The sequence below is a fragment of the Bradyrhizobium sp. Tv2a-2 genome (assembly GCF_000472425.1).
Classification (GTDB): Bacteria; Pseudomonadota; Alphaproteobacteria; order Rhizobiales; family Xanthobacteraceae; genus Bradyrhizobium.
Genome location: NZ_AXAI01000028.1, coordinates 1 through 57490, shown reverse-complemented (window position 1 = coordinate 57490; position 57490 = coordinate 1). Strand labels below are relative to the sequence as shown.

At 62.6% G+C, this 57490-nt stretch carries 49 protein-coding genes, 1 tRNA gene and 1 pseudogene; 28 read left to right on the top strand and 23 right to left on the bottom strand.

All coding sequences use genetic code 11. The features are described from left to right. Positions 1 to 23 precede the first annotated feature (23 nt). The 4 genes from A3AI_RS0135940 to hflX all read left to right on the top strand — a co-directional run bounded on the left by A3AI_RS0135940 (position 24) and on the right by hflX (position 5738). Positions 24 to 2453 (top strand): sensor histidine kinase NtrY-like, encoded by a 2430-nt coding sequence (locus tag A3AI_RS0135940; protein WP_024520156.1) that lies wholly within the window; start codon positions 24 to 26, stop codon positions 2451 to 2453. A 14-nt stretch (positions 2454 to 2467) separates the two neighbouring features. Continuing rightward, positions 2468 to 3838, top strand: coding sequence for a nitrogen assimilation response regulator NtrX (ntrX, locus tag A3AI_RS0135935; RefSeq protein ID WP_024520155.1), 1371 nt, complete (start codon positions 2468 to 2470; stop codon positions 3836 to 3838). Between the two features lie 263 nt (positions 3839 to 4101). Beyond that, positions 4102 to 4350 carry an RNA chaperone Hfq gene (hfq, locus tag A3AI_RS0135930; RefSeq protein ID WP_006020546.1) on the top strand — a complete coding sequence of 83 codons (249 nt, stop codon included), beginning with the start codon at positions 4102 to 4104 and terminating at the stop codon, positions 4348 to 4350. Between the two features lie 11 nt (positions 4351 to 4361). After that, complete coding sequence (gene hflX / locus A3AI_RS0135925) at positions 4362 to 5738, top strand: GTPase HflX (protein ID WP_024520154.1); 1377 nt, start codon at positions 4362 to 4364, stop codon at positions 5736 to 5738. A 131-nt stretch (positions 5739 to 5869) separates the two neighbouring features. Here the strand turns inward: hflX and mazG are convergent, their stop codons facing one another. Beyond that, positions 5870 to 6736 (bottom strand): nucleoside triphosphate pyrophosphohydrolase, encoded by an 867-nt coding sequence (gene mazG, locus A3AI_RS0135920; protein ID WP_024520153.1) that lies wholly within the window; start codon positions 6734 to 6736, stop codon positions 5870 to 5872. A gap of 111 nt (positions 6737 to 6847) precedes the next feature. On the opposite strand from mazG, the gene queC reads away from it, so the two are divergent. Further along, complete coding sequence (gene queC, locus A3AI_RS0135915; RefSeq protein WP_024520152.1) at positions 6848 to 7558, top strand: 7-cyano-7-deazaguanine synthase QueC; 711 nt, start codon at positions 6848 to 6850, stop codon at positions 7556 to 7558. Positions 7559 to 7585: 27 nt separating this feature from the next. Here queC and A3AI_RS0135910 read toward each other — a convergent pair whose 3' ends face one another. Genes A3AI_RS0135910 through nthA form a run of 3 tightly spaced genes read right to left on the bottom strand, consistent with a single transcriptional unit; the run spans position 7586 to position 9239 of the window. After that, entirely contained in the window at positions 7586 to 7963 is a 378-nt protein-coding gene (locus A3AI_RS0135910) for a nitrile hydratase accessory protein (RefSeq protein ID WP_024520151.1), read from the bottom strand. Beyond that, a complete protein-coding gene (gene nthB / locus A3AI_RS0135905; protein ID WP_024520150.1) occupies positions 7963 to 8622 on the bottom strand; it encodes a nitrile hydratase subunit beta in 660 nt (219 codons plus the stop codon). Before nthB ends, A3AI_RS0135910 begins: the two co-directional genes overlap by 1 nt. Next, positions 8619 to 9239 (bottom strand): nitrile hydratase subunit alpha, encoded by a 621-nt coding sequence (gene nthA / locus A3AI_RS0135900; protein ID WP_024520149.1) that lies wholly within the window; start codon positions 9237 to 9239, stop codon positions 8619 to 8621. The genes nthB and nthA overlap by 4 nt, the downstream gene beginning before the upstream one ends. 120 nt (positions 9240 to 9359) lie before the next feature. On the opposite strand from nthA, the gene A3AI_RS0135895 reads away from it, so the two are divergent. From A3AI_RS0135895 to A3AI_RS0135840, 12 genes are all read left to right on the top strand, one after another. Further along, positions 9360 to 10166, top strand: a complete 807-nt coding sequence (locus A3AI_RS0135895; protein ID WP_024520148.1) for an enoyl-CoA hydratase/isomerase family protein — start codon at positions 9360 to 9362, stop codon at positions 10164 to 10166. A 469-nt stretch (positions 10167 to 10635) separates the two neighbouring features. Then, entirely contained in the window at positions 10636 to 13827 is a 3192-nt protein-coding gene (locus tag A3AI_RS0135890; protein WP_024520147.1) for an efflux RND transporter permease subunit, read from the top strand. After that, positions 13824 to 15086 (top strand): efflux RND transporter periplasmic adaptor subunit, encoded by a 1263-nt coding sequence (locus A3AI_RS0135885; RefSeq protein ID WP_024520146.1) that lies wholly within the window; start codon positions 13824 to 13826, stop codon positions 15084 to 15086. Before A3AI_RS0135890 ends, A3AI_RS0135885 begins: the two co-directional genes overlap by 4 nt. Positions 15087 to 15185: 99 nt before the next feature. Further along, positions 15186 to 16124 (top strand): LysR family transcriptional regulator, encoded by a 939-nt coding sequence (locus A3AI_RS0135880; RefSeq protein WP_024520145.1) that lies wholly within the window; start codon positions 15186 to 15188, stop codon positions 16122 to 16124. A 128-nt stretch (positions 16125 to 16252) separates the two neighbouring features. Continuing rightward, on the top strand, positions 16253 to 17131 hold the full coding sequence (locus A3AI_RS0135875; RefSeq protein WP_024520144.1) for a shikimate dehydrogenase: 879 nt from the start codon (positions 16253 to 16255) through the stop codon (positions 17129 to 17131). Positions 17132 to 17211: 80 nt separating this feature from the next. Continuing rightward, a complete protein-coding gene (locus A3AI_RS0135870) occupies positions 17212 to 18351 on the top strand; it encodes an ABC transporter substrate-binding protein (RefSeq protein ID WP_024520143.1) in 1140 nt (379 codons plus the stop codon). Positions 18352 to 18370: 19 nt separating this feature from the next. Next, the gene (locus A3AI_RS0135865; RefSeq protein ID WP_024520142.1) at positions 18371 to 19246 is read left to right on the top strand and encodes a branched-chain amino acid ABC transporter permease; all 876 of its coding nucleotides are present in this window, start codon (positions 18371 to 18373) and stop codon (positions 19244 to 19246) included. Beyond that, complete coding sequence (locus A3AI_RS0135860; protein ID WP_024520141.1) at positions 19243 to 20241, top strand: branched-chain amino acid ABC transporter permease; 999 nt, start codon at positions 19243 to 19245, stop codon at positions 20239 to 20241. The genes A3AI_RS0135865 and A3AI_RS0135860 overlap by 4 nt, the downstream gene beginning before the upstream one ends. Further along, on the top strand, positions 20238 to 20981 hold the full coding sequence (locus tag A3AI_RS0135855; protein ID WP_024520140.1) for an ABC transporter ATP-binding protein: 744 nt from the start codon (positions 20238 to 20240) through the stop codon (positions 20979 to 20981). Before A3AI_RS0135860 ends, A3AI_RS0135855 begins: the two co-directional genes overlap by 4 nt. 10 nt (positions 20982 to 20991) lie before the next feature. Next, positions 20992 to 21729 carry an ABC transporter ATP-binding protein gene (locus tag A3AI_RS0135850; RefSeq protein WP_024520139.1) on the top strand — a complete coding sequence of 246 codons (738 nt, stop codon included), beginning with the start codon at positions 20992 to 20994 and terminating at the stop codon, positions 21727 to 21729. Then, complete coding sequence (locus A3AI_RS0135845; RefSeq protein WP_024520138.1) at positions 21726 to 23597, top strand: bifunctional sugar phosphate isomerase/epimerase/4-hydroxyphenylpyruvate dioxygenase family protein; 1872 nt, start codon at positions 21726 to 21728, stop codon at positions 23595 to 23597. Before A3AI_RS0135850 ends, A3AI_RS0135845 begins: the two co-directional genes overlap by 4 nt. A 348-nt stretch (positions 23598 to 23945) precedes the next feature. Continuing rightward, positions 23946 to 24716: a phosphorylase family protein gene (locus A3AI_RS0135840; RefSeq protein WP_051382637.1), complete on the top strand. Its 771-nt coding sequence runs from the start codon at positions 23946 to 23948 to the stop codon at positions 24714 to 24716. A gap of 96 nt (positions 24717 to 24812) precedes the next feature. Here A3AI_RS0135840 and A3AI_RS44150 read toward each other — a convergent pair whose 3' ends face one another. Continuing rightward, a complete protein-coding gene (locus A3AI_RS44150) occupies positions 24813 to 25517 on the bottom strand; it encodes a nucleoside deaminase (RefSeq protein ID WP_051382635.1) in 705 nt (234 codons plus the stop codon). Positions 25518 to 25968: 451 nt separating this feature from the next. Here A3AI_RS44150 and A3AI_RS0135825 point away from each other — a divergent pair, with 451 nt between their 5' ends. The 3 genes from A3AI_RS0135825 to A3AI_RS0135815 are packed head-to-tail and all read left to right on the top strand — an operon-like array spanning position 25969 to position 30603. After that, positions 25969 to 26988, top strand: coding sequence for a TRAP transporter substrate-binding protein (locus A3AI_RS0135825; protein ID WP_024520135.1), 1020 nt, complete (start codon positions 25969 to 25971; stop codon positions 26986 to 26988). A 54-nt stretch (positions 26989 to 27042) separates the two neighbouring features. Beyond that, positions 27043 to 28929 carry a TRAP transporter large permease gene (locus A3AI_RS0135820; RefSeq protein WP_024520134.1) on the top strand — a complete coding sequence of 629 codons (1887 nt, stop codon included), beginning with the start codon at positions 27043 to 27045 and terminating at the stop codon, positions 28927 to 28929. A 24-nt stretch (positions 28930 to 28953) separates the two neighbouring features. After that, positions 28954 to 30603 (top strand): acyl-CoA synthetase, encoded by a 1650-nt coding sequence (locus tag A3AI_RS0135815; RefSeq protein WP_024520133.1) that lies wholly within the window; start codon positions 28954 to 28956, stop codon positions 30601 to 30603. A gap of 188 nt (positions 30604 to 30791) precedes the next feature. Here the strand turns inward: A3AI_RS0135815 and A3AI_RS0135810 are convergent, their stop codons facing one another. The 6 genes from A3AI_RS0135810 to A3AI_RS0135785 form a co-directional block, all read right to left on the bottom strand. After that, positions 30792 to 31592: an MBL fold metallo-hydrolase gene (locus A3AI_RS0135810; protein WP_024520132.1), complete on the bottom strand. Its 801-nt coding sequence runs from the start codon at positions 31590 to 31592 to the stop codon at positions 30792 to 30794. After that, positions 31589 to 32377: a TatD family hydrolase gene (locus tag A3AI_RS0135805; protein ID WP_024520131.1), complete on the bottom strand. Its 789-nt coding sequence runs from the start codon at positions 32375 to 32377 to the stop codon at positions 31589 to 31591. The genes A3AI_RS0135810 and A3AI_RS0135805 overlap by 4 nt, the downstream gene beginning before the upstream one ends. Before the next feature lie 12 nt (positions 32378 to 32389). Next, positions 32390 to 34363 carry a methionine--tRNA ligase gene (gene metG, locus A3AI_RS44145; RefSeq protein WP_024520130.1) on the bottom strand — a complete coding sequence of 658 codons (1974 nt, stop codon included), beginning with the start codon at positions 34361 to 34363 and terminating at the stop codon, positions 32390 to 32392. A 66-nt stretch (positions 34364 to 34429) separates the two neighbouring features. After that, positions 34430 to 35476, bottom strand: coding sequence for a DNA polymerase III subunit delta' (locus A3AI_RS0135795; RefSeq protein ID WP_024520129.1), 1047 nt, complete (start codon positions 35474 to 35476; stop codon positions 34430 to 34432). After that, positions 35473 to 36165, bottom strand: a complete 693-nt coding sequence (gene tmk / locus A3AI_RS0135790) for a dTMP kinase (RefSeq protein ID WP_024520128.1) — start codon at positions 36163 to 36165, stop codon at positions 35473 to 35475. Before tmk ends, A3AI_RS0135795 begins: the two co-directional genes overlap by 4 nt. 2 nt (positions 36166 to 36167) lie before the next feature. Continuing rightward, positions 36168 to 37427: a D-alanyl-D-alanine carboxypeptidase family protein gene (locus A3AI_RS0135785; RefSeq protein WP_024520127.1), complete on the bottom strand. Its 1260-nt coding sequence runs from the start codon at positions 37425 to 37427 to the stop codon at positions 36168 to 36170. Between the two features lie 144 nt (positions 37428 to 37571). On the opposite strand from A3AI_RS0135785, the gene A3AI_RS0135780 reads away from it, so the two are divergent. Next, positions 37572 to 38519, top strand: coding sequence for an alpha/beta fold hydrolase (locus A3AI_RS0135780; RefSeq protein WP_024520126.1), 948 nt, complete (start codon positions 37572 to 37574; stop codon positions 38517 to 38519). 10 nt (positions 38520 to 38529) lie between these two features. On the opposite strand, the gene A3AI_RS0135775 is transcribed toward A3AI_RS0135780, so the two are convergent. Then, the gene (locus tag A3AI_RS0135775) at positions 38530 to 39465 is read right to left on the bottom strand and encodes a septal ring lytic transglycosylase RlpA family protein (RefSeq protein WP_024520125.1); all 936 of its coding nucleotides are present in this window, start codon (positions 39463 to 39465) and stop codon (positions 38530 to 38532) included. A gap of 1112 nt (positions 39466 to 40577) precedes the next feature. Here A3AI_RS0135775 and A3AI_RS49010 point away from each other — a divergent pair. Then, complete coding sequence (locus A3AI_RS49010; RefSeq protein WP_198030316.1) at positions 40578 to 40718, top strand: hypothetical protein; 141 nt, start codon at positions 40578 to 40580, stop codon at positions 40716 to 40718. A 291-nt stretch (positions 40719 to 41009) separates the two neighbouring features. Here A3AI_RS49010 and sdhA read toward each other — a convergent pair whose 3' ends face one another. From sdhA to A3AI_RS0135730, 5 genes are all read right to left on the bottom strand, one after another. Then, the gene (gene sdhA, locus A3AI_RS0135755) at positions 41010 to 42806 is read right to left on the bottom strand and encodes a succinate dehydrogenase flavoprotein subunit (protein ID WP_024520124.1); all 1797 of its coding nucleotides are present in this window, start codon (positions 42804 to 42806) and stop codon (positions 41010 to 41012) included. Positions 42807 to 43005: 199 nt separating this feature from the next. Continuing rightward, entirely contained in the window at positions 43006 to 43437 is a 432-nt protein-coding gene (locus A3AI_RS0135750) for a cupin domain-containing protein (protein WP_024520123.1), read from the bottom strand. Between the two features lie 46 nt (positions 43438 to 43483). After that, a complete protein-coding gene (locus tag A3AI_RS0135745) occupies positions 43484 to 43909 on the bottom strand; it encodes an OsmC family protein (RefSeq protein ID WP_024520122.1) in 426 nt (141 codons plus the stop codon). Positions 43910 to 44339: 430 nt separating this feature from the next. Beyond that, entirely contained in the window at positions 44340 to 45860 is a 1521-nt protein-coding gene (locus A3AI_RS44140; protein ID WP_051382634.1) for an amidase, read from the bottom strand. Between the two features lie 25 nt (positions 45861 to 45885). After that, positions 45886 to 46578 carry a sensor histidine kinase gene (locus tag A3AI_RS0135730; protein ID WP_024520121.1) on the bottom strand — a complete coding sequence of 231 codons (693 nt, stop codon included), beginning with the start codon at positions 46576 to 46578 and terminating at the stop codon, positions 45886 to 45888. Positions 46579 to 46821: 243 nt separating this feature from the next. Between A3AI_RS0135730 and A3AI_RS0135725 the strand changes: the two genes are divergently transcribed. Further along, positions 46822 to 49665: an ATP-binding protein gene (locus tag A3AI_RS0135725; protein WP_024520120.1), complete on the top strand. Its 2844-nt coding sequence runs from the start codon at positions 46822 to 46824 to the stop codon at positions 49663 to 49665. 185 nt (positions 49666 to 49850) lie between these two features. Beyond that, positions 49851 to 50516 carry a hypothetical protein gene (locus tag A3AI_RS0135720; protein WP_245287027.1) on the top strand — a complete coding sequence of 222 codons (666 nt, stop codon included), beginning with the start codon at positions 49851 to 49853 and terminating at the stop codon, positions 50514 to 50516. Between the two features lie 604 nt (positions 50517 to 51120). Here the strand turns inward: A3AI_RS0135720 and A3AI_RS0135715 are convergent. The 5 genes from A3AI_RS0135715 to A3AI_RS0135700 all read right to left on the bottom strand — a co-directional run bounded on the left by A3AI_RS0135715 (position 51121) and on the right by A3AI_RS0135700 (position 53903). Then, complete coding sequence (locus tag A3AI_RS0135715; protein ID WP_024520118.1) at positions 51121 to 51309, bottom strand: Hcp family type VI secretion system effector; 189 nt, start codon at positions 51307 to 51309, stop codon at positions 51121 to 51123. Positions 51310 to 51587: 278 nt separating this feature from the next. Continuing rightward, a complete protein-coding gene (locus A3AI_RS46690) occupies positions 51588 to 51836 on the bottom strand; it encodes a DUF3606 domain-containing protein (protein ID WP_084801145.1) in 249 nt (82 codons plus the stop codon). Between the two features lie 333 nt (positions 51837 to 52169). Next, complete coding sequence (locus A3AI_RS48340) at positions 52170 to 52379, bottom strand: hypothetical protein (protein WP_156928100.1); 210 nt, start codon at positions 52377 to 52379, stop codon at positions 52170 to 52172. 1027 nt (positions 52380 to 53406) lie between these two features. Beyond that, the gene (locus A3AI_RS48335) at positions 53407 to 53601 is read right to left on the bottom strand and encodes a hypothetical protein (RefSeq protein ID WP_156928099.1); all 195 of its coding nucleotides are present in this window, start codon (positions 53599 to 53601) and stop codon (positions 53407 to 53409) included. An 11-nt stretch (positions 53602 to 53612) separates the two neighbouring features. Further along, a complete protein-coding gene (locus A3AI_RS0135700; protein ID WP_156928098.1) occupies positions 53613 to 53903 on the bottom strand; it encodes a hypothetical protein in 291 nt (96 codons plus the stop codon). Positions 53904 to 54235: 332 nt separating this feature from the next. Here A3AI_RS0135700 and A3AI_RS48330 point away from each other — a divergent pair, with 332 nt between their 5' ends. The 4 genes from A3AI_RS48330 (at position 54236) to A3AI_RS0135670 (ending at position 55886) form a co-directional block, all read left to right on the top strand. Further along, positions 54236 to 54412: a hypothetical protein gene (locus A3AI_RS48330; RefSeq protein WP_156928097.1), complete on the top strand. Its 177-nt coding sequence runs from the start codon at positions 54236 to 54238 to the stop codon at positions 54410 to 54412. Between the two features lie 367 nt (positions 54413 to 54779). Then, entirely contained in the window at positions 54780 to 55106 is a 327-nt protein-coding gene (locus A3AI_RS0135680; protein WP_024520115.1) for a site-specific integrase, read from the top strand. 145 nt (positions 55107 to 55251) lie between these two features. After that, positions 55252 to 55341, top strand: a tRNA-Ser gene (locus tag A3AI_RS0135675). 215 nt (positions 55342 to 55556) lie between these two features. Beyond that, a complete protein-coding gene (locus A3AI_RS0135670) occupies positions 55557 to 55886 on the top strand; it encodes an Arm DNA-binding domain-containing protein (protein WP_024520114.1) in 330 nt (109 codons plus the stop codon). 1361 nt (positions 55887 to 57247) lie between these two features. Here A3AI_RS0135670 and A3AI_RS44130 read toward each other — a convergent pair. After that, positions 57248 to 57490: pseudogene (locus A3AI_RS44130) on the bottom strand (IS256 family transposase); the annotation flags it as partial.

Here is a 57490-nt window from a genome sequence, read left to right as displayed (position 1 = left end):
ATTCAGCATCACACCTTGCCGGAATGACCAGCGCAGAGGCAGCACCCGCACCGTTCGATCCGTCGTTGGCTGAGCCGAAGGGGAAGACCCTGCGGCGGCTGCTCGCGCCTTTTGCCGTCGGCATTGCGCTGTTGTCGGCCTTCCTGACCTTCATGGTCCTGACCGGCCTGACGCGGATCCCCCCGACGCCCCCGGTGGTGCGGTCCTTCTACCTGATCAATGTGGCGACCATCCTGCTCTTGGTCGGCATCATCGTGCGCGAAGTCTGGCAGATGGTGCTGGCCAGGCGCCGCGGTCGGGCGGCGGCGCGCCTGCACATCCAGGTGGTCGGCCTGTTCTCGGTTATCGCGGTCTTGCCGGCGGTGCTGGTTGCGATCATCGCCAATGTCACCATCGACCGCGGTCTCGACCGGCTGTTCTCCGGCCCGACCCGGGAGGTGATTCAGAACTCGCTGACGATTTCGCGCGCCTATGTGCAGGAGCACGCCCAGCTCATTCGCGGCGATATTCTGGGGATGGCGGTCGACGTCAGCCACGCGCAACCGCTCTACTACCAGGACCGGGGCTCGTTTAAGCAGTTGCTGACCGCCAGCGCCGCTGCGCGCAATCTGCCGGGCGCCATGATCATGGACAAGGACGCGACGCCGCTGGAGACGGCCGACACCGGCGCTCGCGCGTCCTATTCGCCGCCGTCGCCCGACTTCCTGAAGAATGTCAACGAGGACGAGCCGGAAATCGCGGTGCTGCCTGATTCGAATTCGGTCGCGGCCGTGATCCGGCTAAAGGCCTTCACCGACACGTTCCTCTACGTGGAGCGCGCGCTCGATCCGCGGGTGGTCGACCAGCTCAAGCAGACCGAGGCCAGTGTCGCCGGCTATACCGAGATGGAATCGCAGCGGCTCGGCATCCAGGTTGCCTTCGCGTTGATGTTCGCGGTGATCGCGCTCACCATCCTGATGGCCTCGGTGCTGCTTGGCCTGAACTTCGCGAATCGCCTGGTGGCGCCGATCCGAAGGCTGATGAACGCCGCCAATCTCGTCTCCACCGGCGACCTCAAGGTGCAGGTCCCCGTCATGAGATCGGAGGGCGATCTCGCCCAGTTAGGCGAGACCTTCAACAAGATGACGCAGGAACTACGCACCCAGCGCGACGAGCTAGTCAGCGCCTCCGAGCTGATCGACAGCCGCCGTCGCTTTATCGAGGCGGTGCTGTCCTCGGCGTCCGCCGGCATCATCGGAGTCGACGGCTCCGGCTCGATCGGCATTCTCAACCGCTCGGCGGAAAAGCTGATCGGACATGCGGAGTCAGAAACTCTGGACCATCCGCTCTCCGACGTGCTGCCCGAACTCGACGAGATGATGAAGAATGCGCGCGAGGGCAACCAGCGGCTGGTGCAGGGGCAGGTGACCATCCTGCGCGACGGCAATGAGCGCAATCTCTCAGTCCGCGTCAGCGCCGAGAAGACCAGCGAGGCGACGCGCGACAGCTACATCATCACGCTCGACGACATCACCGATCTGGTTTCGGCGCAGCGCACCTCCGCCTGGGGCGACGTCGCGCGCCGCATCGCGCATGAGATCAAGAATCCGCTGACTCCGATCCAGCTTTCGGCCGAGCGCATCCGCCGTAAATTCGGCAAGGTCATCACCGAGGACAAGGCGATATTCGACCAGTGCACCGACACCATCGTGCGCCAGGTCGACGATATCAGGCGGATGGTGGACGAGTTCTCGCGTTTCGCGCGCATGCCCAAACCCGTGATCGAAGGCGAAGACGTTGCCGACACCGTGCGGCAGGCGGTGTTCCTGATGAAGGTCGCCCATCCCGAGATCGATATCGAGGCCGATATCAAGGAGGATCCGCTGCGGGCGCAGTTCGACCGCCGCCTGATCTCGCAGGCGCTGACCAACATCATCAAGAACGCGACCGAAGCCATCGAGGCCGTGCCAACGGAGGAATTGGGCAAGGGGCGTATTGATGTCGTTGCCCAGCGCGAGAACGCGGAGATCATCATCGACGTCGTCGATAACGGCATCGGGCTGCCGAAGGTGGCCCGGCAGCGACTGCTCGAGCCCTACGTGACCACGCGCGCCAAGGGCACCGGCCTTGGGCTCGCCATCGTGGGCCGCGTGCTTGAGGACCATGGCGGGCGCATCGAGTTGAAGGACGCTGCCGACTTCCGCGCCGGGCAGCGCGGTGCCTGGATGCGGCTGCGCTTTGCGGTCTCCGGGCATGCCAAGGTCGACGGCCAGAAGACAGAGGCGCCAAAGGCCGACCCGAAGGAGCAAGGGGCGGGCGGCAGTCCGGCGGCAAACGAGACAAAGGTGGCAGGCGAGGCAAAACAGGCGCCGGCAGGGCAAACCCCTGACACGGCTCAGACGACCAACAGTGACACAGAAATTCAGAACACAACCAACAAAGACACGAAAACCGAAGCCGCAACAGGCAGCTGAAGCAGGGCGGAGCCATGGCAAGTGATATTCTGATCGTCGATGACGAAGCCGATATTCGCGAACTGGTTGCGGGTATTCTGGATGACGAGGGGTTTTCGACCCGCACGGCGCGCGATAGCGACACCGCGCTTGCCGAGATCGCCAACCGCCGGCCGCATCTGGTCTTCCTCGACATCTGGCTGCAGGGCTCCAAGCTCGACGGATTGCAGCTCCTGGAGCAGGTCAAGCGCGACCATCCCGACCTGCCCGTGGTGATGATTTCCGGTCACGGCAACATCGAAACCGCGGTGGCGGCGATCAAGCGCGGCGCCTATGACTTCATCGAAAAGCCGTTCAAGTCCGACCGCCTGATCCTGGTGGCGACGCGGGCGCTGGAAACCTCACGGCTGAAGCGGGAGGTGCGCGAGCTGAAGCAGCTGGCGCCGACCGCGAGCACGCTGACCGGTCACTCGCCCTGCATGAATCAACTGCGCCAGACCATCGAGCGGGCAGCCAAGGCCAATAGCCGCATCCTGATTGTCGGCCCCGCGGGCTCCGGGAAAGAACTGGTCGCGCGTACCCTGCACATCGCCTCCAACCGTGCCGAAGGTCCTTTCGTCGTCATCAATGCCGCCGCCATCACGCCGGAGCGGATGGAGGTCGAGCTGTTCGGCGTCGAGCAGTCCAACGGCGAGCATGCGCGCAAGACCGGTGCGTTGGAAGAAGCTCACGGCGGCACACTGTTCGTCGACGAGATCGGCGATATGCCGCGCGAAACCCAAAACAAGATCCTGCGTGTGCTGGTCGAGCAGACCTTCCAGCGCCAGGGAGGCACCAACAAGGTCGCCGTCGATGTCCGCATCATCTCCTCGACCGCGCGCAACCTGGAAGAGGAGATCGCCGCCGGCCGCTTCCGCGAGGACCTCTACCACCGGCTTTCCGTGGTACCCATCCGCGTGCCGCCGCTCTCGGAGCGGCGCGAGGATATCCCTGAACTGATTGACTATTTCATGGACCAGATCTCGGCCACCACGGGCCTCCCCAAGCGGCAGATCGGCCAGGACGCCATGGCGGTGCTGCAGTCCCATGTCTGGCCGGGCAACGTCCGGCAGCTGCGCAACAATGTCGAGCGCGTCATGATTCTCGCCGCCGGCGGACCCGAAACCATCATCACCGCCGACATGCTGCCGCAGGACGTCGGCTCCATGGTGCCGGCCATGCCCACCAGCAATAATGGCGAGCACATCATGGGCCTGCCATTGCGCGAGGCGCGTGAGGTGTTCGAGCGCGACTATCTGATCGCCCAGATCAGCCGATTCTCCGGAAATATCTCGCGCACGGCGGAGTTCGTTGGCATGGAGCGCTCGGCGCTGCACCGGAAACTGAAGGCGCTGGGGGTCGGCTAAATCCCTAAAAAGGATGCGCTTTCATGCATTTGCTTGGGAAAATTGATCTATTTTCGCGAGTTTTGCAGAGAAATGCGTCGCTTCAGGCGGCCTTGCGGTCTCAAGCGGCTTGCCTAAAAAGCGCGCCTGCCCTCTAATCGTTCGGTTCGCGCCACTGGAGGGGGACTCACGTGGCGTGGGCAGCCGGGGAAGGCTCCGTGAGAGGGCGATAACCGGCTCAATAAAGTTCAATAAAAAGACGCTACAACGGCGGGATAAAAACAATGGCGGCAGACCGCGCACAAAACCTACAAGACACCTTCCTCAATCACGTTCGTAAAACCAAAACGCCACTGACGATATTTCTGGTGAACGGAGTCAAGCTGCAGGGGATTGTTACTTGGTTCGACAATTTCTGCCTGCTGCTCCGGCGGGACGGTCACTCGCAACTTGTCTACAAGCATGCGATCTCGACCATCATGCCGGGCGCTCCCATCCAGCTATTCGAAGGCGGCGAGGATGCGCCTGCTTGAGAGAGACCTGATTGGAACCCCGAGAACGGGAACGGGGGGCTGACCGGTCGCGGTCAGCAGGGGCCAAGGAGACCGGGCGGGTGCTCGTCATCGGCCCTTACTTGCGAATGCGCCGCGGAGGGGCCGAGGCGCAAGCGGATGATCATGCCTTGCGTGACTTCGAGGCCAGACTCGATGAGGCAGCAGGCCTTGCGCGCGCCATCGATCTCAGGGTCGTCGATGCCCTGATCGCCCAAATCAGCGAGATCCGGCCGGCGACCTATCTCGGCAAGGGCAAGGTCGATGAGATCGCCGGCCTCGTCACCGCCGAAAAGGCCGAGCTCGTGGTGATGGATTGCGCTCTGTCGCCGATCCAGCAGCGCAATCTCGAGAAAACCTGGAGCACCAAGGTGCTGGACCGCACCGGCCTCATCCTGGAAATCTTCGGCCGCCGCGCCAAGACCAAGGAGGGCGCGCTGCAGGTCGAGCTCGCCCATCTCAACTACCAGCGCAGCCGCCTGGTGCGATCCTGGACCCATCTGGAGCGCCAGCGCGGCGGCTTCGGCTTCATGGGCGGCCCGGGCGAGACCCAGATCGAGGCTGACCGCCGGCTGATCGGCGACCGCATCACGCGGCTGGAAAACGAACTGAAGAAGGTGCAGGCGACGCGAAGGCTGCATCGTGAGGGGCGCAAGCGCGTGCCCTACCGCGTCGTGGCGCTGGTCGGCTACACCAATGCCGGCAAGTCCACGCTGTTCAACCGCCTGACCCGCGCTGACGTGCAGGCGGCCGATATGCTGTTCGCAACGCTGGACCCGACCCTGCGTGCGATCCATCTGCCGCATAGCGGCAAGGCGATGCTGTCCGACACCGTTGGTTTCATCTCCAATCTGCCGACCCAACTGGTGGCGGCTTTCCGCGCCACGCTGGAAGAGGTGCTGGAAGCCGACGTGATCCTGCATGTCCGCGATATTTCGCATGAAGATGCGGAGGCGCAGCAGCGCGACGTCGACGCCGTGTTGCGCCAGCTCGGCATCGATCCTTCCAGCGGGCGCATTCTCGAAGTCTGGAACAAGATCGATCGCTTCAGTTCGGAGGAGCGCGAAAAACTCGCCAATATCGCTGCGCGCCGGCCGCATGAGCATCCCTGCCTTCTGGTTTCGGCCGAAACCGGGGAGGGAGTCGACACACTGCTGTCGGCAATCGAAGACCTGCTCGCGGCAACTCGCGTGACACTTGATCTCTCCGTCGACGCCGCCGACGGTGCCGGCATCTCATGGCTGCACCGCAACTCCGAGGTCCTGAACAAGGAGCTCAACGACGGCCGCTTCGACATGACCGTGCGGGTGGACGAGAGCAAGCGCGACATCGTGATGTCGCGGTTTGATGCGGTTTTGCACGGCGCGTAACGATCGCCCCAAAGACAACGGATCGCCATCCATCACCGTCGCCCTGAGGAGGCCGCGGACCGCGGCAGTCTCTAAGGGCGCCGGCCCGCCTGTCGCAGCGTGGCCTGCATCCTTCGAGGCGCACTCCGCCTTCAGGATGACGGAGCGAGATGCGCTCCAGCGTCGCTTGGCCGGGAGGATGGGCCTTCAGTCCGTTTCGCTTCGTTCCAGAGCATGTCCATCTCATCGAGCGACGCCTCCTCGAGCGTTCGCCCGCGGCTCTCCAACGTCCGCTCGATATAGGCGAAGCGTCGCTCGAATTTCACGTTCGACGCGCGCAGCGCGCTGTCAGGATCGGCGCCGACATGGCGGGCGAGGTTGACGACGGCGAACAGGAGGTCGCCGGTCTCGGCTTCAAGCTCGTTCTTGTCGTCGGCGTCCAGTGCCGCCTCGATCTCGTCGGCCTCCTCGCGGATCTTGCTCAGGACCGCGCGCGGATCGTTCCAGTCGAAGCCGACGGTCGAGGCTTTGTTCTGCAGAGCGAGCGCACGGGCGAGCGCCGGCTGGCCGGCCTTGACACCTGCCAGCAGCGATTTGTGGGTGCTCTCTTCCGGCGGCCGGCGCGCGGCCCGCTCGGCCTTTTCCTCGGCCTTGATGCGATCCCAATTGCCCTTGACGTCGCTGGGCGTGAGCTCGCCGCTCTCGTCGCCAAAAACATGGGGGTGGCGGCGGATCATCTTCCTTGTGATCGCCTCGACCACATCGCCGAAGTCGAAGGCATCTTGCTCTTCGGCCATGCGGGCATGGAACACGACCTGCAGCAGGAGATCGCCGAGCTCTTCGCGCAGGTCGTCGAGATCGCCACGCGCGATTGTCTCCGCAACCTCATAGGCCTCCTCGACCGTGTACGGGGCGATGGTCGCAAAAGTCTGTTCCAGGTCCCAGGGACAGCCGGTCACGGGGGTGCGCAGCCTGGCCATGATGTCGAGCAGGGCGGCGATGTCGCGGGAGGGGGTCATGCGGGCCTGATCCTCGTGGGAAATTGTCTCTGTATGCCGCAAGATGCGCGACGATCCCAGTCAAACGGAGCTGATTTCCACTCTTTCGCCAGTGATGCTAAGCGGATGCCGATGAGCGATCTTTCAGCCGAAACCGCGCTGGTGCTGTTTTCCGGCGGCCAGGATTCCACCACCTGCCTTGCCTGGGCGCTGTCGCGCTTTGGGCGGGTGGAAACGCTGGGCTTTGCCTATGGGCAGCGCCATCTGATCGAGCTCGACTGCCGGGACAGGCTGCTCGAGGAGATCAAGACCGTGCGTCCGGACTGGGCGGCAAAACTCGGCGACGGCCATACACTGGAGATTCCGACGCTCGCCGCTATCTCCGAGACCGCGCTGACCCGCGAGGTCGCGATCGAAATGGGCCAGGACGGACTGCCTAACACCTTCGTGCCTGGCCGCAACCTGATCTTCCTGACCTTTGCGGCCGCGCTCGCCCATCGCCGCGGCATGACCCATATCGTCGGCGGCATGTGCGAGACCGATTATTCCGGCTATCCGGATTGCCGCGACGAGACCATCCGCGCGCTCAACGCCGCGCTCAATCTTGGCATGGCCAGGCGCTTCGAGCTGCACACCCCGCTGATGTGGCTGGACAAGGCAGCGACCTGGCGACTGGCGCTCGAACTCGGCGGTCCACACCTGGTCGACTTGATCCGCGAGCACTCCCACACCTGCTATCTCGGCGAGCGCGGCGCCCGCCACGATTGGGGCTTCGGCTGCGGCGAATGCCCGGCCTGCGCGTTGCGCGCCAAGGGCTGGCGGGAGTATGTGGCGAAGGGGTGATGCGGCCCTGTCGCAACGCGGCGAGCGCTATGCAAAATCCTCAGGTCGCAACTCGATCGGCTTGCCATGCGGCGTGCGGTCGGCGGCGTGGTCCCAGGCATCGCGATACCGATGCAGCGCTTCGAAGGAGGTCACGCCCTTTTGGGCGACCAATCGCTCCAGCGTGTTGAGCCAGTGCCGGTAATAGGTCGCGCCGGTGTCGGGATCGCCTGCGGCTTGTGCGCGCTTGATCTCGTCGGCCAGGGTTGCCGCCCATTCCGGCCAGCTGAAGACGCCGCGCTCGTGCAGGGTCAGCGCCATCGCAAAGGCATGCGCCTCCCAGGGCTCGCGGAATACGGGACCCGCTTCGTCGCGGGGAATGCTGCGCACTTCCGTGGTCGCGCGCGCCGCGGCGGACGGGTCCATCACGCCGGCTCCAGATAGGGCTCGAACGCATCGATCGAGACTTTCACTGTGGGATCGGCATCCGCGCCCCAAAGCTGGGTGCCGTCGAATACGACCGTGTAGAGCCACTGCGGATTCTCGCCCAACTCCATTGCGGCCGTGTCGGGAAATACCTGGCAGCCGTGGTCGCGCTCGATCACCCCGACATGGCCGCGCGCATAGCGCGGCAGCCGCGTGTGTGTTGCCGGGTGAATGTTCTTCGCCCGCACTTTGTCGCCCGGCTTGAACTTGGCAGGTGCGGAGGCTTCGCGACCGAACTTGCCGCGTACCATGACACGCTCGACATCGCTGACTGCGAATTTGCCGCGCTTGAGCGGTTTTGCCGGCTGCACCGCGCGTCCGGCCGCGATGTCCGCCTCGGCGACGAGGCCCTTGTCGACCAGCATGTTTTCCAGGCCCAGGAACCATTTCTTGTAATAGGAGCTCGCCAGATAGATGGCCGGCGGCAGCGTCTCGCGATAGTAGCGGGAAGTGTCGATGTTGAACGCGCCGGCGGCGCCCATGGCGCGCACCATCGCCAACACCCGCGCTTCCCAATCGGCATGAAACATCGGCTCGTTCGGCTCGGGTTCGACCTTGCCGAACCCGTCCATGCCACCCATGTCGTGCACGCCGTTCATGATGGCGCCCCCGGCGTCCTCGGGAATCCAGTGCCGATCATCGAGTCACGCGTGACCAGTTCGGCAAGCTGCTCCTCGCTGAACCCCTCGGTGCCTTTGGGCCGCATCGGCAACACCAGGAAGCGCATCTCGGCCGTCGAATCCCATACCCTGATTTCGGCTTCCTTTGGCAAGGTGACGCCAAAATCGGCGAGCACACCGCGCGGATCTTTCACCGCACGCGAGCGATAGGGCGCAGCTTTGTACCAGACCGGTGGCAGGCCCAGCAGCTCCCACGGATAGCAGGAGCACAGCGTACACACGACCATGTTGTGACGATTGGACGTGTTCTCGACCGCCACCAGATGGTCGCCGGTGCGGCTGACATGGCCGAGCGTCGCCACCGCGTTGGTGGCGTCGTCGAGCAGCGCCTGCCTGAAGGCGGGATTGATCCAGGCCCGCGCGACGACGCGGGCGCCGTTGTGTGGGCCGATATTGGTCTCATAGGCCTGGATAATGGCGTCGAGCGCACCGGGCTCGACATAACCCTTCTCGGTCAGAATTGTCTCGAGTGCGCGCACGCGCAACTCGGTCTCCGACAGTTCCGAATGGTCGTGATCGTGGTCATGGCTTGTCATGCTCCAAGGATAGGCGCAGCGCCCCAACCATGTCGAGATAGTTCGCATGCTCACGGGCACGTATTCGGTGCCGGCGTTATGGGCTAGTTTTGCCAGGAATACACACGGAAGGAGCGTTTCGTGACGAATTTTGTGACCATCGAAAAAGGGCTCGGTCCGGATGGGCGAATAGCCGTGGTGCGCTTCGACCGTGCCGATGGCATCAACGCGCTGTCGCCGGAGGCGTTGCGCCAGCTCACGGTTGCGGCGCGGTCCTTCGATGACGATGCCGACACATCCGTGGTCGTGCTGACCGGCAGCACAAAGGCATTCAGCGCAGGCTTTGACCTGAAGGATGCCGAGGGGCGCTCGCGCCGCAACATGGATATCGGCAGCTTACGACGCCACCTGAAGCTCGGCCCGAAGCTGACCCGGGCCTGGCAAGAGATGGAGCAGGTGACGGTTGCGGCTATCGAGGGATTTTGCATCGGCGGGGGCGTCGCGCTCGCCGTGGCGCTGGATTTCCGGGTGATGGCGAACGACGCCCATCTGCGGGTGCCGGAGATCGGGCTCGGCATGAACATGAGCTGGCAGAGCGTGCCGCGCATGCTGCATCTGATCGGCCCGGCCCGCACCAAGCAGGCCGTGATCCTTGCGGACGAGCGCATCGGCGCCGAGGAGGCCTATGATTGGGGCTTCGTCGAGAAGTTGGCCGAGCCGGGCAGGGCGTTCGAGACCGCGATGGCATTCGCCGAGAAGTTCGCCCGCCAGCCGCCTTTGTCGGCCGCCATGACCAAGCTGACCGTCAACCGCCTCACCTGTGCACTCGACGATCTCGCCAGCCACATGGATGTGGACCAGTTCGCCCTGGCCAGCATGACCGAGGACCACAAGGAGGGTGTCGCGGCTTTCCTGGAGCGACGCAAGCCGCGGTTCAAAGGAAAATAGGACGACGCAACCGCCCAACTCGCGCTGGCAAGAGGGGCGGGCTGCTCAAATGATCTTGAGCGGATCGATAATTGCGATCACCGAGTTGTGCCGAAAATGAGCGAGATTGTTACAGCGGAAACGGCCACTGTAATATTGCGTTGCAATCGTCGGCCTCTAAATGGGTTGTGATTTGCGAACGAGGCAGTGGCTCGCCACTTGTTGGGCGAGGCGAGAATCCTAAGGACGCACACGGGGCGCCATCAGCCCTCGACAAGAAGGCTGCGGGGAAAACGCAGGAGGCGGGGCTACGGAATGATCCGCGCAACGGTTATGTTGCGACGGAGGTTGGCACGTCCTCAAGCGACTGACGCCCCTTCCGCCTGCGATGCCGGTTTCCCGGCGATCGGCCGCTGCGACGATTGCTCCTTCACCGAGCACCGAATTTGCGTTGCGCGAGCCTTTGGCCCGCGCGGGCGAGGAGTCGTTTATGGGAATAGTCCGTTTTGCGCTGCGCTTCCCGCATACGTTCTACGTGGTGGCCGCCCTGATCCTGTTCCTGGGCGCGGTCAGCGTGATCGAGATGCCGACCGATATCTTCCCGGAGATCAACATCCCCGTGGTGACGGTGATCTGGAGCTATACGGGCCTCGCCACGCCCGAGATGGAGCAGCGCGTCTCCACCTACAGCCAGTATTCGATCTCTTCCAACGTCAACGGCATCAAGGACATCGAGGCCCAAACAATGGCCGGGTTGTCGGTGCAGAAGATCTACTTCCAGCCCGACGTCAATCTCGACCTCGCCATCTCGCAGATCGTCGCTGCGACCAATTCGATCCGCGCGCTGATGCCACCCGGCATCCAGCCGCCGGTCGTGGTGCAGTTCAACGCGTCCAGCGTCCCCGTGCTGCAGATCAGCCTGAGCTCCAATACGCTGAGCGAGCAGCAGCTCTATGATTACGGCATCTACCGCATCCGCCAGCAGCTCGCGCCGATCCCCGGCATCACGCTGCCGACGCCGTCAGGCGGCAAGTACCGCCAGATCATGGTGGACATCGATCCCAACAAGCTGACGGCCAAGGGGTTGACCCCGCTCGACGTGGTCAATGCCGTCAATGCCCAGAGCCTGACTCTTCCGGCCGGCACCGCCAAGTTCGGCAAAACCCAATATGTCGTGCGCACCAACGCGACGCCGCCCTCGATCGACGATCTCAACAACATTCCGATCAAGGTCGTGAACGGCGCGACCGTTTTTATGAAAGACGTCGGCCAGGTACATGACGGCTGGCTCGTGCAGCAGAATGTCGTGCGCGAAAACGGCCGGCGCTCCGTGCTGCTCTCCATCATCAAGAACGGCAATGCCTCGACGGTTTCGGTCGTCAATGCCGTGCACAAGGCTCTGCAGACGGCGCGCGCTGCCGCACCTCCCGGCATGGAGATCACCGAGCTGTTCGACCAGTCGGTGTTCGTGAAGGATTCGGTCAAGGGCGTGTTGCGCGAGGGCGCGATCGCGGCCGCGCTGACCGCGCTGATGATCCTTCTATTCCTGGGATCGTGGCGGTCGACCGTTGTGGTGATGGTCTCGATCCCGTTATCGATCCTGGCCTCGCTGATCGTTCTCTACTTCATGGGCGAGACGCTGAACACCATGACGCTCGGCGGATTGGCGCTCGCCGTCGGCATCCTGGTCGACGATTCCACCGTCACGATCGAGAATACCCATCGCCTGTTGACCGAGGAAGGCCAGCCGTTGCCACAGGCCACGCTACATGGCGCGGCCGGGATCGCGGTGCCAACGCTGGTTTCGACCCTCGCAATCTCCTGTGTGTTCACCTCCGTGATCTTCCTGGACGGGCCGGCAAAATATCTGTTCACACCGCTCGGCCTTGCCGTCGTGTTCGCCATGCTCGCCTCCTATGGCCTGTCGCGGACGCTGACGCCCATCATCATCGGCCTGTTGCTTAAGGGCGAGCATCACGGGCCATCGGACAGCGCACCAAGAGGCTTTTTTGCCCGCTTCCATGCCGGCTTTGAACGCAATTTCGAGAGAATCCGGCATTCCTATTCGGGCGCTTTGCGGGAGCTCATGACCCATCGGTTCATCCTGCCGATTATCATGGTGGTGGTGCTGGCGCTTGGCGCCGTGCTGTTTCCGATGGTGGGACGCGACTTCTTTCCGGTCATCGATGGCGGCCAGATCCAGCTCCACGTCCGTGCGCCTGCCGGCAGCCGGATCGAGAACACCGAGCGCATCTTTCAGCAGGTCGAGGACAAGATCCGTCAGGTGATCCCGGACAGCGATCGCGACCTCATCGTCGACAATATCGGCTTGCCGGCTCGTCCGTACAATCTTGCCTTCACCGACGGCTCGACCATCGGCGTCAATGACGGCGTCATCCTGGTTTCGTTGAAGGAAGGCCATAAGCCGACCGCCGAGTATGTCCGCAAGTTGCGCGAGGTGCTGCCGGTAGCGTTTCCGGAAGATACGTTCTACTTCCAGGCCGCCGATATCGTCACCCAAATCCTGAATTTCGGGCTGCCGGCGCAGATCGATGTTCGTACCGTCGGCTACGACCGCGCCAACAATCTGCGTGTCGCCCAAGAGCTGCGCCAGCGGATTGCCGCGATATCAGGCGTGGCAGACGCGCATTTGCAGCAGGAGGTCAACGCGCCGGCCTTCTTCGCCAACATCGACCGCAGCCGCGCAGCGCAGCTCGGGCTCAATGCCGACACCATCGCCACCAATCTCAACGTCTCGCTGAGCTCATCGGAGCAGGTGACGCCGAATTTCTGGACCGATCCGACATCCGGCATTCCCTACTATTTGGCAGTGCAGACGCCGGAGCGGAAGATCGCGTCCCTGAACGATCTCGCCAATACCCCGGTCTCGACATCGGTCGCCTCGGTCCAGACCGACACGCCAATTCCGGGCCTGCTCAGCAATGTCGCGACCTTCAAGCGCACCAGCGTGCCGACCAACGCCAACCAGGCCAATGTGCAGCCGGTCTACGAGGTCTACGCCAGCGTGCAGGGGCGCGATCTGGGCGGCGTCGCCAGCGACATCCAGAAGATCGTTGCCGACGCCCAGAAGCAGTTGAAGCCGGGCAACACCATCCAGGTGATCGGGCAGATCCAGAGCATGAACAGTGCGTTCATCGATCTCGGTATCGGGCTCTTGTTCGCGGCGGTCTTCGTCTACATGCTGATGGTCGTGAACTACCAGAATTTCGGCGATCCCTTTGTGGTCATCCTGGCGCTGCCGGCGACGCTCTGTGGGATCCTGTTCATGCTCTTCGTCACCGGCACCACCCTCAACGTGCCGTCGCTGATGGGGGCGATCATGGCGGTCGGCGTCGCCTCCGCCAATTCGATCCTGCTCGTGACCTTTGCGCGTGAACAGCAGCTTGCCGGGAAGAGCGCGTTCGAGGCGGCAATCGAGGCCGGCCACACCCGAATCCGGCCGGTCCTAATGACGGCTGCCGCAATGATCGTCGGCATGATCCCGATGGCGATCGGCGGCGCCGGCGAAGAGCAAAATGCCGCGCTTGCCCGCGCCGTGATCGGCGGGCTTTTGTTTGCGACACCAACGACATTGCTGGTCGTCCCATATCTGTTCGCCATGCTGCGCAAGGGCAACGACGGCAAGAAACATCACGGGGTTTTCGACGAGGTGCTGGAATGAACTACAACGGGCCTATCAACGCGCAGGATGTGAGCGAGAGCGACCACGCACCCGACGCGCCGGTCCCTGCCGTCGCGAAGCCCAAGCGGCGAGGGCGCCTCCTCGCGCTCGGCGTGATCGTGCTGCTCGGGGGCGCATTGACATCCGGTGCCTGGAACCATCTCACGCAATATCGCCAGACCGCGGCGGCCTCCGAGGCGGAGCGCGACCTTGTTCCACAGGTCCGGCTTGCGACAGTCGAGCCCAGCAGCGGCATCGAGGTGGTCCAGTTGCCCGCGACCACTTCGGCCTTTGCCAGCGCCAATATCTTCGCGCGCGCGTCCGGCTATATCGCCCAGCGCGAGGTCGATATCGGCGACCACGTGAAGGCCGGGCAGCTGCTGGCGGAGATCGTGGCGCCCGAGCTCGATCATCAGATCGCCCAGGCCGAGGCGACGCTCGCCCAGCTCAAATTCGCGCTGCAGCAGGCTGAAGCCAACCGCGTGCTCGCCAAGGTCACCTGGGACCGCGACCGGCCGCTGGTCGAAAAGGGCTGGGTCACCGCGCAGCAGGGCACCATCGACGAGCAGACCCTGAAAGCGCAGGAGGCCGCGGTCCAGGTCGCGCAGGCCAACATCGGAGCAGAAGAGGCGCAGGTGCAGGTGCTGCACCAGCAGAAGATCTATCAGCATGTGGTGGCGCCGTTCGACGGCGTCATCACGCAACGCAATATCGATGTCGGCAGCCTGGTGCAGGCGGACGCGACCTCCGGCACCTTCATGTTCACCTTGATGCAGGGCAATGTCATCCGCACCCAGGTGTTCGTGCCCCAAGACGAGGCCTTCGGCCTCAAGCCAGGTATTGAGGCCGAAGTGCATGTGCCGGAGATCCCCGATCGCGCCTTCCCGGGCAAGGTGACGCGGATGGCCGACGCCATCCAGCCGGGCTCACGGACGCTTTTGACCGAGGTCGATATCCCCAATCCGGACCACACGCTCACGCCCGGGATCTATTGCACCGTCGAACTGCACATCCCGCGCAAGACACCAAGCCTCAAGGTCTCTGCCGACGCCATCATTTTCAACCAAAACGGTACGCAGGTCGCCGTGGTCGACAATGGTGTGGTGCATTTCCACAAAATCGACATTGTGCGCGATCTCGGCCGCGAGGTTTTGGTCAACAGTGGGGTGAAGCAGGGCGATCAGGTCATCCTCAACCCCTCCGTCGATCTCGCCGAAGGCACCAAGGTGCGCACTCGGCCGCCGACTGCAGTGTCCTGACAGGGCGCACGCCAGGTCCAGCCGGGCCAAATTCCAGCTGGATAGGCGCCGCATCGCCGTGACATGATCCCCGAAACTTCGGTTTCGGGGTATCGGCATATGATGACGCTGCGGCAGGTCGAGGTGATCCGCGCGGTGATGGTCACGGGGACCATCGGCGGGGCGGCGAAACTGCTCAACGTGTCGGCGCCGGGCATCAGCCGGCTGGTGAAATACACCGAACGCTCGCTCGGCATCCGCTTTTTCCATCGCCAGAACGGACGCTATTTTCCGACGCCGGAAGCGCAAAACATCTTCGAGCAGATCAATGGGGTCTACAAGAAGGTCGACGATCTCACCGAGATCATCTCCAAGATCGGCCGCGGCGAATTGTCGGAATTGCGCATCGGCTCGGTGCCCTCGATCGCGCAGGTGATGGTACCTCGCGCCATCGAGCGGGTGCGGCGGCGCTACCCGGATCTCGGCATCGACATCAACATCCTCAAGATCGAGGAAGCCATCGACTATCTGATGCTCGGCCGCGGCGATTGTGTCGCCATGAGCTACCGGCTCGACCACTCCGGCCTCGACTTCCTGCCGCTTGCTTCCGGCGAACTTTATTGCATCGTGCCGCCGGGTCACGAGCTTGCCGGTCGCAAGCAAGTCTCGGCCGCCGAAATCGTGCGCTATCCCCTGATCGGCATCGATCCCAACGATCCCTATGGCCGGATCATGGCGGAGATTTTCGCGCGCAATAAGCTTACCTACAACATGACCATCCGCGCCCGCTTCGGCACCACCGTCTGCGCGCTGGTGAGGGCAGGGCTGGGGATTGCAATTATCGACCAGTTCACCGTTGCGCATGGCGGCTATCCCGGCATCGAGCTGATCAAGATCGCCGAGCCCACGCGCTTCGACACCTATATCGCGGTCAAACGAGGAGCGGCGCTGTCGCTCCACGTCGAATATTTCATGCAGGTCTTGCGGACGGAAATGCAGGCGCTGGAGCCGGCACGAGCAGCCTCGAGGGGTACGGTGCAGCGGCTGCGGCGAAAATAACATCATGTTAGACCTGTCGGAAAAATGGGTAATTGTGTTAGCCTGCGGAAGCGCTATCGTTCTCGCGAATCCAGACCTGTTTTCCGCGGCTTGCGGAGACAGCGCAGCAAAGCGAGACGACGGCGAACGTGTCCAAACCAATTGCGCAATCCAAAAAGCTCCTCACCGGCCTGATCGGCGCACCGATTGCACACTCGGCTTCGCCCGCGATGCATGAACGGGCCGCGGAGGCCCTGGGCTTGCGCGGCCACTACCAGCTGATCGAGGTGGCGGGCGCCAGTGCGGCCGAACTGGCCATGATGCTGGAGGGCGTGCGTCGGCTGGGCTTTGCCGGCGTCAATGTTACCTTTCCCTACAAGGAGGCCGTCGTCGGCCTGTTTGATGAGCTCGCGCCGACGGCAGCCGCAATGGGTGCGGTCAATACCGTCGTCGCGAGGGACGGCCGGCTGATCGGGCACAACACCGACACCACAGGATTTGCGCGCGCCGCGGCGCCGCTGGTGCAAGCCTCCGGTCACGGCGCGGTGGCTATTATCGGTGCCGGCGGCGTCGGCAAGGCGATCGCCTTTGCGCTGGCCGGCCTCAACGTAGCAGGGATCCGCATCTTCGATGCAGAGCGCGAGCGTGCCGAGAGGCTCGCAAGGTTGCTCCCGGCGCGCGACGGCATCGTCGTTGCCGACAGCGTCGAGGATGCGCTGCGCGGGGCTGCGGGCGTCGTCAACGGCACGCCAGTCGGCATGCTGCCGAGCCGGGCGACGCCGGTGCCGGCGACATTGTTGCACGAGGGGTTGTGGGTCGCGGACGCCGTCTACTCGCCGTTGATGACGCCGCTGCTTCTCGCCGCGCAGGCCAAGGGCGCGCGTATCATGACGGGGCGGGAACTGGCGATCTACCAGGCGGCCGATGCGTTCGAGCTGTTCACCGGCCTTGCGCCGTCGGCTGAAGTCATGGGAGATGCATTCGATCGCGTGATGGCGGAACGAAAATCCGCTTCCCACGCCGCCTGACGATACGGCCGGGCCAAGGCCGCCGCGGGGTGACTGAAGCAAGACTTAGAACAAAAAAAGAGACCAGAGGGAGGACAGGAATGAGGCCAACAATCCTGGCAGGCGCGCTGTTTGCGATCGGAAGCTTGAGCGCTGCGTTCGCGCAGTCGAGCGGGCCGATCAAGCTCGCCGACGTCGCCGAACTCTCGGGCGGCGGCGCTACCGTCGGCACCAACTGGAAGAACGGCATCGACCTCGCGGTCGAGGAGATCAACGCCAAGGGCGGTATTCTCGGCCGCAAGATCGAGGTCACCCATGCCGATTCCCAGTCCAATCCGGGCGTGGCACGCGCCCAGGTCCAGAAGGCCCTCGATGACGAGCCCTATGTGCTGCTTGGGCCGGGCTATTCCGGCTCGGTGAAGGTGACAGCGCCGTTGGCGGCCGATGCAGGCATCACCCAGATCATGGGCGGGGAGGCGGCCGAACTGACCCAGATGGGCGACAAGTTTCTGTTCCGCACGTCCTTCGGCCAGCAATCGTCGATGCCCAAAGTGGCGAAATACATCAATGACGAGCTCAAGGCGAGATCGGTCGCGGTCGTCTGGGTCAACAATGATTTCGGTCGCGGCGGACGCGACGTCATTGTCAAGGAATTCGGACGCCTCGGCATCACCGTGGTCGCCGACCAGTCGACCGAAGCAGGACAGAGCGATTTCGCAGCCGACGTCAGCAAGATCAAGGCTGCTTCTCCCGATGCCGTCTTCATCTATCTCAATGAGGAAGAGAGCGCGCGCATTCTTAAAGAAATCAAGCGCCAGGGCGTGACCGCGCCGCTGATCGGAGAAACCACCCTGGTCGGCCAGAAGGTGATCGAGCTTGCCGGAGGCGCCGCCAATGGCGCGCGCGGCCATGTCGGGCTGACCACCGATGCGCCGGTCGATCTGATCAAGCAGTTCCGCGACAAGTTCGTGAAGAAGTACAACTACGTCCCCGATCACAACGGCATCAAGGGCTATCTGGCCGTCTACATGGTCAAGGCGACCACCGACAAGATGGGCAAGGTCGATCCGAAGGCTTTCGCCGATACGCTGCACGGGCTGACCATCAAGGCCACTGAGGAGCCCGGCATGCTGATGGACGTCACCTTTGACGAACATGGCGACATCGACCGTCAGGGTTTCCTGGTCGAGGTCGTCGATGGCAAGCAGGTGGTGACGCAGGTACTCCCGAAGCTCCATTAGAGCATCGATAGGACAGGCAATGGCCAGTCTGCTGGATCTTCTCGTTGCAGGACTGGCCACCGGTGCAATCTACGCACTGGTGGCGGTCGGGTTCACGCTGCTGTGGCAGACTTCCCAGACCATCAATTTCGCGCAAGGTGAGTTCGTGATGCTGCCGGCGTTTTTGATGCTGGCGGCGATGCATGCGGGCGCGCCGTTCTGGCTCGCCATCGTCATCGGCATCCTGCTCTCGATGATACTGCTCGGCCTCGCCTTCAAGATGCTGCTGGTCGACCCGATGCTGCGCCATGGCGTGCTCCCCCTCGCCATCGCGACCATGGCGCTCGCGATCGGCATGAAGGAGGCGGTGAAGCAGTTCTTCTCTGCGGAGGCCTCGCCGTTTCCGTCCATCGTTCCCACGAACGACATTTCGGTCTTCGGCCATGTCATATCGCTGCAGAGCCTGGGTGTCTTTGTCGTAGCGATCCTTGCCGTGATGGGTCTGACGGCGCTGCTCAACCGCACCTCGCTCGGCCACCAGATGCAGGCTGCGGCGCAGAATCCGACTGTCGCACGCATCATCGGCGTGCCCGTCGAACGCATGATCCTCCTGACCTTTCTCATCAATGCGGTGCTGGTCGCGCTCGCTTCCCTTCTGATCACGCCGATTTATCTCGCCAAATTCTCGAGCGGCGAGGTGCTGGGGCAGGCGGCCTTCATCGCGGCTATCGTGGGCGGCTTCAACCAGGTGCGCGGGGCCATTGCGGGCGGCCTCTTGATCGGCGTGCTCGATAACCTCTCGGCCGCCTATGTCTCGACCCAGTACCGCGCCGCGGTGCCGCTGATTTTCCTGATCGTCATCATCCTGTTCCGTCCGCAGGGCCTGTTGGGCCGTTCCGAGGAGCGCACGGTGTGAGCGCGAACGGCAGATATCTCCGGATTGCGGCGGGACTCGTGGTGATCGCCGCCTTGATCGCGATCCCCGCCAATTTCAACCGTTATGGCCTGTTCATCCTGAGCCAATGGGCGGTGATGACCATCGCCGCGATGGGACTGAACCTGACGTTGGGCTATGCCGGGCAGGTGTCACTGGCGCAGGGCGCATTCGTCGGCGTCGGCGCCTATGCCAGTGCGATCCTGACCACCCACGGCTGGCCGCTGCCGGCGGCGCTTGGGGTTTCGATCCTCACGAGCTTTATCATCGGCTGGCTGCTTGGCTATCCGGCGCTGCGGGTGCAGCACCATTATCTCGCTTTCGTCACGCTCGCCTTCTCGACGCTGGCCTTCCTGGTGTTCCGCAACGAGAGCTGGCTCACGGGAGGCATCTACGGCATCAGCAACATTCCGCGGCCGCATATTTTCGGCTTCGCCACCAACAAGCCGCTCCCGTTCTATTATCTCTGCCTCGGCTCGCTCGCGATCGTGTCGCTGGCGGTTTGGTGGCTGATCCGTTCGCCCTGGGGGCGTGCCTTCATGTCACTGCGCGAAAATCCGTTGCGCGCGCAGTCGCTGGGCGTCGACACCCGCCGCTATACGCTGATGGCCTTTGCGATCGGCTCGGCGCTTGGCGGCGTCGCCGGCGGGCTCTATGCGCCGCTCACGCAATACATCGATCCGGTGCCGTTCAACCTGTCGCTCTCGCTCGACCTGTTGATGATGGTGATCGTCGGCGGCTCCGGCTTCTTCTTCGGTCCCTTCCTTGGCGCCATGATTGCCGTGCTGCTCCCGGAATGGCTGCGCTTCACGCAGGGGTATTACCTGATGCTCTACGCGATCGCGGTCATCGTGCTCCTGATCTGGTCGCCGACCGGCATCCTGGGGATACTCGATCGCTTCCTCGCCAATCGCCGCACCAAGACCGCGTCCGCGCTCCGCGCCGTCGCAAAATCGAGACTGGAGACGGTGCAATGAGCGCGGTTCTCGAAGTCACCAACATCAAGAAGAGCTTTGGCGGCATCACGGCCGTCAGCGGTGTCAGCTTCGACGTCCATGAGGGCGAGATCCTCGGCCTGATCGGCCCAAATGGCTGCGGCAAGTCAACGCTGTTCAACTGCATTCTCGGTCAGCTGACACCGACCACGGGCGAGGTCAGGCTCGACGGCCGAACCGTCACCGGCATGCGCCCCTCCGAGCTCAATCGGTTGGGCGTCAGCCGCACGTTCCAACTCCTGCAGGTGTTTCCCAAACTGTCAGTGCGCGAAAACCTGATCCTCGCGGGACAGGAGCACCAGGGCAGCATGACGTCGCGCCTGTTCGGCCGCTCGGATGCCGGACTGACAGGGGCCGCCAACCAGATGATCGGCTTTTTCAAGCTCGAGCATCTCGCGGGCGAGCAGGCCGGCGGTCTCTCCTACGGCCAACAAAAGCTGCTCGATGCCGCCATGGCCTTCATGGGCGGGCCACGACTGGTACTGCTCGACGAACCCGCCGGCGGCGTCAATCCCTCGATGCTGGCAGATCTGAAGGACAGGCTGGTTGCGATCAATCGCGAGAAGAACGCGACCTTCGTGGTGATCGAGCACAACATGGAATTCGTGATGTCGCTCTGCTCGCGCGTCATGGTGATGGCGGAGGGCAGGGTGCTGGCAATGGGACGGCCGGACGAGGTGCGGGCCAACCCGGCCGTGATCGACGCCTATCTCGGACATTGAGGGCAAAGCCGTGAGCGACAGCATCCTATCCGTTCACAACCTCATCGGTGGCTACGGCAAGATGACGATCCTGAACGGCACCACCTTTTCGGTGCCGCGAGCCGCGATCACGACGGTGATCGGCCCGAACGGCGCCGGCAAGTCAACCGTGTTCAAGGCGATCTTCGGGCTGTTGAAGCTGCGCGAGGGCAAGATCGTCTTCAAGGACCGTGATGTCGTGGGATTGAGCCAGCGCGCGCTGCTCAATGCCGGCATCTGCTACGTGCCGCAGGGACGCAACATCTTTGCAGAGCTGTCGGTGCGCCACAACATCGAGCTCGGCGGCGTCGCGGCCGGGCGCGGGATCGATGTTGCGAGCCGCATCGAAGCCGCGCTCGACCTGTTCCCGGCGCTGCGGCGGAAGTCGGCGCAACAGGCTTCCACGCTATCCGGCGGCGAGCAGAAGCAGCTCGAGATCGCGCGCTCGCTGCTGCTCGATCCGCAACTGGTGCTGATCGACGAGCCCTCGATCGGGCTATCGCCGCTGATGGTGCAGCAGACGTTCAAGATCCTGCAAAACCTGCGCGATCGCGGCGTCTCCATCCTGATGATCGAGCAGAACGCGCGATCGGCGCTCGAAATCTCCGACCATGCCATTGTGCTCGAGCTCGGCCAGACGCGGCTCGCCGACAAGGCGGATCGCGTGCTGCACGATCCCCGCATCGGGCAGTTGTTCCTGGGCGGTGCCATGGAGGAGACGGCAGCATGAACAAGCGCTCGATTGCCACGGTTTCGTTGTCAGGCGCGCTCGACGAAAAGCTCCGCGCAGCCGCCGCGGCAGGTTTCGAGGCGGTCGAGATTTTCGAGAACGACCTGTTGTCGTTCGGCGCCGGCCCGCGCGAGGTCGCCGCGCTCTGCCGCGACCTTGGCTTAGAGATTTGCGCCTACCAACCGTTCCGCGATTTCGAGGGCATGCCCGAGCCTCAGCGCACGCGCAATTTTATCCGCGCCGAACGCAAATTCGACCTCATGCAAGCGTTGGGGACCGATCTGCTCCTGGTCTGCAGCAGCGTCTCGCCGGCCTCACTCGGCGGCATCGATCGCACCGCCGACGATCTGCGCGAGCTCGGCGAGCGAGCGGCGGCGCGGGGCCTGCGCGTCGGCTACGAGGCACTGGCCTGGGGCCGGCATGTCAGCGACTATCGCGACGCCTGGGAGATCGTGCGGCGGGCCGATCATCCCGCCATCGGCGTCATTCTCGACAGTTTCCATGCGCTGGCGCCGGCGTTCCCGACCCGCTCCATTCGCGCCATACCGGCTGACAAGATCTTCCTGGTGCAGTTGGCTGACGCGCCACGGCTCGAGCTCGATATCCTCTCCTGGAGCCGGCACTTCCGCTGCTTCCCGGGGCAGGGCGATCTCCCGGTGGCTGACTTCATGGAGGCGATCGCAGCAACCGGCTATGCGGGGGCGCTGTCACTGGAAATCTTCAACGACCAGTTCCGTGCCGGCTCCTCCGCCCGGACCGCGATCGACGGCCTGCGCTCGCTGATCCTTCTGGAAGAGCAGGTGGCCGCCAAATGGCCGAAACCTGCGCGACAAACGCTCGCGCCCAAGGCGCGGAGCCGCGGCACAGGCTTTGTGGAATTCGCCGTCAACGAGACCAAGGCTGCCGAGCTCGCCGAGCTGTTCGGCCAGATCGGCTTTCGCAAGACCGGCAAGCATCGCAGCAAGGCGGTGGAGCGCTGGTCGCAAGGCAAGGTCGAGCTGGTGATCAATTGCGAGGCCGGCGGCTTTGCACACTCGCACTACGTCACTCATGGTCCCGGCGTCTGCGCGATCGCGCTCGATGTCGAAGACGCCGCGCGCACGATGGCGCATGCCGAAGCGCTGAAGGCGCGTACATTCTATCAGCCGGTCGGGCCGGGTGAGCTGGAAATTCCGGCCATCCATGGCGTCGGGGGCAGCTTGCTCTACTTCCTCGACACCGCAGGCAAGAACTGGGACACTGATTTCGACGCCATCGCCAGTGATGCGAGCGGCGACCGGTTACGCGCGGTCGACCACATCTCGCAATCGATGCCCTATGATGAGATGCTGTCCTGGCACCTGTTCTACACCGGCATTCTCGATCTCAAGCGCCTGCCGCAGCAGGAGATCGCCGACCCCCGAGGGCTGGTGCAGAGCCAGGCGCTTATCAATACCGACCGGAGCCTGCGCTTTGTCCTCAACGGCTCGGCCGCCAATCGCACCTTGTCCTCACGCTTCATCTCCGAATTCTTCGGCTCCGGCGTCCAGCATATTGCCTTCATCTGCGATGATATCTTTGCTGCCGTGGCTGACATGCGGCGGCGCGGCGCGGGGTTCCTCGACATCCCCGACAATTATTACGACGATATCGAAGCGAAGTACGATCTTACGGCTGAGACGATGGCGGCGCTGCGGGCCAATCGGATCCTCTACGACCGCGAGGGCGACGGCGAGTTCTTCCAGATCTACACCCACATCTTCGATGAGCGGTTCTTTTTCGAGATCGTCGAGCGGCGCAACTACCGCGGATTTGGCGCGGCCAATGCGGCGATCCGGCTCGCCGCGCAGGAACGCGAGGTCCGACCGCTCGGCCTGCCGCGTATCTGACGCTTACAAGAAACAAAAGCGGGGAGTGCAACCATCGTCGAGCCCAAGACGCGCCCGAGCGCGGCGCCACCCCGGAGGTCGGCGACAGCGGCTTGAACCAGACCATGCATGGCAGGGTTACATCGCGCTGGCGTTTCGACCTCCGGGAAATGACTACAGCGGCAACTCAGTCTCGACGGAGAGGGGCACTTACCTGAAAACTGCCGAGGGGGCGGCACCGTTTGCCTGATCCATGATTAGTGACTGCGAAAGCACACCTACATAGATTTCGCAGAAACGCACAGCCCCCAAGTTACCTTGTTTGGGCTCGCAAGCTAAATCTAGAGACATCGTTTCAGAAGGCCTGCGATGACCCTGCTTGTGACTGTAAATGACGCGGAGGAGGATCAGACTGGCGCCCCTGATGTGAAGGCCGTGATCGCCGTTGTTGGACTTGCAATTGAGGCCAAAATAGCCGGGACGGCAGCGATGATCGCTGATGGTCACCGGACCGCCTTTCTCTTACGTGACGCCATCCGGCAGGGTGTGCGCGGCCTTATAAGCTTTGGCGTATGCGGCGGGCTAGATCCGAAGCTTCGGCCGGGTAAGGTTGTCATCGCTTCGTCGGTATTTGCCGGAAAAGATGAGGCTTATCCAAGTGACTTCCTCTGGGCCGAGGAGCTCCTTCGGATGATCCCTGGCTCTGGCTACTCTCCGATTGCTGGAGTGGCTTGCCCCATGACAAGTTTTGAGGAGAGACGGGACTTCCATGCCACCACCGGGGCTGTCGCGGCCGATATGGAATCGCAAATCGTGGCCCGAATTGCTGCTGAATTCAGAATTCCCTTTGCTGTTTGTCGCGTTGTTCTAAACCCTGCCCATAGGATACTTCCGAGAGCAGCGCTCATAAATATCGGACCCGCAGGTAAGCCTAGACTGCGTAAAATTGGAGGTTCGGTCGTTAAAGACCCACGGCAACTTCCTAGACTTAGCCGATTAGCCGTTGACGCTGTTATTGCGGTGAGGGCATTGCGCAGGGCCAAACGGCGGCTTGGAACTCACCTCGGTTTCCCGCACCTGCATTCACGCCGACCATTGAGCTGCCTGATTCCCGCAACGTCTGCTGCGCATCCGATGTAGGCTAGGAATTGAAGCAAAGCCGTCTCGGCGGCGTTGGAATCCCGCTCTCGCTGAAACAGGGATAGACGATTGCGAAGGGCGACGTCGCGAGCGCGCTCACGAGTCGGACTCCGGGTCGAGCTTCGGGATTGCTTGCGAAGCCTCGCGTGAGCGCAGGAAGGCCCTGCTCACCAAAAGTGCTGGCGCAGCCAAAAAGGCGGCCAAGACGGTCCACGAAATCATGGGCCGTGGCGCGGCTGGATGGCACTCAGGCAGATCGACCGCCGATCCAACGCAACCTCTTCGTTTCATGAAGCGCCAGACGAGCGGGTTCCACTGCCTCCAGACCTGCTCAGCCTGCGCTGACAACAGGCCGGAGACGATTTCCGGCGGTGGTCCAAAAACCTCAGGTAGCTTGTTCGATAAATCATCGTCCTTCAGCACGTCCCATTTCGAGTATCCGCCCATCACAGGAGAGGAAAGCGCGAACACGACCCGACCAACCCGCGCCTCTCTTGCAGGAAACGAACACATCGGGCAGGGCTCAACGATCGAATACAAGGTGCAATCCTGCAGACGCTTTCGTTTCAAGACCTTTTGTGCCTCGGAAAGCGCCACGAGCTCCGCGTGTCTCGTCACGTCGCCCTCCGATGAAACGCAATTTGTCGCCTCGGCAATGACGTGTCCGCGAGTAACGATTAGGGCGCCGAACGGCAGCTCTCCTTTCTTCGCTCCATGTTGAGCGAGCTTGAGGCATCGCTCCATCATTTGCAAATCTTGAAGGTAAGCTTCCTGCCTGCTCATAAGCATCAGCTGATCCATTCGGATTAACGAGCCGCCAGGTTGGACCACAAATCGTGTCACGCGCTATGCGCATTCGGCAGGCCTCTGAAGGCGCAGCCGCTTTCGTCGGTCCGCGCCTTCTCCGCGAGGCCGAGCAAGACTTGTGCACACGCTATGCACATTCGGCCGGCAGCCGAATAGAGCACAGCCAAGATGGGCGAAGCCGACGCGAGCATTCTTTGATTCGCATAAGGTATATTATGGAATATATTTATATCAAAATAGATCAGATACTTAGCTGAAAATGCTGCTGCGGTGGATCAGCTCTGTCGTCATTCTCGTTGGCTTCGCGGTGATGTTACAGGCCGTTTTCCGCCTCAGCTCAAAGCCGATATTGCCGCCGGGCACGCACGCTGCAATAAGCGGACGTCGCCTGCCGTGCTGCGGCTGATCGCAGCTCACAACAACAAAGGGTTTGAGGGAGAGATCGATGAGCTTTTCACGTCGCGCGCTATTGAAGGCTACCGCCGCCTCGGCTGTCCTGGGCGGCTTGTCAGCCCCCATGGTGGCGCGGGCTCAGGCGGCCGAATTTTCCTACAAATACGCCAACAATCTCCCGGACTCCCATCCCCTGAACGCGCGCGCCAGAGAAATGGCCGCTGCAATCAAGGCCGAGACCAATGGCCGTTTCGATCTGCAGATTTTCCCCAACAACCAGCTCGGTTCCGACACCGACATGCTGAGCCAGATCCGCTCCGGCGGCGTCGAGTTCTTCACGCTGTCGGGCCTGATCCTGTCGACCCTGGTGCCGGCGGCCTCGATCAACGGCATCGGCTTTGCGTTCCCGGACTACGATACGGTCTGGAAAGCCATGGACGGCGATCTGGGCGCCTATGTGCGGGGCGAGATCAAGAAGGCCGGCCTCGAGGTGATGGACAAGATCTGGGACAACGGCTTTCGGCAGACCACGTCGTCAACCAAGCCGATCAATGGCCCTGATGATTTCAAGGGCTTCAAGATCCGCGTGCCGGTCTCGCCGCTCTGGACCTCGATGTTCAAGGCCTTCGATGCGGCGCCCGCCTCGATCAATTTCAGCGAGGTCTATTCCGCGTTGCAGACCAAGGTCGTCGAAGGCCAGGAGAACCCGCTTGCCATCATCTCGACCGCCAAGCTGTACGAGGTGCAGAAGTACTGCTCGCTGACCAACCATATGTGGGACGGCTTCTGGTTCCTTGCCAACCGCCGTGCCTGGCAGGCCTTGCCGGCTGACCTGCAGGCCATCGTCGCCAAGCATATCAACGCCGCCGCTGTGAACGAGCGCGCTGATGTGGCAAAACTTAATGCCGGCCTGCAGCAGGACCTCGCGGCCAAGGGCCTGGTGTTCAACCAGCCGACCACCGCGCCCTTCCGCGAGAAGCTCAAATCCGCCGGCTTCTACGCCGAGTGGAAGGGCAAGTATGGCGATCAGGCCTGGGATCTCCTGGAGAAGGCCGTAGGCAAGCTGTCGTAAGCTTGCAGATCAAGCCCGAGCCGGAACAACATCCCAAGCCAAGGCGTGTCTGTCATGGCCCACATCGAGATCACAGAAGTCACTGTAGGCGAGGTGGCCCTGAAATCCCCTCGCCGCCCTTCCCCGATCGCCATCATCGATCAAGCGTTGGGGCTGATGGTGGAGATTCCGGCGGCGCTTCTGGTCATAGCCGAGATCGCGATCCTGTTTGCGGGCGTGGTGGCGCGCTACGTGCTGCGCCAGCCGCTGATCTGGTCGGATGAACTGGCCTCGATCCTGTTCCTGTGGCTTGCCATGCTGGGCGCAGCGGTCGCGTTCCGCCGCTCCGAGCACATGCGGATGACGGCAGTTGTGGGGAACGCGGGTCCGGGCTTGCGGGCCTATCTCGATCTGGTCGCAACCTGCGCGGCGCTGGCGTTCCTGCTCCTGATCGTCTGGCCGGCCTATCAATACGCCTATGAAGAAAGCTTCATCACCACGCCGGCGCTGCAGATCCAGAACACCTGGCGCGCCGCGGCGCTGCCGGTCGGCACCTGCCTGATGGCGCTGTTTGCACTGCTGCGGCTCGCGCGTGTCGGCGACATCAAGCTGCTCGCGGCGGCCGTGCTGTCGGTTGCCGTGCTGATCGGGCTGTTCTGGCTGGCGCAGCCCTTGTTCAAGCCGCTTGGCAACCTCAATCTCGTGATCTTCTTCGTCGGCGTCGCCGGCTTCTGCGTCTTCGCAGGCGTACCCATTGCCTTTGGGTTCGGGCTTGCCATCTTCGGCTATCTTGCGCTGACCACGCGGACGCCGCTGATGGTGCTGGTCGGGCGGATGGACGAGGGCATGAGCCATCTGATCCTGCTCTCGGTGCCGCTGTTCGTATTCCTGGGCCTCCTGATCGAGATGACTGGGATGGCGCGAGCCATGGTTGCATTCCTCGCCAGCCTGCTTGGCCATGTCCGTGGCGGCCTGCACTATGTGCTGGTCGGCGCGATGTACCTGGTGTCGGGCATTTCCGGCTCCAAGGCGGCCGACATGGCGGCCGTGGCGCCGGTGCTGTTCCCGGAGATGAAGGAGCGCGGCGCCCGCCCCGGCGATCTCGTGGCGCTGCTCGCCGCAACCGGCGCGCAGACCGAGACCATTCCGCCGAGCCTCGTCCTGATCACCATCGGCTCAGTCACGGGCGTGTCGATCTCGGCCCTGTTCACCGGCGGCCTCCTGCCCGGCGTGGTTCTGGCGATCACGCTGTCGACGCTGGTGTGGTGGCGCTACCGCAAGGAAGATCTGAGCCATGTGCGCCGGGCGAGCCCTGGCGAGGCGGGCAAGGCCTTCATCATCGCCCTGCCCGCGCTGGCGCTGCCTTTCGTGATCCGCGCGGCCGTTGTCGAGGGCGTTGCTACCGCGACCGAGGTCTCCACCATCGGCATTGTCTACAGCTTCGTGGTGGGTCTCCTGATCTACCGCCGCTTCGACTGGCGGCGGCTGCTGCCGATGCTGATCGAGACCGCCTCGCTCTCCGGCGCCATTCTCCTGATCATCGGCTCGGCGACCGGCATGGCCTGGGGGCTGACGCAATCAGGATTTTCCCGGGCGCTGGCGGCCGCCATGACCGGCCTGCCGGGCGGCGGCGCAAGCTTCATCGCGGTCTCGATCGTGGCGTTCACCATCCTCGGCAGCGTGCTCGAAGGTATCCCGGCGATCGTGCTGTTTGGCCCGCTTCTGTTTCCGATCGCGAAGGCCGTCGGCGTGCACGAGGTGCACTATGCCATGATTATCATTCTCGCCATGGGCATCGGATTGTTCGCGCCGCCCTTCGGCGTCGGCTATTATGCGGCTTGCGCGATCGGGCGGGTTGACCCGGTGCAAGGCATCCGACCGATCTGGGGTTATATGCTGGCGCTTCTGATCGGACTTGTTATCGTTGCCGCAGTTCCGTGGATCTCGATCGGATTCCTGTAGGCAGTGAAAAGCGGGAGGTGACCGATGGACGGACGACAGAACCAGTACAATATCGGTCTAGACAAGAACGCGGCCAATTATGTGCCGCTGACGCCACTGAGCTTCCTCGCGCGCAGCGCCGCCGTCTATCCGGACCAGACCAGCGCCGTCTATGAAGGCCGGCGCTTCACCTGGGCGGAGACGTATGCGCGCTGCCGGCGCTTTGCATCCTATCTCTCGGGCAAGGGCATCGGCGTCGGCGATACCGTGGCGGCGATGCTGCCGAACATTCCGGCAATGAACGAGGTGCATTTCGCCGTGCCGATGCTCGGCGCGGTGTTGAACGCGCTCAACATCCGTCTCGATGCGCCCTCTATCGCCTTTCAGCTCGATCATGGCGGCGCCAAGGTCATCCTGGTCGATCCGGAATTTTCGGGCGTGATATCAGAGGCGCTCAAGCTGATCAGCGGACCAAAGCCGTTCGTGATAGATGTCGATGACGCCGCCTATTCCGGCGGAGGCCGCATCGGCGAGATCGACTATGAGGCGGCGGTGGCCCAGGGCGATCCCGCCTTTGCCCCCCGCTATCCCGACGACGAATGGAACGCGATTGCGCTGAGCTATACTTCGGGCACCACAGGTAATCCGAAGGGCGTGGTGACCCATCACCGTGGCGCCTACCTCAATGGCATCAGCAACATCCTCGCAGGCCAACTCGGCCAGCATCCGGTGTATTTGTGGACGCTGCCGATGTTCCATTGCAACGGCTGGTGCTTTCCCTGGACCATCGCTGCCGCCGCCGGCGTCAATGTCTGCCTGCGCAAGGTCGAGCCGACAAAAATCTTCGCGCTAATCAAGGAACACGGCGTCACGCACATGTGCGGCGCGCCGATTGTCTACAACACGCTGATCAACGCGCCCGATGCGCCCAGGGGCACGGCTGCGCGCCGTGTGGTCGGGCTGATCGCCGGCGCGGCACCCCCGGTTGCAGTCCTGGAAGGCGCCGAGAGCATCGGCATCAAGCTCACCCATGTCTATGGGCTCACGGAGGTCTACGGGCCGGCCTCGGTCTGCGCCGAGCAGCCGGGCTGGGACGAACTCGACGCTGCCGAGCGTGCGCAGATGAAGCGGCGACAGGGCGTGCCCTATCCGCTCGAGGAAGCCGTCACGGTGCTAGATCCCAACACCATGAAGGAGGTGCCGCGCGACAGCGAGACCATCGGCGAGGTCATGTTCCGCGGCAATATCGTGATGAAGGGCTATCTGAAAAACGAGAAGGCCACGCAGGAAACCTTTGCGGGTGGATGGTTTCACACCGGCGATCTCGGCGTGCTCGATGAGCACGGCTATGTCATCATCAAGGACCGTTCCAAGGACATCATCATCTCCGGTGGCGAGAATGTCTCCTCGGTCGAGGTCGAGGATATCCTCTACAAGCATCCGGCGGTGCTGTTCGCCGCCGTTGTTGCAAAGCCGGATCCGAAATGGGGCGAAGTGCCCTGCGCCTTCATCGAATTGAAGGACGGCGCCAACGCGACGGAAGCCGACATCATCTCCTTCTGCCGTGGCCACATGTCGGGCTTCAAGACGCCGAAGATCGTCGTGTTCGGGCCGATCCCCAAGACCTCGACGGGCAAGATCCAGAAGTTCCTGCTGCGCAACCAGATGCAGTCGGCAAAGGCAATCTCGGCCTGATGTAACCAATGATGCCAGTCCGGAAATATACGGACATCATGGGAGAGAATTAGACATCAAAGCTTAGGCCAACCTAAAGCATGATCCGGAAAAGTGTGTAGCGGTTTAAAAGATCATGGATCAAAGACCTAAAGCGCGATGACGATTCAACCAAATCTCATCGCGCTTTAGGCTTTCACCCGGGTTATCTACGAGGCAAATTCGAGCCGCATCCCGTCATAGGCCGGCACCACATTCTCCGGCAGCTTCTGCCGCAGCACCTCGTAGTCGAGGTCCGAATGCATGTTGGTGATCACCGCGCGGCGGGGCTTGAAACGGTCGATCCAGGATAGCGCGTCGTCGACGCTGAAATGGCTCGGATGAGGCGCGTAGCGCAAGCCATCTACGATCCACAGATCGAGACCTTGCAGCAGCGGCCAGCTCCGCTGCGGAATGTCGCTGAGATCGGGCGAATAGGCTGCGTTGCCGATGCGATAGCCGAGCGCAGGAATGTTACCGTGCTGCACGTCAAACGCGGTGAGCTTCACCTCCCCGCCCTTGCCATGAATGCTGCGGGTCTCGCCGGCCTCGATTCCATGGCGCTCCAGGATCGGCGGATAGTCGCTGCCCTCGGGCGAGATGAAGCAGTAGGAGAACCGCGCCATGATGTCCTTGGCGGTCGACATGTTGAAATAGGTCGGAATGCGCCGGCGCTGGTGCAGCACCACCGAGCGGAGATCGTCGATGCCGTGCGTCTGGTCGGCATGTTCATGCGTCAGAAATGCCGCATCGAGATGATCGACATGGGCGTCGATCAATTGCTCGCGTAAGTCAGGCGAGGTGTCGATGACGACGCGCGTAGTGCCCTGGTGGGTGTTGCGCTCGACCAGCAAGGAGCAGCGGCGGCGGCGATTCTTCGGATTGGCGGGATCGCATTTGCCCCAGCCGAGCGCAGGCCGCGGGACGCCTGCCGAGGAACCGCAGCCGAGAATGGTGAGCGCCAGCGTCATGCAGCCTGCGGTGCCGGGACTTTGGCGAACAAACGGAAGAAGTTTTCGTTCGTTTGCCGGGAAATCTCCTCCAACGAAACCCCGCGCGTTTCTGCCAGCACCTTGGCGACTTCCACCACATAGGCCGGCTCGTTGCGCTTGCCGCGAAACTTGCCGGGCGCGAGATAGGGCGAATCCGTCTCGACCATGATGCGATCGGCGGGCAGTTCGGCCGCGAGCGCGCGCAAGGCTTCCGACTTCTTGAAGGTCAGGATTCCCGTGAAGGAGATCGAGAGGCCGAGTTCGATTGCCCGCATCGCAAGCTCCCGCCCGCCGGTGTAGCAATGCAGCACGGCACGGAACGGTCCCTTCGCCACCTCCTCTTCCAGGATGCGGCGGCAATCGTCATCCGCCTCGCGGGTGTGAATGACGAGCGGCAGGCCGGTCGCGCGAGCTGCCGCGATATGGGCGCGGAAGCCGCGCGCCTGCGCTAGTGGAGAGCCATTGTCGTAGAAGTAATCGAGCCCCGCCTCGCCTAGCGCGACGACCTTCGGATGCCCGGTCAGCTTGACGAGCTCGTCCGGCGAGATGCCGTCCTCTTCATCGGCGTGATGCGGATGGGTGCCGACGGAGCAATAGACGTTGGGAAAGCGCTCGGCGATGGCGATCAATTCGCCAAGCCGCCGCACCCGGGTCGAGATCGTGACCATCCGGCCGATCCCGGCGGACGCGGCACGCGCGACGATGCCGTCGAGATCGCCGGCAAAGTCCGGAAAATCCAGATGGCAATGGCTGTCGACGAGCATGGATCAGGGCTTTCAGGCGGCAGTCGGCTCGATGTAACGCGGGAACACCGCCTGCGGTGCCGGCAACGCCGTGCCCGGCGCGATCCGGCTCGCCCCGCCGAGGGTGGCAAAGTTCCGCTCACTTTCGGGGATGCCGAGGCTGTCGAGCAGCTTGGCCGAGCACGAAGGCATCACCGGCAGGGTCAGGATGGCGATCTGTCGGACCACCTCCGCAGTTACGTAGAGCACCGTCTTCTGCCGCGCTGGATCGGTCTTCGCCAGTGCCCAGGGCGCCTGGCCAGCGAAATAACGATCCCCCTCCGCGATCACGCTCCACACTGTGTTGAGCCACTGATGGATCTGCTGTGTTGCCATCGCACTACGCGCCGCGCCGATCATCGCATCCGCTTCAGCCAGCATCGCCTTGTCGGTCTCGCTGAACGGACCAGGCTCGGGCAGCACGCCGCCGAGCTGTTTTGCGATCATCGACAGCGAGCGTTGCGCGAGATTGCCGAGACCGTTGGCAAGATCGGCATTGATGCGCGCGACAATGGCTTCGTGGCTGTAGGTGCCGTCCTGGCCGAACGGTACCTCACGCAGGAAGAAATAACGGATTTGGTCGACGCCATACTGGTCGGCGAGGTTGAAGGGGTCGACCACATTGCCGACCGACTTCGACATCTTCTCGCCCCTGTTGAACAGGAAGCCGTGGGCATAGACGCGCTTCTGCACGGGGATGCCCGCCGACATCAGGAAGGCCGGCCAGTACACCGCGTGAAAGCGGATGATGTCCTTGCCGATGATGTGCAAATCGGCCGGCCAGTAAGGCCAGTTCGAATCGCTCTCATCGGGGAAGCCGACGCCGGTGATGTAATTGGTGAGCGCGTCGACCCAGACATACATCACGTGCTCGGGGGCCTCCGGCACCTTGACGCCCCAGTCGAAGGTGGTGCGCGAGATCGAGAGATCGCGCAGACCGCTTCTGACGAAGCTCACCACCTCGTTCTTGCGCGCGTCGGGGCCGATGAAATCCGGCTGCGACCCGTAAAGCGCGAGCAGCCTGTCCTGGTAGGCCGAGAGACGGAAGAAATAGGTCTTCTCCTCCACCCATTCGACCGGCGTCCCCTGTGCGCCAAGGCGCACGCCGTCCCCGCCGAGGGTGGTCTCGTCTTCGGCGTAGTAGGCTTCGTCGCGTACTGAATACCAGCCCGAATAGCTGTCGAGATAGATATCGCCATTCGCCTCCATGCGACGCCAGATCTCCTGGGTCGAGCGATGGTGCTGTTCCTCCGTGGTGCGGATGAAGCGGTTGAAGGAGACATTGAGGCGCTCGTCCATCGCGCGGAAGCGGCTGGAGTTACGCGTTGCGAGATCCGCCGTTGCCAGGCCTTCGGCCTCGGCGGTCTGAACCATCTTCAGCCCGTGCTCGTCGGTGCCGGTCAGGAAGAACACATCCTTGCCGTCGAGCCGCTGGAAGCGCGCCAGCGCATCGGTCGCGATCGCCTCATAGGCGTGGCCGATATGCGGCGTACCGTTGGGGTAAGCGATCGCGGTCGTGATGTAGAAGCGGTTGCCGCGCGCGGGCCCTGCGGGCGCCGTTGCGGCTGCGACGAGCTCAGGTTTCGCTGCGGCCTTACGCGGTGCTTTTGGCGCGGCGGGCCTTGGAGGCGCGGCTTTAGGAACTGCAGACTTGGCGATCGCTGGTTTGGGGATCGCTGGCTTCGCAGTCTTCGCCTTCGGTGCCGGGCGAGGCTTGGCGGCTTTCTCCGGAACGTTCTTTGCTCCCTTCTTCGAGCCCTTTTTCGAGGTCGACGCCTTCTTCGTTGCCTTGGCCTTGCCGGCCTTCTTGGCCGCACCCTTTGCCTTCTTCACGCCGCGTTTGGCCTTCTTCACGTTGCGCTTGGCTTTGGCACGCTTTTTCGCGGTGGCGGCGGATTTCCGCGCGCGTTTCTTGCCCGCCTTCTTTGCGGCCTTCTTCTTGGCAATTGTCTTCGTACGCGTCGCCACCGCTTCTATCCTTGTCTTGAGCTCAAAACTGCCTGTCGGGATTGTCGCTTGCGGAATCGAAAATCCCTACCGCGTTGCTTCCGCAAGCATGCCGAACACCGAGAAAACGAAGGGTTTTCGCTCCAGATTATAATCCTGGGTGTCGCGCGCGGCGCGGGCGATCTTTTCCCACACCTCCGCCAGCCGTGCAAGGCGGGGCAGGCTTGCGTTGGCATCGAGATCCGGGGCACGCAGGCGTTCGGCGACCCACGCCTCGATGCTGTCGACGAAGGCCCCAAGCGCCACGCGGTCGCTGAGACCGAGCGAATCGCCGAGCGCATGCAATTCGCGCGGATCGACCCTCGGCAAGCTCGCAAGCAGCGCCGCCGTCCGCTGCTGGAGCTTCAGATTATCGCCGCCGAGCAGCGTCAGTGCCCGAGCCACGCTGCCCTCCGCGGCCCCAGCCGCCTCAACCAAGGCGGGATCATCTCCCGAAAGCCTGGCCGCCTGCGCAGCCGCGCCGACAACATCGGCCTCAGACAGCGGCCGCAGCGCGAGCTTCCGACAGCGTGACAGGATGGTCGGCAGCACCCGCGCCGGTGCATGGCTAATCAGGAGGAACAGCGACTGCTGCGGCGGCTCCTCAAGAATCTTGAGCAAGGCATTGGCGGCGTTGGGATTGAGCTCATCGACGGTGTCGACGATGCAGACCCGCCAGCCCTCGACCGCGGCGGTAGAGCCGAAGAAGGAGATGGTCTCGCGGGTCTCATCGACTGTAATGACCGTGCGCATCACGCCTTTGTCATTGAGGGAGCGTTCGAGCGTCAGCAGCCCGCCATGCGCACCGGCAGCGACCTGGCGCGCCACCGGATCGTCGGCGTCGACCTGCAGCGTGGTCGCGCGCTGCACCTGTCCCGCCAAGGGATCGCGATGGGCGAGCACAAAGCGCGCCATGCGATAGGCGAGCGTGGCCTTGCCAATGCCCTGCGCGCCGCCGAGCAGCCAGGCATGCGCAATGCGCCCGCTGCGATAGGCGTTGAGCAGCGCCGCTTCCGCCTCGCGATGCCCGAACAGATCGGTGGTTTCGCGGGGATGCGCCACCGTGGTCTCGGCTTCGGTCTGACGCGGGCTCATGCAGGACTCGACACGCTGTTGGAGGCGTTGACGAAGAAGCGGTCGCGCAAGGCGGTCCAGACCTTTGTGGCCACGGTGTTGACGTCGGCATTGGCGTCGATGACGACGCAACGCTCCGGCTCCGCGGTCGCAATCTCCCGATACGCATCGCGCAGAGCCTGGTGAAATTTGACGTCTTCGGATTCGAAGCGATCCGGGGCGCCGCTGCCGCGGCGGGCCGCGGCACGCACGAGGCCGACCTCGACCGGCACGTCCAGGATGATGGTGAGGTCCGGCTTCAAGTCGCCGATGGTCACTCGCGTCATGGCGTTGACCAGCGCCGGCGCGACATGCCCGACCCTGCTCTGATAGGCGCGCGTCGAATCATAGAAGCGGTCGCACAGCACCCAGGTGCCCTGCGCCAGCGCCGGAAGGATCACCGAACGCACATGGTCGTCGCGCGCAGCCGCAAACAGCAGAGTTTCCGCCTCCGCGCCCAACAGTTTGCCCATGCCCGACAACACGAGATGACGGATGATCTCCGCGCCCGGTGAACCGCCGGGTTCGCGGGTTACGACCGTATGCAGATGCGCTGCCTCAAGACGCTCAGCTACGCGCTTGATTTGCGTGGACTTTCCGCTTCCCTCACCGCCCTCGAATGTGATGAAGCGCCCGCGTCCCGGGGCCCGTCTGATCGCCTCGTCTGCCATGGTCAGAGCTTCTCGACGCCGGCCCGGAACATGCCGATGACCAGTTCGCTCGCCCCGTCGATCGCTCGGCGCACAGTCGATCCGGTCGCGACCGATTCGGCGGCATAAAGGGGCTGCTCGACGGCGACATTGGCGCCGCGCCAGATCCTGACCACGCCGATCGGCTGCCCGGCCTGGATCGGCGCCCGCACCGGACCCTTATAGATCACGCGCGCGATCAGCTTCTCATTGCCGTTCTTCTGCACCATCACCTTGACCGGCTCGGGGCTGGTTAGCGCCACCGAGCGACTCTCGCCGCCGAACACGCGCGCATAGCCGAGCGGCTGCTGGGCTGCGAAGAGGTTGCGCCACTCGAAATTGCGATAGCCCCACTCCAGCATCTTCTTTGCTTCGTTGGCGCGGTCTTCCGGGTCTTCCAGGCCGTTGACCACGACGATCAGGCGGATGCCATTTTGCACCGCGGAGCCGACCATGCCGTAGCCGCCTTCCTTGGTGTATCCGGTCTTCAGGCCGTCGGCGCCATCAAGCGAATTGAGCAGCGGATTGCGGTTCTGCTGCCGGATCTTGTTCCAGGTGAACTCCTTCTCCCCGAACAATTTGTAGAACTCGGGATAGTCCAGGATGATATGGCGGGCGAGCATCGCAAGCTCGCGCACCGTCATCTTGTTGCCGGGATCGGGCAGGCCGTTGGCGTTGCCAAAGGTGGATTTGACGAGCCCAAGCTCGCGCGCCCGCTTGGTCATGAAGTCGGACGCGAAGATCTTCTCATTGCCGGCGATGCCCTCCGCCAGCGCGATACAGGCATCGTTGCCGCTCGGGATGATGGCGCCGTGCAGGAGATCGTCGACCGACACCTTGCTGTTGATGGCCGCGAACATGGTCGAGGTTCCCGACGGCGCCCCGCCCCGGCGCCAGGCGTTCTCGCTGATCCGGTACTCGTCGGTCAGCTTGACCTGGCCCTCCCTGACCGCATGGAACACTACTTCCGCGGTCATCAGCTTCATCATGCTGGAGGGCGCGCGCATCTCGTCGGCGTTCTTCTCGAACAAGATGCTGCCGGTCGATGCTTCCATCAGGATCGCAGTCGGCGCGTCGCCGTCGAACCCACCCTCCTCCTTTTTGACGCCGGTGATGCTTTGGTTGGCGGCAAACAGCGCGCCGCTCGAGCCGATCGAGACCACGAGCAGCAAACCAAGCAGGCCGCGCAAAAGCCCACCTCGCGTAATCCTGCACAGGCGGAACGGTGACATCGGCGGCGCCATCAGCGAAGTCCTTGGGTGAGGTGCGTTCTAACAGCTGGCAATGGCGCTAACAACCAAGCTTTTGGCGCTGGCGCGCAATTGTCGATCGCGCCGAAGCGACCTATCGTGCGCGCCACAAAACTTGCAAATCAAGGCAGAAACGCGATGCCCCCCGCACGCATGATTGCCGTCAACGGCATCGAGCTTTTCTTGCGCGAACAGGGCGACGGCCCACTTGTCTTGCTGTGCCATGGCTGGCCAGAGCTATCTTATTCATGGCGGCATCAGATCGAGGCCCTCGCCGCGGCCGGCTTTCGCGTCGCGGCTCCCGATATGCGCGGGTTTGGCCAGAGCAGTGCGCCCCCGGATATCTCCGCCTACAGCATTTTCGATACTGTCGGCGACATGGTCGCGCTGGTCGCAGCGCTCGGCGCAAGCAAGGCCGCCATCGTCGGTCATGATTGGGGCGCGCCGGTGGCCTGGCATGCGGCGCTGTTCCGGCCCGATCTGTTTTCCGCCGTTGCAGGCCTGAGCGTGCCGCCTCCTGTCCGCGGCCGTGGCCGCCCGCTCGATACGCTGCGCGCAAATGGCATCAGCAATTTCTACTGGCAGTATTTCCAGACGCCCGGCGTGGCTGAAGCCGAACTCGAGCGCGACGTCGCGCTCAGCATGCGAAACATTCTCGGGCGCGGGTTCTCCGATCCGCCCGCCTCGCTCTTCATCGATGCCGACAAGGGATTCCTGCGCGACGCACGTGCCGATCGGCCGCTGCCGAATTGGCTCAGCAAGGCCGATCTGGCGTTTTTTGTCGACACCTACTGCCGGACGGGTTTCCGCGGCGGCCTGAACTGGTACCGCAACATCGATCGCAACTGGGATCTGACGGCGCCTTGGCAGGACGTGCAGATCCGCCAGCCCTCACTGTTCATCGCAGGCGCGCAGGATTCCGTCATCACCGGCCTGATCGGCGCCAAGCGCGTCGCGGAGCTGGACCGGGTGCTGCCGAACCTCAAAGCCAAGCTGATCATCGACGGCGCGGGCCACTGGATCCAGCAGGAACGGCCCGAGCAGGTCAATGCGGCTCTGATCGGCTTTCTTAAAGAATACGCCTAGTCCACGTTGATCAATAGAGCCCGCGCCCTGCGAGCAATTCGGCAGGTCCGTGCGGATCAACCGGCGCGTAGGCCGAGACCCGGCTCGGCGCGCCGTAACGCTGGTCATCCTCGTAGGAGACAGCCCGCGGATTGTCGTGCGCACGTCCGCTCGATCGTGCCCGGCTGGATGCCGACATTTCCGACGTCGCGTTGATCGAGGCGTAATCGGCCGACGCGTTGCCAAGACTATAGGGCCGGTCCTGCGGCATCGGGACATCACCCCGGATCGGCCGCCCCGAGGACGGCCCTTCGGGAACGAACGGATGGGCAGACGCCACCCGCACCAGCGAAGGCGCTGGCGCCGGCACGCCATTGCGCAGGGTCGCCATCAGCTGGCGGTCGTCCGAGCCCTCGAGCGGCGCGCGCCCGACATATTCGACGCGCACCCGCGCAACGCCGTTGCCCTTGAAATCGAGCAGCTCGGCTGCCTTGTGTGAGAGATCGATGAGCCGGTTGGCGGCATAGGGACCGCGGTCGTTGACGCGCACGACCAGCGACTTGCCGTTGGAGAGATTGGTGACCCGTGCGTAGCAGGGCATCGGCAAGGTCGGATGCGCCGCCGACAGCCCGTCCATGTCGAAGACCTCGCCATTGGCTGTCAGACGGCCGTGGAAATCATCGCCATACCAGGAGGCCAGGCCCTCCTCGCGATAGTTGACATCCTCCTGCGGCACATACATCCGGCCGGCAACCATATAGGGCTTGCCGACGCGATAGGTGCCACCGCCCTTTGGCACGGGTTCGCCATATTCGACCACACGCGGACTCGATGAGACGCCGTATCTCGGGTCGATGCGGCCTGCGAACTTGCCCGACGAGGCGCAGTTGGCGAGCATCAGGCAGAGAGCTGCAGCGACAACGCCGCGCACGACCCTTCCCCCGGGTTCTGTCTGCCGATTCCCCATGCTCCCCAGATACCACTCTGCCGGTCAGCTGCCTATTCGGCTGCCATGCGCAAAACGCTGTGTCGATGCGACCACCCCTCGCATCGAGTGAGGACGATATCGCAACCGGAACACGGCGGAAATGGGGAGGCGTTCGGCTTGGTAAATCAATCGTTGAGGCCATCAACCGTCGATTTACGGATCCAAGTCTGGCGCTGGGTCCTGGCGCTGGGTCCTGGCACCGGCCGGCTTGCTGCCTCCTTTTGAAGCAGCTGTTGCGCAAAATCCGCACTTCACGGGCAATGTGCCGTGGGCGCTTTGAATCTTTTTGACTGTGTAGGGGGGCACCGTGCTTTCTCGCACGTGGGGCGCGAAGGAAGTTTGCGATGTTCGAAACAGTGACTGCATTGATGGGTCTACTTGGTGCCGGGATCTTCCTGGCTCACGTGTTCGAGGGGGTGCGCTGGGCCTGAGGTTCAGCTCCTTGGTTCGTTGCGTCTACCGATCATGAAAATCGGCTCGTTCGGAAAGTTTTAATCAATTCGAGCGAGCATTGATTCGGAGGGTGTATCATGCGCAATCATGACCTTGTCTCCGACGGCTTCCTGGCTCTGACTGCGGCAGGCTTGGCGCTGCTTTGCTCGAGCCTATTGGCTTTCGCTTTTACCTAAGACGAGAACGCGGTCGCGCGTCCGCTCGAATGGGCGGTGGCGGTGCGCGCAGCCCGAATGCCGTTTTGCCCGCCCAAGTCCGGGTTGATGGGTCAGTAATCCGGACCCAAATTTGCTAACCAACACCTGCCGCTTGGCCGTGCCCCCGGCTCGCAAAGCCGTGAGCTGACTTCGCGGCGGGCAATGACGCGAAACGATCAGCGGCTGCGACGAAATCATTTTTGCAAGTGCACGAAGACGGCCAGAAACCGGAGCGCGCCAACATTCGCTCCCTCAATGATCAAACAGCGGAGTTCGATCATGTGGACTGTTCTTAGCTTGATTTACCGATTTTATTGCCGGGCTCGTCTGATGGAGATGCGAAAACATCATCTTGCAGCCACCACCTGGTGAGCTCAAACGAGATTCTTTTGCCACCGCGGTACAGAATTTGAGTTGCAGCCGTTTTGGATGAGAAGTGTCATGCTTGCCGAAAAATTCTTTTTGATGCTGGAGACCATGCTGACGGGCCGAGTTTACGCTGACGGCGCCCCACGTGTCGTGAGCACCTCGCCCCACGTGCCGGTCAAATTGCCCGAGCCCAAACAGTCCAAACAGGGTTGATCTCGGCCGGCGACAATCGGGGGGACGGTTTTGGCGCGATGGTGGTCGACCGGAGCAAATTTTCCGGATGCACCGAATCATCTATGAGTTGGCGCTCCTCCGTCAGCTTGAAGCGCGCCGATGAAGGACAGCCGGGCCGCCGAAGGCTCCAGGAACGACCCGACCTCGACGACGACGCCCGCACCTCGCCAGCTCTTCGAGGCTGGCCTGCAGCACTTGAGCGCCGGATTTTGCCAACGTGGTCGCACGCGTGCGGAGCGAACTGGCAATGCTGATTGGCGGCTTCTCAAGTCAGTAGACGCGTTCCTTGGGCGGGATGCTCGGCACGTCGTTGGAGAGCGGCTGCAGATGCACCGGGCGGTAGTCGAGCCGAACCCGGCCGTCCGCATCGAGCCATGACAGCGTGTGCTTCAGCCAGTTCACATCGTCCCGCTTTGGAAAATCTTCGCGGGCATGGGCACCCCGGCTCTCGGTGCGGCCGATCGCGGATGTTACGCTGACGCTCGCTTGCGCCAGCATGTTGTCGAGCTCGAGCGCCTCGACGAGATCGGTGTTGAACATCATCGAACGATCGGCGACCGACAGATCGCTGCGCATCATGTCGACGACTTTATCCAGCTCGCGCTCCCCTTCCTCCAGCAGTGAGCCGGTGCGGAACACGGCGCAATGCCGCTGCATGGTCCGTTGCATCGCAAGTCTGATGTCGCCGGCGCCGGTCTTGCCCTTTGACCACCTGATGCGGTCGATCCGTTCGATGGCGCGCTCGGTTGGCCCCTGCGGCGCCTGCGGATGGCTCTCACCGGCGCGCAAGGTCTCCGTCACGCGGTGAGCTGCGGCGCGGCCGAACACGACGATGTCGAGCAGCGAGTTGGATCCGAGCCGATTGGCGCCGTGCACCGAAACGCACGCCGATTCGCCGATCGCCATCAGGCCCGGAACGATCGCGTCCGGATTGCCACTGTGCTTGGTGACCGCCTCGCCGTGCAGATTGGTGGGCACGCCGCCCATGTTGTAGTGCACCGTCGGCAGCACCGGGATCGGCTGGCGCGTGACGTCGACGCCGGCGAAGATCCTCGCGGTTTCGCTGATCCCGGGCAGGCGCTCATGCAGGACGGCGGCGCCGAGATGTTCGAGATGGAGCTCGATATAGTCCTTGCGGGGGCCGCAGCCGCGTCCCTCGTTGATCTCGATGGTCATGGCACGACAGACGACGTCGCGTCCGGCGAGATCCTTGGCAGTCGGCGCATAGCGTTCCATGAATCGCTCGCCTTGCGAATTGGTGAAATAGCCGCCCTCGCCGCGCGCGCCTTCGGTGATCAGGCAGCCCGAGCCATAGATGCCGCTGGGATGAAACTGCGTGAACTCCATATCCTCCAGCGGAAGGCCAGCACGCAGCACCATGGCGTTGCCGTCGCCGGTGCAAGTATGCGCCGCCGTGCAGGAGAAATAGACGCGGCCATAGCCGCCGGTGGCCAGCACCGTACGATGCGCCCGGAACCGATGCAGCGTGCCATCCTCCAGGTTCCAGGCTATGAGGCCGCGGCAGGCGCCGTCATCATCCATCAAAAGGTCGAGCGCAAAATATTCGACGAAGAACACCGTGTCGTGCTTCAGGCACTGCTGATAGAGCGTGTGCAAGATGGCGTGACCGGTGCGGTCGGCCGCCGCGCAGGTGCGCTGGGCCATCTGCTTGCCGAAATCGATCGTCTGTCCGCCGAACGGACGCTGATAGATCTTGCCCTCGCTGGTGCGCGAGAACGGGACGCCGTAATGTTCGAGCTCCAGCACGGCGGGCGCGGCCTCACGACACATATATTCGATCGCATCCTGGTCGCCGAGCCAGTCGGATCCCTTGACCGTGTCGTACATGTGGAAGCGCCAATTGTCGCCGTCGCCCATGTTCCCGAGCGAGGCGGCCATGCCGCCCTGCGCCGCGACGGTGTGGCTGCGCGTTGGAAACACCTTGGTGATGCAGGCCGTCTTCAGTCCAGAAGCCGCCATGCCGAGCGCAGACCGCAACCCGGCGCCGCCGGCGCCGACAATGACAACGTCGTAGCTGTGCTCGACGATCTCGTAGGCGTCTGTCATCGTGTCATCCCTGGGGAAAGATTTGACGATGCCGGAATCAGATCAAACCCCAGGCATCATGCTGGGACCACGGTGCACAGTAGTTCGCCCCCGCCCTTGCGTGAAGCCCCCGCAAAGCTCAATCACGTGATAAGGATTCGGCGTACGCGAAGGCTGTCACTTTCCAGAACATGACGACGTCGGCGATGTCCTGAACGCTTTAATGTCCGCCCTGCTTTCGCGGATCGTCGGCGGCATCGTGATAATCAAGCCCAAGCGGCCCTATCGCCGAGACCTGGGTGACGTATTCACCTGACTTCGCCCAGTGGAAGTGCCAGGTCTCGCCGGGCAGCACGATGACGCTGCCCGGCGGATAGGCCTTCACCTTGTCGCCGTCGAACGTTTCACCGAGGCCGATATAGAACACACCAGACATGACCGTGTAGATGCGATCTTCCGGGTGCTTGTGCGGCATGAGCTTGGTGCCTCCGGGCACCTTCACTCGGACCACATAGGGTCCGGGTTCGGCGGGATGGCCTACCAGAACGGCGAGGCGCGCCGCCGGCGGGAAAGCCGGAAAGGGTTGCCAGCTGATGTCTTCGGGCAGGATTGATCTGAAACTCGACTGATCCGGCTGATGCGGCCGCGACATTTGTGCTTCTCCTGATTTCAAGGCAGCGACACGCGTGACATCCCGATCACTGGACCAGCTTGGCGTCCAGCGTGATCGTGGCGTTGAGGACCTTGGACACCGGGCAGTTCTTCTCGGCTTCGCCGGCGATGCGCGTAAATGCCGCTTCGTCGAGGTTGGGTACCTTCGCGCGCAAGGTCAAGGCCGAGCGACTGATGCGAAATCCCTGCCCTTCCTGCTCGAGCGTGACGGCTGCCTCCGTTGCGAGCTCGGTCGGCGTGAAGCCCGCCGCCTGCAAGCCGAACGCCAGCGCCATGGTGAAACATCCCGCGTGCGCCGCCGCGATCAGCTCCTCGGGGTTGGTGCCCTTCTCGCTTTCGAACCGTGTTTTGAACGAATATGGAGTCTCGGCCAGCACACCGGACTCGGTCGTCAGATTGCCATTGCCGGAGCGACCGTTGCCGTGCCAGACCGCGTTTGCTTTTCTGATCATTTGCTGTTCCTCTCCTTGCTTGCGCTTCGCTCAAACCGTACGCTTGAGAATGTTGGGATCGACCGGCATCTTGCGCAAGCGCTTTCCGGTCGCTGCGTAGATCGCATTGCCGATGGCGGGCACGATGGCCGACGCACTGGTCACGACGCGGATGCGCTGCGACCGAACGGCAGCCTGAGACTCAGCACCAAGCCGCCGCCAATGGCAGCGCAGGTTGCCCGCCCTCCTCTGTCTCGTCCGCACATCCGAACGCCTCGGTGCCTGACAAGCGTGCCGTCGCTGCACCTGTCGCCCCATTACATTCGCGCTGAGCCGGAGAAAATGCCCGTTATGTATTGTTAGGCCCTGTTAGGGACTGCGAGAGACAACGCGCTGGTCCGAGCGGAAAGCGTCGACACTTTCCGGGCGCAGTGGACGCAAGCTCGGAGCCCTACAAGGGAGGCGGAACAAACCCGCCGAACTCGCGCGCCAGCAGGCCAGCAAAGGCGATTGTCGTGCGATCCCCAAGGTAAGGCCCGATGACCTGCACGCCGAGCGGCAATCCGGATGGGGAACGGTCGATTGGAACCGCAGTCGCCGGCAGGCCGCAGGTGGATGCGGGGTCCGCCCATATGAAACACGCATCCTCGTAAGAATAGGCCGTTCCGTCGATATCGAGATGCCGCGCACCGAGCGGCTCTGAATGGTCGTGCGGAAACGCCGGGACCGCGGCCGCCGGGTAGATTACGACGTCCCAGTCACGAAAGAACTGGCTCCACTGTTGCTGCAACTGCAGGCGGGCCGCATCGGTTGCGAGCCAGTCGCGATGGTTTACCACAGTGCCGCGCATGCGCTCGGCCTGCAGGCTGTGATCGTCGGCCGACAGCGCCGCGGCGGCCCGCGATGCCTCCGCAAAAGCGTCCGCTGCCATACGCGGGCTGCGCGCCGCGTTCAACAGTTTCATGTAGAGGCGGGCCGAGTCCGCGAGACTTGGCAAGGATGCGCTGTTGTGCGCGACCGTGACGCCGAGCCCGGCGAGCCGCTGTGCCAGATTTCCGATGGCTGTCCGCACCGCATGGTCCGTCGGCATCAGTGGATGGGTATCGACGACGAGAACGCGAAAGCTCCTGAGATCGGCGTGCCGCGGCGCAGGCAGCGCCAGACGGTAGCCGATGCCATCGCGCGCCTCGTCCGGCCCGGCGATCACATCGAGCCCAAGTGCAAGATCGGAGGCGTGCCGCGCCATCGGGCCTGCCACGGCAAGATCGCCGCGGCCCGGTACGGGTCGTGCAGGCGGCAGGCTGTAGCCGCGCAACGGGACCAGATCGAAGCTCGGCTTGTGGCCAAAGACACCGCAGAAATGCGCCGGCACCCGGACGGAACCGCCGATATCCGACCCGATCGACAGTGGCCCGAACCCGGACGCGAGCGCGGCCGCAGAGCCGCCTGAAGAGCCGCCGGGCGAGCGGCCCAGGTCCCAGGGATTGCCCGTGGTCCCGTAGATGTCGTTATAGCTCTGAAAATCACGCAGCCCGATCGGAATGTTGGTCTTGCCGATGATGACGGCACCCGCCTGCTTCAACCGCGAGACGACGAGTGCATCTTCCGTGGGCATGAAATTCCGGAACGCAGGGAATCCCCATGTCGACGGCAGTCCGGCAACGTTGAAGGGCTCCTTCAGGGTTACAGGAATGCCGAGCAACGGCCCCTGCTCGCCGCGGCCGAGCGCAGCATCGGCGGCCCTTCCCGCATCGCTAGCGCGCTCGAAGTCGCGAACCACCACGGCATTGATGCGCCCGTCCAATGCCTCGATGCGCGCGATCACATGCGCGAGCAGTTCGGATGCGGAGATTTTCCGCGATTGCAAGGCCTGCGACAGCTCGGTGATCGAGCAGAAGTCCCACTCGGACGCCGGGGGACCCGACGGAGGTGCACCCTGTGTCTCCGGCTTCTCTTTGCTGGCCTCGGACATCCGATGACTCCCCCGCATCCCTGCTTCACGGCGATCGGCCAGTATGGTCCTTAGTCCAGGCGGGCGCGACGATGGTGACTGAGGTGCCGAGGCGACCGCTATCCCCGTGGATCTCAGCCCCGATGCTTTGCGCCAGGCGCTCCAGGATGCGGCCGCCGGTGCCCTGAAGCGAACCGCCGGCACCAATTCCGTTATCCGCTACTGTACAATACCAATTGCCATTCCGCTTCAGCGCCTCAACGCGGATCTGTCCAGCACGGCCGCCCGGAAATGCATGCCTTGCAGCATTCGTGACAAGCTCCGTCACCATGAGGCCAAGCCGATGACACTGCGCCGCTGGCAACGTTCCGCCATCGATCATCGCTTCGCATCGGATACCGGTGGGCTCCAGGATCGCCTCCGACAAGGCGCCACACAGGCTTGCGAAAAAGTCGGCAACCGCGAGCACTTGATGCTCCGCGTCACCCGACAGGATTTGGTACAGCCTGGCGAAGGCGGCGACACGCCGTTCAATCCGATCGACCGCCTGAGATAGTCCGTTCGCCCCTCCGCGCGCAAACTCCCGGCGAACCGAGACCCCGAGCAGGGTCAACGTGTTCTTCATCCGATGGTTGGTTTCGCGTAGCACGAGTTCCCAATCGCTCGCTGACTCGTCGGCATGGGGCGCCTGCTGCGATTGAAGAATGCTTTCGTGGATTCGTGAGCTGCGATCGAGCACCGTATCCTCCCGAATTGAATGGGACTTGACCTGCGATGCAACCCCATAATGGACCAGGCGGATGATTTGCGCTCGTTAAACGATGCGAGATTCTGTTATGTTCGCCGCTCTGGCACGAGACGCGTCCTTGAACTAAAGTGCCGGGTGGACGGAGTGCATTTCGATAAAAATTGGGCGAAATCGGCGACTGTGCCGGTCTTTGGGGGCAACGAAGCTTCCAGTCGATCCCACGAAGAGGAAGACGTGCCCAATAGTCAAACCGAGGACTCCGCGACCTCGTTCGGCCCTTTCAGGCTGTTTCCCAAGGCGCGGCTCCTGGAGAAGAACGGTGACCCCGTTCACATCGGAGGCCGCGCGCTCGACGTTCTGATCTTTCTTGCGGAGCGGCCCGGCGAAGTCGTCAACAAGAGAGAGCTGGTCGAGCATGTCTGGGCCGATGTGAATGTGGACGAAGGCAGCCTTCGGTTCCACGTGACGGCCTTGCGCAAGGTGCTCGGCGACAACGCTGCGCGCTATGTCGTGAATGTGCCCGGTCGCGGCTATTGCTTTACGGCGCCGGTTGCGCCGTTGGCAAAATCACCGGCCGCGCAATCCGCGGGCCTGCCCGCGAGCAACCATTCGCTGCCTGCTCCGCTCACCAAGATGATCGGACGGGCCGAGGCCGTCGACAAGGTCTCGACGGCACTGGCCCAGCAGCGCTTTGTCACCATCGTCGGCCCGGGCGGCATCGGCAAGACCTCCGTTGCCATGGCTGTCGCGCATCGGCAGCTGGCTACCTTCGATGGCCAGGTGTTCCCGGTTGATTTCGGTGCTCTCAAGGACACGCTTCTCGTCCCCAATGCGATCGCTTCGGCACTGGGACTGACTGTCAGTTCCGATGATCCCCTGCCCGGCCTGCTCACCTTCCTGCGCGACAAGCGCATGATGCTGGTCTTCGACAGCTGCGAGCATGTCCTGGACACGCTGGCGCCGCTCACGGAAACGATCGTTCGCGAAGCAACTGATCTTCACGTCCTCGCGACCAGCCGCGAATCTTTCCGGACCGAGACCGAGCAGGTCTACCGGCTGTTCCCGCTGGATTGCCCTCCCCAGCGCAGCGGCTTGAGTGCTGCCGACGTGCTTGCCTATCCCGCGGCGCAGCTGTTCATCGAGCGGATCACCGCACACCTGGGTGAGTTCCAGCTCAGCGACCGCGACGCGCCGCTGGTTGCGGACATCTGCACAAGGCTTGACGGCATTGCGCTCGCGATCGAGCTCGCCGCCGGACGAGTCAATGCCTATGGGATTGCCGGCATCGCGTCGCTGCTCAACAGCCGCTTTTCACTGCTGTGGCACGGGCGGCGCACCGCAGTCCCCCGGCACCAGACGTTGAGTGCCGCGCTTGCCTGGAGCTACGATCTCTTGCCTCCCGCCGAGAGCGCTGTGCTGCGTCGATTGTCGATATTCGTCGGGCCGTTCACACTCGACGCCGCGATCGCGGTTGCGGCCGGCGACGGTGTCAGCGAGCCCGACGTCATCGAGACGATCGCGAACCTGGTGGCGAAATCGTTGATCACGACCTCTTCTGCCGTGGGCCCGCTGCGCTATCGCCTGCTGGATACGACCCGCGCCTTTGTCGCGCAGAAACTCGCGGACGCCGGCGAAACCGACAGGGTCGCGCGTGTCCATGCCAGATACTTCAGTGCCCTGCTGGCAGACATCCTGATCAAGCCGACGACTGCTGCGCGCAATGCCGGTTTCCTGCCACATGCCGAACATATCGCCAATGTCCGCGCTGCGCTGGACTGGAGCTTCTCCGACTGCGGCGACCGGCAGATCGGGGTGGAGCTTGCCGCGGCGGCAGCTCATTTCTTCCTGGAGCTGTCGCTGTTGTCCGAGTGCTACCGCTGGTGCGAGCTGGCCCTCGCCTCTCTCGATGCCTCGCCGATAGGCCCACGACAGGAGATGGATCTGCAGGCTGCGCTCGGCGTGTCGATCATGTTCACCAAGGGCAATACGGAAGCCGTGCACTCGGCCTTTGTGCGCAGCCTCGACCTTGCCCGATCTCTCGACGACGCGCACTGGCAGTTATGGCTCTTGCGCGGACTCCACATCTATCTGACCCGGATCGGCGATTTTGCTGGTGCGTTGCGCGTCGGCGAGCAAGGGGCGGTCGTTGCGCAAGTGCTGAACGATCCCGCAAGCACGCTGAATGTCGAGTGGATGCTTGGCGTTGCGCATCATTTGATCGGCAATCAGGCACCGGCGGTCGCACTCTGCCAGAGCGCGATGACGCAAAATCCAAGCTCGCAGCGGCTCAACATCCTGCACCTCGGATATGACGACCGCATCGTGGCCCTGGTGGCGCTGGCGCGAAGCTTCTGGCTGACCGGCCAACCGGATCGGGCCGTGGAGGCTGCGCGATATACGGTGGCCGAGGCCGAGCGTCTCGACCAGCCGCTGACGATCGGAATTTCCCTGGTCTGGACGATCTATGTGTTTCTCTGGATCGGCGACTGGGCGAGTGCCGAACGCATGATCGAGCGTTTGATCGATCATGCGGCCAAGCATTTGCTCGGTCCCTATCATGCCGTCGGCATCGGCCAGAAGGGAGAACTCCTGGTTCGTCGCGGGGACGTGCGTGCGGGAATTGAGCTTCTGCGCCGCAGCCAGGCCATGCTCGACGCAACACGCCACCGGATCATGACGACGATGTTTGCAACCGCCTCGGCCGAGGGCCTCGCCGCGCAAGGCGAGCTCGATGAAGCACTGCAAACGATCGACCGGGCCATCACCCGGATCGGCGATGGCGGTGAAACCGCCGATCTGCCCGAAATGTTTCGGGTCAAGGGACATATCCTCGGCTTGTGCGGCCGCACCGCCGAGGCGGAGACGAGCCTGCGCCGATCCCTGGACATTGCTCGTCATCAATCCGCGCTCGGCTGGGAATTGCGCACCGCGCTCACCCTCGGGCGGCTTTGGCAGCGGAGCGGTCGCGATCACAAGGCGCGTACGCTGATTGCACCGCTTTATGCCCGCTACGAGGAAGGTCTCGGAAGCCTCGATCTGGTCGCCGCCCGAACCCTGCTGGACGCGCTAAAACCCTAGGTAGGCCAGCTAGATAGCGTCGGGCAAAAGCTCGCAACTCCTAACAACTTCTAACACGCCAAATCCGAGCCGGCCCGTCATGGTGGCAGCAGGTCGGGATGCCTTACCTGCTGTGCCCGGCCTGACGACGGAATCGGCGAAACATGGCTCTTCTTGATGACGCAATTGAAGCCAGCGGAGGTTGGATGCGCTGGAGTAGCTTCCGGCAATTTACATTGCAGCTCTCTATCGACGGCGCTTTCTTTTCCCGCGTGGGCCAGACCGGTCGCTTCAAGGAGGTCGTCGCCGAGGGATCGACACGGACACAGTCGGTGCGATTTAGCGGATTTGCCGATCCCGGCATGGGCGGGCTCTATCAACCGGACTGCGTCACCATCGAGAGCCCCGAGGGCAACGTCCTGCGGACCTGGCGCGATCCGCTCGAGGCGTTCTGCGACCACACCCAACGGACGGCATGGGACGAGCTGTATCTCGTCTTCTTCTGTGGCTTTTCGATCTGGAATTATCTGACGACACCGTTCGTGCTGACTGATCCGGACGTCAAGATAGAGGAGCTGTCGCCATGGCACGAGCATGGCCAGGAGTGGCGGCGCCTTCGCGCTACCTTTCCGCCCGACATCGTCACGCATTCCCGCGAACAGACGTTCTATTTCGATGCGACAGGCCTGCAGCGGCGGACCGATCACGATCTCCTCGGCGTCCCGGTCGCGCATTATTCGTGGGCGCATCAGCCATTTTCCGGCATCGTGGTCCCAACGCTGCGGCGGTCGTTGCAGCTCAACCCCGACGGTACGGCGATCGCCAAGCCGTCGCTCATCGACGTGGAAATTTTCGACGCGGCCTTCACGTAGTGACGCCGCGTGCCGACCATGGCCATGTCCCGGCGCGGAACGAACTGCGTTCCGAGGTTGATACTCCGGCTCACCATAAACCGGGCTCCGGGCGATGTTGGGTAGCAATTCGGTAGCCAGATCTGGATAAACTTCTTGAGACGGGCCGAAAAGCTGAGCAATTCCAACACTTGGAAGGGTGGCCGAGTGGTTTAAGGCACCGGTCTTGAAAAACTCCCGTGACCGTTGCCAGCCGTCCGTTGATGTCCTGATTTGTCTGCTGCGTCAGGGGCTTCCACCCGACGCAACGCCGCTTGCATCCAGCGGCGTCTAGTCCCGTCCGTAGGTGTCCAACACATCTTGGGACAGAGTTTGGACAAAAGAAAAGCGCGGGACCGAAGCCCCGCGCCATTCTGCGGACGCCCGCGAGAATCAACCAAGGGTCACCCGAAAATTGAAAGATCTGTAGGGATCGAGCCGATTGGTATTCGCCGGAAATGTCTTTGCGCTACTGCCGCCAACTACGTTTTCGAGCTCCAAATCGCTCAGCTCAAACTTGATGGCACTGGGCTGATTTGGCTCGGGACGATCTGCGCACATTGTATGATCTCCTCTCGCGAGGCCGTTAGTGCATTACCAGCGGCTCAGTGGGGACGCTTTGAGCACCGCCACTGGCGCTATAGGAGCTTATAAAAACGTTCGACATTTCGTATTTAAGATACTCCCCGCCCCCCACGACGAGGTCCAGATCCGCCTCCGTCAACGCAATCACGGCCTTGTCGGTCAACTGCTCACGTGGTGCAGATTTGGTCATGCTTTTCTCCTGCGGCTGGCGGTGACAATTGCCTGATCTTTTCTAGCGCGTATGTGGGCTTGGTCACAGTTCATCCCAATCGCGAGGCCGGTGCGGCCTGAAGTGGATTTACGGTCGGTGTGACGCGCTTCACAGTGCCGCGGCATGTGCGCTTGCTCTTCCAACGAGTGAGGGGCCACCTCGACGCTGCGGAAGAGGGTGTGCGATATGTGTCGCACCAGCGATGCGACCTGGAGCAAGCTAAAGCTGGTGCCCGAGCGGCGCGGGGATAAGGGCGCTCAGCGAACCATTTCTGATTTCGCAATCGAGGCGATCGTCTCCTCGGGCGGCATTTGACTTCCCGGCAGTGTAAGGCGCTTTCGCGAAGTGGCCTCTTTGGCAACTGCGGCTATCGAATTACCGGCCGTTCGAACTATTTTGGCCAGATCCTCCTCGGAGACCTTCAAACGCTTTCGCACAATCCGGACCTGCACGCGATCGCTAAGGTCAAGCCTGTTGCGCGCGCCAGTGACATGGCGTCGATGCATATAAGTCTCTCCAATCTTGACTGGGAGGTTGATCAAGTCCGGACGGGCGTTACGCCGCCCGGACCTTGATCGGTGACTGTCCCGCTCCTCACGAGGATTCCGTCTCCGAAAAATAGAAGCCACTGGGACCGCTGCGGGTTCCCTTGGTGTCATAATTTCCCTTTACACACCATCGCTCAAGGCTGGCTGATGCACGAGAGCGGCACCTTTGTCCGGCTCACCGAGGCAGGCGCCGCGCTGTTCGCGTGATAATCCCGCCGCGGTTTGTGGGAACGCGAACGGAGCCAGTAAGCGAGTAACTCTGGCGCATTTGTACGCCACGACGCTGGCCCTTTATTCGAGCGGCTGATCGTCCTCTGTAGAAGTTGTCCACTCCAAAGAACAGATGTCGCCGCCGCCATAGTCGTCCTCTGCCGGTGGCTGCCGCCGCTTACGCCGGAGCACATCTCGACATACCGATGCCCAAGCGCCAGACATCGCACGGTTGATGAAATAATCGGCCGCCACAAGGGTGCGCTCAGCCAAAGAGACTGTGAAGTTCATTGCGAAGCCTATTTACTCGTTGATATGACCTCAGAGTACTGGCCCGCATGGCCACAGACTGTGCCCCGGGTCACGTTAAGTCGCGGTCGATCAGCGGCCCAACCGAGACGATCTCCGACATTTTTGATGACCGCCTCTCTTGCGCCCGGCAATGGATCGCCGGAGTTCGAAGCGCGCGGTCGATGGACCGCATCTTGCGCAAGCACGGCTTCACCGAAGTCAAGCCAGGGAGATGGGAAAAGCCAGCAAATCGAGATCGCAAGCGTTCATGATCAATCGGCCGCCGATCGCCAAATATCCTCCGGCCAGCTTGGTTGTCATCGCCTTCTCAGCACTACAGCGCTTTCGATCGATCTGACTGTCTTCATGGTTCGGCCGTTTCGCTGCCCGAATCGTAGTTGACCCTGCGACATGCTGAAGTGCTCTCTCCGCTTCGGGCTAAACCGCTCCACCGTCATACAGCCTCCAGCGGCCGGGGGCGGTGGAGCGGGATTTCATTGCTCCGTGAAAATATCGAGTTTCACCATCGGGAGACTGTGACCAGCCTAACAGTCAGTCCAAGTACCGCGCGATAGGCTTTTCCCCGCTTAGACCGCGCTCGTCGGCCTTGGCTCCCGCTCCACCGCTTATCGCTCCCCCCCAGCCGCAGCGGTGGGGCGGGATGACTTGCGAATGCGAATTACGATAACGAGCCGCGCGGCCGGATGTACGCCCGCGGCGGGAGAGGCCTCGGTTAACAGCCGGGGCCTTTTCATTTGCCGATGACCGAGAGCGCCGTCTTCAAGAAGCGCCTCGCCATTGGCGACGGGTCCAGTCCAGGGAGAAAGTACAGCAAGATTAAGTCGAGCCGTGCTTTCTTGCTGTGCCGAAAATCGCAAAGACGCATTGAAACTGGACGAGAGCGATACCTTGTCTGGCTCTTCGAGGCTGGCGCGGCCCTGTTTTGCGTGACAAAAAAGCCGCCGCGGTTGTGGGGTCGCGAACGGGGTCATTAAGCGAGTTACTCTGCCGCCACGACGCTTGCCCTTCATTCGAGCGGCTGATCGTCCTCTGTAGAAGTTGTCTGCTCCAAAGAACAGATGTCGCCGCCGCCATAGTCGTCCTCTGCCGGTGGCTGCCGCCGCTTACGCCGGAGCACATCTCGACATACCGATGCCCAAGCGCCAGACATCGCACGGTTGATGAAATAATCGACCGCCACAAGGGTGTCTGTGAAGCTCATTGCGAACTCTGCTATTTACTCGTTGAGACAACCTCAGCGTATTGGCCCGCATGGCCCCAGACTGTGCCCTGGGTCACGTCGAGCGCGACGCGATCTCCTTTTGCGATGCGATCGCGCACGCTCTCGACCATAGCCTTGAAAACTTGCTCGCCGATGCCCGGGATTTTCTGAGACCGTGATGAAAGCTGTTTATCGATTCCAATCTGATCTAGCGTCACACGAGAGAATGGTTCGGTTTCGTTACCATTCTTTTTAGGTTGGCCTGGACCTAACCGCCCTGCCTGCTTTTCAGCATCAAGCATAATCCCAGCCGACGCTCAGCTCGTAGCCGCAATTCTGTGGCGTCGATCTCGAGCTGGGTGTCCTTGGCCATGCGAGCGTAAGCCCTCATCGCCTCTGACTTGTCGCGGATGTCCTTCACCTCGTCGACACTTCGAGATTCGGCCAATGCCGAGCGCGCAGCCTCGTATCGGAGTAGCTGCGTCACTCGCCGTACCTCGTGGGCCCGACTGGGAGACCGCCGACTCGCAACCAGCCGTCCAACCACATGCATCCGGGCCTCTGTGACAAATCTCACTGTTCGGCGACTGTGGTCAAAGCATGACTCAGCACATTTCAGACGGAGGAGCAGGACATGAACCAAAAGAACCCCGAAGATCACGTCAACGAACTGACCGATGAGCAGCTCGACAAGGTATCGGCAGGGGCACCTTCCAAGGCCTCTTCCAAACCGACCTCAAGTGGCGGCCTCTTCGAGGTCGAAGACTACAGCTTCGATATCGAGCAGACCCTGGGTATTGGGTCTAGATAAGTCTCGCTCCGAAGAGCTTGAGACTTCCCCGGCGCCGCGGAAGAAGGCGGCCAAGAAGCAAGCGCGGTGTCCAAGCGGGAACGGCTCCCAGCGAGTCTGCTGCGATGAGTGAGCAGCTGATCAGGACGGCGGCAGAGCTCGCGACCGCACACCATAAGGGCGAGATCGCAAGCAACCCCATGCTCAAGGTCGAGCAAGATACCGAACCCGGATTGCCAACCGGCCGATGACGGCGAGAGCGAGGGCGATAGCATCGGCGAAGGCCTCGAAGAAAGAGAGCTCGCCGCGTTGGTCGCGGGCTTCAAATCGTCCAGCCTCTATCCCGTCATCGTGCTGGCAACCGCGTCCGGTTGCTCCCAACGCGCTGATGTTTCCGGCCGTGCCCGAGGCGGGCGAGCACGTCGATCTCGCCAAACCGCCCAATCCGCGCAACTTCTCGAAGGAGTTTGCGCGCCGCGCCGGGCTGATCAAATTGGACGAGAGGGATTTTGGCAACGTGCGGTTCCACGATCTCCGCTGCGGCCACGCGACCGCCCTCCTCGATGCCGGCATTCCGATTCACACAGTGGCACATCGGATCGGCGATGATCCGGCCATCCTGCTCCGCAACTATGTCAAGCGGAAGCGGTCCATGCAGGCCGACCAGTCCCTTACGACTGCGCTCGGCAATCTGGCATCCACCTTTCTGAAGTAGGATTTGTGATCTTTGCCACGATGCCCCTTGTCATCAGCGTCACGATCAGGTTGATGGCTACTACCGCGTGCTTGGGACCATCTTGGGTCCAAGTTCTCGGAGCGTTCTTCAGGAGCATGCGTTAAGCGATTGAAATCATTGATCTGGAAGGGTGGCCGAGTGGTTTAAGGCACCGGTCTTGAAAACCGGCGTGCCCGCAAGGGTACCGTGGGTTCGAATCCCACCCCTTCCGCCAGTATCCTGTTCTCCGTTGTTCGCCACCGTTCGGAATCCACAGTAATCTCAACGGCTTGCTTGCAAACGCTGTACTTCAGCGTTCGCCGATGTTCTCTCCAATCAGAACGCAAACCGTAGTCTTCCACCGTGGGTTCGGAGGACGGTTTTCACCGGAGAAGCACATGGCAGGCAAACTAAACCCCTCGACGTCGAGCGCCAAGACGCCCGGCAAATATGCCGACGGCGCGGGGGCTCTATTTGATCGTCGCAAGCGAGAAATCGAAGAATTGGTCATACCGATACTGGTTCAAGGGCAAGGAGCGCTGGCATGGCCTCGGCTCCTTCAAGGATGTTTCGCTGAAACAAGCTCGCCTCTTGCGTGACGCGGCGCGCTTGCAGGTCCGCGCCGGCGTCGACCTCGTCCAGGAGAAGCGGGCCGCGCGCGAGCAGGCAAAGGCTGCCGAAGCTGCGGACACCCTGCCCTACCCTATGCTGATGCGTCACGGTTCATGGTCGACCTCTCAGCGGCCACCGGCACCGCCGCTGCAATGCTTCGCTTTCTGATTTTCACCGCGTGCCGGACAAACGAGGCTGTTGCGGCGCGCTGGTCCGAGATCGACTGGGCCGGCTCGACACCAAGCTCTCAAAGCCAAACTATGCGGTGTGGGTTCTGAAATGTGAGAACGCCACTTACAGGATAAGCCGACATCCCAACTTGGTAGCGAAGGTGGAAAAACTTGAATAGGGGTGGTGGCGCTCGCTACCTTGCGGCACGAGTTACTTTTGAAAGATTGCTTTTTGGGCCTGGTCTCCAAGCAAGCCGATCGCCCCTACCAGAACTGCAATCATCCCGCCATGAACAGGGTGATGGACTCGTTCTAAGACTCCGCCTGCGGGAACGCTATCCTGGGCGAGCGTTGCGGCCGCCGGAGACACCCTGCGGCCGCAACGGTACGTTTTACAGAGGCACGACCTTCGCCGGCGGACTGTACGCCGGCTGAGGATAAACACCAGGGCCGTTACCAGGGTTACCCCCGATGGCAGCGCCGATAGCATCATCAACTGCCTTTGTGATGTACTTGCCGAGGTCGGAGACCCCGCCACACACCGACTCGACTTCCGTGTTAGTGAGTTCACGCATTCCACTCATGACTTTCCTCCTTTGCATGTGAACATCTGGCTCGAAGCAAGCCAGTGCACTGCAGTCGGGTTTGATACGGGAGGGTGGTTTTTCTGTCCGTGTGAGCAATCACACGCACCTTACAGTGACAGTCAGCCTCGCCATGAATGGTCCATGCGGAAGGCCAATCGGGTCGACCACTGTGACCAGCCTAACAGTCGGCCCGAGTACCGTGCGATAGTCTTTTCAGGCTTAGACCGCGCGTCGGCCTTGGCTCCCGCTCCACCGCTTATCGCTCCCCCAGCCGCTGCGATGGGGCGGGATTGCGATCAACCCGAATGCGAATTTACGATAAACGGAGTGAGCCGCTTGGCCGGATGTACGCCCGCGGCGGGAGAGGCCCCGGTTCAGAACCGGGGCCTTTTCATTTGTGAAGCTCTGCGGACGGCTAGCCACGTAAGAAGGCGGCCAAGAAATACAGGCTTGGCCGTTGATTTACCTCTTGCGCGCCCTGAGGTTGCCGGAGGCGTTCGGCACTCCAATTCCGCAACGTCGCATTGACTCAACTGGTGCGGGACGATTAGATCGGCTTTTCGTAGTGGGGTTGAGTTATGCGCGCGTTGTATCTTTTGGCCGTAGCAAGCATGCTTGTCTTGAGCACCAAAGCGACGGAGGCCAGCCAAGTATTCTATTTGCAACCTAACGGAACGTACGAACTCTCGGGACCATTCGACAATGCCGGGGGCTTTGTCGCTGGGGAAGTTGGTTTCGCGAGCTATGGCTGATTCTGGGTGACGCGGCCTGATCAGGCGGCGTGGCTTTCAGTGGTCGGAATGACCTCGATGCCGTCAGTAAACTTTACACCGGCGATGACCTTCGGCAACTGATTTGTTCCTTTCAGTCGGCGCCATGTCTTCGATGCGGCGTCGATCAACTTGAACACCATCAGCTTCGCGGTTTTCGGCGAGAGCGATCCTTTCGTTCGCACCGTCCGGTGCCGCACCGTGGAGAACACGCTCTCGATCGGATTCGAGGTGCGCAGATGAGC

What these genes read in the sequence shown, in the direction of transcription:
- A3AI_RS0135940 (WP_024520156.1), top strand. Translation starts at nt 24, where the DNA reads ATGACCAGCGCAGAGGCAGCACCCGCACCGTTCGATCCGTCGTTGGCT.
- ntrX (WP_024520155.1), top strand. Translation starts at nt 2,468, where the DNA reads ATGGCAAGTGATATTCTGATCGTCGATGACGAAGCCGATATTCGCGAA.
- hfq (WP_006020546.1), top strand. Translation starts at nt 4,102, where the DNA reads ATGGCGGCAGACCGCGCACAAAACCTACAAGACACCTTCCTCAATCAC.
- mazG (WP_024520153.1), bottom strand. Translation starts at nt 6,736, where the DNA reads ATGACCCCCTCCCGCGACATCGCCGCCCTGCTCGACATCATGGCCAGG.
- queC (WP_024520152.1), top strand. Translation starts at nt 6,848, where the DNA reads ATGAGCGATCTTTCAGCCGAAACCGCGCTGGTGCTGTTTTCCGGCGGC.
- A3AI_RS0135910 (WP_024520151.1), bottom strand. Translation starts at nt 7,963, where the DNA reads ATGGACCCGTCCGCCGCGGCGCGCGCGACCACGGAAGTGCGCAGCATT.
- nthB (WP_024520150.1), bottom strand. Translation starts at nt 8,622, where the DNA reads ATGAACGGCGTGCACGACATGGGTGGCATGGACGGGTTCGGCAAGGTC.
- nthA (WP_024520149.1), bottom strand. Translation starts at nt 9,239, where the DNA reads ATGACAAGCCATGACCACGATCACGACCATTCGGAACTGTCGGAGACC.
- A3AI_RS0135890 (WP_024520147.1), top strand. Translation starts at nt 10,636, where the DNA reads ATGGGAATAGTCCGTTTTGCGCTGCGCTTCCCGCATACGTTCTACGTG.
- A3AI_RS0135885 (WP_024520146.1), top strand. Translation starts at nt 13,824, where the DNA reads ATGAACTACAACGGGCCTATCAACGCGCAGGATGTGAGCGAGAGCGAC.
- A3AI_RS0135880 (WP_024520145.1), top strand. Translation starts at nt 15,186, where the DNA reads ATGATGACGCTGCGGCAGGTCGAGGTGATCCGCGCGGTGATGGTCACG.
- A3AI_RS0135870 (WP_024520143.1), top strand. Translation starts at nt 17,212, where the DNA reads ATGAGGCCAACAATCCTGGCAGGCGCGCTGTTTGCGATCGGAAGCTTG.
- A3AI_RS0135865 (WP_024520142.1), top strand. Translation starts at nt 18,371, where the DNA reads ATGGCCAGTCTGCTGGATCTTCTCGTTGCAGGACTGGCCACCGGTGCA.
- A3AI_RS0135855 (WP_024520140.1), top strand. Translation starts at nt 20,238, where the DNA reads ATGAGCGCGGTTCTCGAAGTCACCAACATCAAGAAGAGCTTTGGCGGC.
- A3AI_RS0135845 (WP_024520138.1), top strand. Translation starts at nt 21,726, where the DNA reads ATGAACAAGCGCTCGATTGCCACGGTTTCGTTGTCAGGCGCGCTCGAC.
- A3AI_RS0135840 (WP_051382637.1), top strand. Translation starts at nt 23,946, where the DNA reads ATGACCCTGCTTGTGACTGTAAATGACGCGGAGGAGGATCAGACTGGC.
- A3AI_RS44150 (WP_051382635.1), bottom strand. Translation starts at nt 25,517, where the DNA reads ATGGATCAGCTGATGCTTATGAGCAGGCAGGAAGCTTACCTTCAAGAT.
- A3AI_RS0135825 (WP_024520135.1), top strand. Translation starts at nt 25,969, where the DNA reads ATGAGCTTTTCACGTCGCGCGCTATTGAAGGCTACCGCCGCCTCGGCT.
- A3AI_RS0135820 (WP_024520134.1), top strand. Translation starts at nt 27,043, where the DNA reads ATGGCCCACATCGAGATCACAGAAGTCACTGTAGGCGAGGTGGCCCTG.
- A3AI_RS0135815 (WP_024520133.1), top strand. Translation starts at nt 28,954, where the DNA reads ATGGACGGACGACAGAACCAGTACAATATCGGTCTAGACAAGAACGCG.
- A3AI_RS0135810 (WP_024520132.1), bottom strand. Translation starts at nt 31,592, where the DNA reads ATGACGCTGGCGCTCACCATTCTCGGCTGCGGTTCCTCGGCAGGCGTC.
- A3AI_RS0135805 (WP_024520131.1), bottom strand. Translation starts at nt 32,377, where the DNA reads ATGCTCGTCGACAGCCATTGCCATCTGGATTTTCCGGACTTTGCCGGC.
- A3AI_RS0135795 (WP_024520129.1), bottom strand. Translation starts at nt 35,476, where the DNA reads ATGAGCCCGCGTCAGACCGAAGCCGAGACCACGGTGGCGCATCCCCGC.
- tmk (WP_024520128.1), bottom strand. Translation starts at nt 36,165, where the DNA reads ATGGCAGACGAGGCGATCAGACGGGCCCCGGGACGCGGGCGCTTCATC.
- A3AI_RS0135785 (WP_024520127.1), bottom strand. Translation starts at nt 37,427, where the DNA reads ATGGCGCCGCCGATGTCACCGTTCCGCCTGTGCAGGATTACGCGAGGT.
- A3AI_RS0135780 (WP_024520126.1), top strand. Translation starts at nt 37,572, where the DNA reads ATGCCCCCCGCACGCATGATTGCCGTCAACGGCATCGAGCTTTTCTTG.
- A3AI_RS0135775 (WP_024520125.1), bottom strand. Translation starts at nt 39,465, where the DNA reads ATGGGGAATCGGCAGACAGAACCCGGGGGAAGGGTCGTGCGCGGCGTT.
- A3AI_RS49010 (WP_198030316.1), top strand. Translation starts at nt 40,578, where the DNA reads ATGCTTGCCGAAAAATTCTTTTTGATGCTGGAGACCATGCTGACGGGC.
- sdhA (WP_024520124.1), bottom strand. Translation starts at nt 42,806, where the DNA reads ATGACAGACGCCTACGAGATCGTCGAGCACAGCTACGACGTTGTCATT.
- A3AI_RS0135750 (WP_024520123.1), bottom strand. Translation starts at nt 43,437, where the DNA reads ATGTCGCGGCCGCATCAGCCGGATCAGTCGAGTTTCAGATCAATCCTG.
- A3AI_RS0135745 (WP_024520122.1), bottom strand. Translation starts at nt 43,909, where the DNA reads ATGATCAGAAAAGCAAACGCGGTCTGGCACGGCAACGGTCGCTCCGGC.
- A3AI_RS44140 (WP_051382634.1), bottom strand. Translation starts at nt 45,860, where the DNA reads ATGTCCGAGGCCAGCAAAGAGAAGCCGGAGACACAGGGTGCACCTCCG.
- A3AI_RS0135720 (WP_245287027.1), top strand. Translation starts at nt 49,851, where the DNA reads ATGCGCTGGAGTAGCTTCCGGCAATTTACATTGCAGCTCTCTATCGAC.
- A3AI_RS0135715 (WP_024520118.1), bottom strand. Translation starts at nt 51,309, where the DNA reads ATGACCAAATCTGCACCACGTGAGCAGTTGACCGACAAGGCCGTGATT.
- A3AI_RS46690 (WP_084801145.1), bottom strand. Translation starts at nt 51,836, where the DNA reads ATGCATCGACGCCATGTCACTGGCGCGCGCAACAGGCTTGACCTTAGC.
- A3AI_RS48340 (WP_156928100.1), bottom strand. Translation starts at nt 52,379, where the DNA reads ATGAACTTCACAGTCTCTTTGGCTGAGCGCACCCTTGTGGCGGCCGAT.
- A3AI_RS48335 (WP_156928099.1), bottom strand. Translation starts at nt 53,601, where the DNA reads ATGAGCTTCACAGACACCCTTGTGGCGGTCGATTATTTCATCAACCGT.
- A3AI_RS0135700 (WP_156928098.1), bottom strand. Translation starts at nt 53,903, where the DNA reads ATGCTTGATGCTGAAAAGCAGGCAGGGCGGTTAGGTCCAGGCCAACCT.
- A3AI_RS48330 (WP_156928097.1), top strand. Translation starts at nt 54,236, where the DNA reads ATGAACCAAAAGAACCCCGAAGATCACGTCAACGAACTGACCGATGAG.
- A3AI_RS0135680 (WP_024520115.1), top strand. Translation starts at nt 54,780, where the DNA reads ATGTTTCCGGCCGTGCCCGAGGCGGGCGAGCACGTCGATCTCGCCAAA.
- A3AI_RS0135670 (WP_024520114.1), top strand. Translation starts at nt 55,557, where the DNA reads ATGCCGACGGCGCGGGGGCTCTATTTGATCGTCGCAAGCGAGAAATCG.